Annotated in this window: 48 protein-coding genes and 1 other RNA gene (2 of these 49 cut by a window edge); 21 read left to right on the forward strand and 28 right to left on the reverse strand. The window is 57.0% G+C overall.

The window, feature by feature from the left end:
• Positions 1-702, forward strand: the 3' portion of a protein-coding gene (locus B9K09_RS21050; protein ID WP_087519227.1) for an inorganic triphosphatase. It extends 663 nt beyond the left edge of the window; only the last 702 of its 1,365 coding nucleotides appear in the window; its start codon lies beyond the left edge, outside the window; its stop codon occupies positions 700-702.
• Between the two features lie 142 nt (positions 703-844).
• On the opposite strand, the gene B9K09_RS21055 is transcribed toward B9K09_RS21050, so the two are convergent.
• From B9K09_RS21055 to B9K09_RS21065, 3 genes are all read right to left on the reverse strand, one after another.
• Positions 845-1,861, reverse strand: coding sequence for a CNNM domain-containing protein (locus B9K09_RS21055; RefSeq protein ID WP_087518639.1), 1,017 nt, complete (start codon positions 1,859-1,861; stop codon positions 845-847).
• Positions 1,858-3,234: a hemolysin family protein gene (locus B9K09_RS21060; protein ID WP_087518640.1), complete on the reverse strand. Its 1,377-nt coding sequence runs from the start codon at positions 3,232-3,234 to the stop codon at positions 1,858-1,860. The genes B9K09_RS21055 and B9K09_RS21060 overlap by 4 nt, the downstream gene beginning before the upstream one ends.
• Before the next feature lie 360 nt (positions 3,235-3,594).
• Positions 3,595-4,488, reverse strand: a complete 894-nt coding sequence (locus tag B9K09_RS21065; RefSeq protein ID WP_087518641.1) for a LysR family transcriptional regulator — start codon at positions 4,486-4,488, stop codon at positions 3,595-3,597.
• Between the two features lie 94 nt (positions 4,489-4,582).
• On the opposite strand from B9K09_RS21065, the gene B9K09_RS21070 reads away from it, so the two are divergent.
• Entirely contained in the window at positions 4,583-5,749 is a 1,167-nt protein-coding gene (locus B9K09_RS21070) for an MFS transporter (protein WP_087518642.1), read from the forward strand.
• Between the two features lie 89 nt (positions 5,750-5,838).
• Here the strand turns inward: B9K09_RS21070 and B9K09_RS21075 are convergent, their stop codons facing one another.
• Both B9K09_RS21075 and B9K09_RS21080 read right to left on the reverse strand, forming a co-directional pair.
• Entirely contained in the window at positions 5,839-6,903 is a 1,065-nt protein-coding gene (locus tag B9K09_RS21075; RefSeq protein WP_087518643.1) for an ATP-binding protein, read from the reverse strand.
• Positions 6,900-7,652 carry a response regulator gene (locus B9K09_RS21080; RefSeq protein ID WP_218191977.1) on the reverse strand — a complete coding sequence of 251 codons (753 nt, stop codon included), beginning with the start codon at positions 7,650-7,652 and terminating at the stop codon, positions 6,900-6,902. The genes B9K09_RS21075 and B9K09_RS21080 overlap by 4 nt, the downstream gene beginning before the upstream one ends.
• A 141-nt stretch (positions 7,653-7,793) precedes the next feature.
• Here B9K09_RS21080 and B9K09_RS21085 point away from each other — a divergent pair, with 141 nt between their 5' ends.
• The 3 genes from B9K09_RS21085 to B9K09_RS21095 are packed head-to-tail and all read left to right on the forward strand — an operon-like array spanning position 7,794 to position 13,550.
• Positions 7,794-8,960 carry an efflux RND transporter periplasmic adaptor subunit gene (locus tag B9K09_RS21085; RefSeq protein ID WP_087518645.1) on the forward strand — a complete coding sequence of 389 codons (1,167 nt, stop codon included), beginning with the start codon at positions 7,794-7,796 and terminating at the stop codon, positions 8,958-8,960.
• A gap of 16 nt (positions 8,961-8,976) precedes the next feature.
• Entirely contained in the window at positions 8,977-12,114 is a 3,138-nt protein-coding gene (locus B9K09_RS21090) for a multidrug efflux RND transporter permease subunit (RefSeq protein WP_087518646.1), read from the forward strand.
• Complete coding sequence (locus tag B9K09_RS21095; RefSeq protein ID WP_087518647.1) at positions 12,114-13,550, forward strand: efflux transporter outer membrane subunit; 1,437 nt, start codon at positions 12,114-12,116, stop codon at positions 13,548-13,550. The genes B9K09_RS21090 and B9K09_RS21095 overlap by 1 nt, the downstream gene beginning before the upstream one ends.
• A 105-nt stretch (positions 13,551-13,655) precedes the next feature.
• On the opposite strand, the gene B9K09_RS21100 is transcribed toward B9K09_RS21095, so the two are convergent.
• The 3 genes from B9K09_RS21100 to B9K09_RS21110 all read right to left on the reverse strand — a co-directional run bounded on the left by B9K09_RS21100 (position 13,656) and on the right by B9K09_RS21110 (position 15,944).
• A complete protein-coding gene (locus B9K09_RS21100) occupies positions 13,656-14,132 on the reverse strand; it encodes an NUDIX hydrolase (protein ID WP_087518648.1) in 477 nt (158 codons plus the stop codon).
• 122 nt (positions 14,133-14,254) lie between these two features.
• Entirely contained in the window at positions 14,255-15,049 is a 795-nt protein-coding gene (locus B9K09_RS21105; protein ID WP_087518649.1) for an aminoglycoside phosphotransferase family protein, read from the reverse strand.
• 7 nt (positions 15,050-15,056) lie between these two features.
• Positions 15,057-15,944, reverse strand: coding sequence for a serine hydrolase (locus B9K09_RS21110; RefSeq protein WP_087518650.1), 888 nt, complete (start codon positions 15,942-15,944; stop codon positions 15,057-15,059).
• Between the two features lie 272 nt (positions 15,945-16,216).
• Between B9K09_RS21110 and B9K09_RS21115 the strand changes: the two genes are divergently transcribed.
• The 3 genes from B9K09_RS21115 (at position 16,217) to B9K09_RS21125 (ending at position 18,011) form a co-directional block, all read left to right on the forward strand.
• Positions 16,217-16,519, forward strand: a complete 303-nt coding sequence (locus B9K09_RS21115) for a helix-turn-helix transcriptional regulator (RefSeq protein ID WP_087518651.1) — start codon at positions 16,217-16,219, stop codon at positions 16,517-16,519.
• A gap of 152 nt (positions 16,520-16,671) precedes the next feature.
• A complete protein-coding gene (locus B9K09_RS21120) occupies positions 16,672-17,655 on the forward strand; it encodes a zinc-dependent alcohol dehydrogenase family protein (protein WP_087518652.1) in 984 nt (327 codons plus the stop codon).
• Positions 17,656-17,678: 23 nt separating this feature from the next.
• A complete protein-coding gene (locus B9K09_RS21125; protein ID WP_087518653.1) occupies positions 17,679-18,011 on the forward strand; it encodes an antibiotic biosynthesis monooxygenase in 333 nt (110 codons plus the stop codon).
• Between the two features lie 236 nt (positions 18,012-18,247).
• Here B9K09_RS21125 and B9K09_RS21130 read toward each other — a convergent pair whose 3' ends face one another.
• Positions 18,248-18,874: an NAD(P)H-dependent oxidoreductase gene (locus B9K09_RS21130; protein WP_087518654.1), complete on the reverse strand. Its 627-nt coding sequence runs from the start codon at positions 18,872-18,874 to the stop codon at positions 18,248-18,250.
• Positions 18,875-18,964: 90 nt separating this feature from the next.
• Between B9K09_RS21130 and B9K09_RS21135 the strand changes: the two genes are divergently transcribed.
• Positions 18,965-19,618 (forward strand): TetR/AcrR family transcriptional regulator, encoded by a 654-nt coding sequence (locus B9K09_RS21135; RefSeq protein WP_087518655.1) that lies wholly within the window; start codon positions 18,965-18,967, stop codon positions 19,616-19,618.
• A gap of 195 nt (positions 19,619-19,813) precedes the next feature.
• Here B9K09_RS21135 and B9K09_RS21140 read toward each other — a convergent pair whose 3' ends face one another.
• Positions 19,814-20,785 carry a DMT family transporter gene (locus tag B9K09_RS21140; RefSeq protein ID WP_087518656.1) on the reverse strand — a complete coding sequence of 324 codons (972 nt, stop codon included), beginning with the start codon at positions 20,783-20,785 and terminating at the stop codon, positions 19,814-19,816.
• Between the two features lie 92 nt (positions 20,786-20,877).
• Here B9K09_RS21140 and B9K09_RS21145 point away from each other — a divergent pair, with 92 nt between their 5' ends.
• Positions 20,878-21,792, forward strand: a complete 915-nt coding sequence (locus tag B9K09_RS21145) for a LysR substrate-binding domain-containing protein (protein WP_087518657.1) — start codon at positions 20,878-20,880, stop codon at positions 21,790-21,792.
• A gap of 461 nt (positions 21,793-22,253) precedes the next feature.
• Here B9K09_RS21145 and B9K09_RS21150 read toward each other — a convergent pair whose 3' ends face one another.
• Entirely contained in the window at positions 22,254-22,919 is a 666-nt protein-coding gene (locus B9K09_RS21150; RefSeq protein ID WP_087518658.1) for an HNH endonuclease, read from the reverse strand.
• 17 nt (positions 22,920-22,936) lie between these two features.
• Positions 22,937-24,397, reverse strand: a complete 1,461-nt coding sequence (locus B9K09_RS21155) for an AAA family ATPase (protein ID WP_087518659.1) — start codon at positions 24,395-24,397, stop codon at positions 22,937-22,939.
• A 553-nt stretch (positions 24,398-24,950) separates the two neighbouring features.
• Here B9K09_RS21155 and B9K09_RS21160 point away from each other — a divergent pair.
• Positions 24,951-30,998, forward strand: a complete 6,048-nt coding sequence (locus B9K09_RS21160; protein WP_087518660.1) for a hypothetical protein — start codon at positions 24,951-24,953, stop codon at positions 30,996-30,998.
• 383 nt (positions 30,999-31,381) lie between these two features.
• Here the strand turns inward: B9K09_RS21160 and B9K09_RS21165 are convergent, their stop codons facing one another.
• Positions 31,382-31,879: a hypothetical protein gene (locus B9K09_RS21165; RefSeq protein WP_087518661.1), complete on the reverse strand. Its 498-nt coding sequence runs from the start codon at positions 31,877-31,879 to the stop codon at positions 31,382-31,384.
• Positions 31,880-32,307: 428 nt separating this feature from the next.
• Here B9K09_RS21165 and B9K09_RS21170 point away from each other — a divergent pair, with 428 nt between their 5' ends.
• From B9K09_RS21170 to B9K09_RS21180, 3 genes are all read left to right on the forward strand, one after another.
• Entirely contained in the window at positions 32,308-34,092 is a 1,785-nt protein-coding gene (locus B9K09_RS21170; RefSeq protein WP_087518662.1) for a GspE/PulE family protein, read from the forward strand.
• A 161-nt stretch (positions 34,093-34,253) separates the two neighbouring features.
• Positions 34,254-35,177 (forward strand): SPFH domain-containing protein, encoded by a 924-nt coding sequence (locus tag B9K09_RS21175; protein ID WP_087518663.1) that lies wholly within the window; start codon positions 34,254-34,256, stop codon positions 35,175-35,177.
• Positions 35,177-35,626: an NfeD family protein gene (locus B9K09_RS21180; protein WP_087518664.1), complete on the forward strand. Its 450-nt coding sequence runs from the start codon at positions 35,177-35,179 to the stop codon at positions 35,624-35,626. The genes B9K09_RS21175 and B9K09_RS21180 overlap by 1 nt, the downstream gene beginning before the upstream one ends.
• A 50-nt stretch (positions 35,627-35,676) precedes the next feature.
• Here the strand turns inward: B9K09_RS21180 and gcvP are convergent, their stop codons facing one another.
• The 10 genes from gcvP to B9K09_RS21230 form a co-directional block, all read right to left on the reverse strand.
• Positions 35,677-38,553 carry an aminomethyl-transferring glycine dehydrogenase gene (gene gcvP, locus B9K09_RS21185; protein WP_087518665.1) on the reverse strand — a complete coding sequence of 959 codons (2,877 nt, stop codon included), beginning with the start codon at positions 38,551-38,553 and terminating at the stop codon, positions 35,677-35,679.
• Between the two features lie 210 nt (positions 38,554-38,763).
• Entirely contained in the window at positions 38,764-39,147 is a 384-nt protein-coding gene (gene gcvH / locus B9K09_RS21190; protein WP_087519229.1) for a glycine cleavage system protein GcvH, read from the reverse strand.
• A gap of 150 nt (positions 39,148-39,297) precedes the next feature.
• Positions 39,298-40,380 carry a glycine cleavage system aminomethyltransferase GcvT gene (gcvT, locus tag B9K09_RS21195; RefSeq protein ID WP_087518666.1) on the reverse strand — a complete coding sequence of 361 codons (1,083 nt, stop codon included), beginning with the start codon at positions 40,378-40,380 and terminating at the stop codon, positions 39,298-39,300.
• Between the two features lie 240 nt (positions 40,381-40,620).
• Positions 40,621-42,237, reverse strand: a complete 1,617-nt coding sequence (locus B9K09_RS21200; protein ID WP_087518667.1) for an iron ABC transporter permease — start codon at positions 42,235-42,237, stop codon at positions 40,621-40,623.
• Between the two features lie 84 nt (positions 42,238-42,321).
• Entirely contained in the window at positions 42,322-43,323 is a 1,002-nt protein-coding gene (locus B9K09_RS21205) for an extracellular solute-binding protein (protein ID WP_087518668.1), read from the reverse strand.
• Positions 43,324-43,468: 145 nt separating this feature from the next.
• On the reverse strand, positions 43,469-44,689 hold the full coding sequence (locus tag B9K09_RS21210; protein WP_177408687.1) for a 2-octaprenyl-3-methyl-6-methoxy-1,4-benzoquinol hydroxylase: 1,221 nt from the start codon (positions 44,687-44,689) through the stop codon (positions 43,469-43,471).
• Between the two features lie 9 nt (positions 44,690-44,698).
• Complete coding sequence (locus tag B9K09_RS21215; protein WP_087518670.1) at positions 44,699-45,184, reverse strand: DUF4442 domain-containing protein; 486 nt, start codon at positions 45,182-45,184, stop codon at positions 44,699-44,701.
• The gene (ubiH, locus tag B9K09_RS21220) at positions 45,181-46,368 is read right to left on the reverse strand and encodes a 2-octaprenyl-6-methoxyphenyl hydroxylase (RefSeq protein ID WP_087518671.1); all 1,188 of its coding nucleotides are present in this window, start codon (positions 46,366-46,368) and stop codon (positions 45,181-45,183) included. Before ubiH ends, B9K09_RS21215 begins: the two co-directional genes overlap by 4 nt.
• Positions 46,369-46,372: 4 nt before the next feature.
• Positions 46,373-47,704 carry a Xaa-Pro aminopeptidase gene (gene pepP, locus B9K09_RS21225; RefSeq protein ID WP_087518672.1) on the reverse strand — a complete coding sequence of 444 codons (1,332 nt, stop codon included), beginning with the start codon at positions 47,702-47,704 and terminating at the stop codon, positions 46,373-46,375.
• A gap of 32 nt (positions 47,705-47,736) precedes the next feature.
• Positions 47,737-48,291, reverse strand: coding sequence for a YecA family protein (locus tag B9K09_RS21230; protein WP_087518673.1), 555 nt, complete (start codon positions 48,289-48,291; stop codon positions 47,737-47,739).
• A 304-nt stretch (positions 48,292-48,595) separates the two neighbouring features.
• Here B9K09_RS21230 and B9K09_RS21235 point away from each other — a divergent pair, with 304 nt between their 5' ends.
• From B9K09_RS21235 to B9K09_RS21250, 4 genes are all read left to right on the forward strand, one after another.
• Positions 48,596-48,805 (forward strand): TIGR02449 family protein, encoded by a 210-nt coding sequence (locus B9K09_RS21235; RefSeq protein WP_087518674.1) that lies wholly within the window; start codon positions 48,596-48,598, stop codon positions 48,803-48,805.
• Positions 48,802-49,116 (forward strand): cell division protein ZapA, encoded by a 315-nt coding sequence (locus tag B9K09_RS21240; RefSeq protein ID WP_087518675.1) that lies wholly within the window; start codon positions 48,802-48,804, stop codon positions 49,114-49,116. Before B9K09_RS21235 ends, B9K09_RS21240 begins: the two co-directional genes overlap by 4 nt.
• A 31-nt stretch (positions 49,117-49,147) precedes the next feature.
• Positions 49,148-49,326: non-coding RNA, 6S RNA (ssrS, locus tag B9K09_RS21245), on the forward strand.
• A gap of 55 nt (positions 49,327-49,381) precedes the next feature.
• Complete coding sequence (locus B9K09_RS21250; RefSeq protein WP_087518676.1) at positions 49,382-49,978, forward strand: 5-formyltetrahydrofolate cyclo-ligase; 597 nt, start codon at positions 49,382-49,384, stop codon at positions 49,976-49,978.
• A 63-nt stretch (positions 49,979-50,041) separates the two neighbouring features.
• Here B9K09_RS21250 and B9K09_RS22880 read toward each other — a convergent pair whose 3' ends face one another.
• On the reverse strand, positions 50,042-50,173 hold the full coding sequence (locus B9K09_RS22880; protein WP_256574142.1) for a hypothetical protein: 132 nt from the start codon (positions 50,171-50,173) through the stop codon (positions 50,042-50,044).
• Positions 50,174-50,416: 243 nt separating this feature from the next.
• On the opposite strand from B9K09_RS22880, the gene B9K09_RS21255 reads away from it, so the two are divergent.
• Both B9K09_RS21255 and B9K09_RS21260 read left to right on the forward strand, forming a co-directional pair.
• The gene (locus B9K09_RS21255; protein WP_087518677.1) at positions 50,417-50,866 is read left to right on the forward strand and encodes an EVE domain-containing protein; all 450 of its coding nucleotides are present in this window, start codon (positions 50,417-50,419) and stop codon (positions 50,864-50,866) included.
• 40 nt (positions 50,867-50,906) lie between these two features.
• On the forward strand, positions 50,907-52,751 hold the full coding sequence (locus B9K09_RS21260; protein WP_087518678.1) for a diguanylate cyclase: 1,845 nt from the start codon (positions 50,907-50,909) through the stop codon (positions 52,749-52,751).
• Positions 52,752-52,778: 27 nt separating this feature from the next.
• On the opposite strand, the gene B9K09_RS21265 is transcribed toward B9K09_RS21260, so the two are convergent.
• Positions 52,779-53,189 carry a flagellar basal body-associated protein FliL gene (locus B9K09_RS21265; RefSeq protein ID WP_087518679.1) on the reverse strand — a complete coding sequence of 137 codons (411 nt, stop codon included), beginning with the start codon at positions 53,187-53,189 and terminating at the stop codon, positions 52,779-52,781.
• Between the two features lie 158 nt (positions 53,190-53,347).
• On the opposite strand from B9K09_RS21265, the gene B9K09_RS21270 reads away from it, so the two are divergent.
• Entirely contained in the window at positions 53,348-54,325 is a 978-nt protein-coding gene (locus tag B9K09_RS21270) for an NADPH:quinone oxidoreductase family protein (protein WP_087518680.1), read from the forward strand.
• 22 nt (positions 54,326-54,347) lie between these two features.
• On the opposite strand, the gene B9K09_RS21275 is transcribed toward B9K09_RS21270, so the two are convergent.
• The 3 genes from B9K09_RS21275 to rho all read right to left on the reverse strand — a co-directional run.
• Positions 54,348-55,316, reverse strand: coding sequence for a CDP-6-deoxy-delta-3,4-glucoseen reductase (locus B9K09_RS21275; RefSeq protein WP_087518681.1), 969 nt, complete (start codon positions 55,314-55,316; stop codon positions 54,348-54,350).
• Between the two features lie 25 nt (positions 55,317-55,341).
• The gene (ubiD, locus tag B9K09_RS21280) at positions 55,342-56,808 is read right to left on the reverse strand and encodes a 4-hydroxy-3-polyprenylbenzoate decarboxylase (protein ID WP_087518682.1); all 1,467 of its coding nucleotides are present in this window, start codon (positions 56,806-56,808) and stop codon (positions 55,342-55,344) included.
• Between the two features lie 325 nt (positions 56,809-57,133).
• Positions 57,134-57,671, reverse strand: the end of a protein-coding gene (gene rho, locus B9K09_RS21285) for a transcription termination factor Rho (protein WP_087518683.1). It continues 722 nt past the right edge of the window; only the last 538 of its 1,260 coding nucleotides appear in the window; its start codon lies beyond the right edge, outside the window; the stop codon is at positions 57,134-57,136.

The raw sequence follows: 57,671 nt of genomic DNA on the forward strand, positions 1-57,671 counted from the left end.
TTAAGCCTTGATGACGCGTTTTGCGCGATTGCCTGGCACCTGCTCGGCAGCAGCCAACGCCTGGCGGAGCAATACCGCTTCAACGGCCATTGGCGTTTGCTCAACGACTGGTTTGAACAACTGGTTGACCTGCGCGCCCTGCTCGGCAGCCTGGGTCAAGCAGCACCACGCTCAAGCAGCAGCGAACTACGGCAGATACTCGACAGCTTGCTAAACGACTGGCGTCCACGCCTCCACGCAGGCCAATGGGATGAAGCCGCACGCGCAAGTGCCCCCGCTCAGTTTGTCGAGGAACTCAGCAACACACGCTGGGGGCAGCTGTCGCTGAACCTGTCGCGCTGGTTGCTAGCGCGTAGCTGGACCATTGAGCGCAACAACCGCGGTAATCGCCAAGGCGCCGCGCCGCTGGCCAACTGGCTGCCAACGTTGATCGCCGAAGAAGGCGCCAGCCTGCAACTCAAGCGTTATCAGCAGCAGCCGGAAGACCTGGCGGAGCAACTGCCGCGCATCGAACGCCTGCTGGCGTGGCTGCGAATGGCTCGCAGCACCCTGGAAGTTGCCGAAGTTGACCGTTTGTACGGCGAGCTAAGCAAACTCAGCGAGTTAGCCCATCGGGACATTGACGAGGAATGCCTGAGCGCCCGCAAAGCTCAAGCGATAGCCATTGCCAGCCTTAAATCCTGGCGCCAGTTGGTTAAATAAGCGGCGCACAGCCAACTCTGACAAGCCGCGCCTGCAACGGGCGCGGCGGCGAATCAACCGACAACCCTCCCCCCCCAATCCGACTGGGCAAGTAGTGTTTTAACCGCCCTGGCTATAAGTCATATAAGTTAGAGGCAGCCGGCTATGAGCTAGAGGCAACCGGAAGCACTCGCTTTAGAATGTCGGCCAGCGTGACAACACCGAGCAAGCGCCCCTCTCTCATGATCAAAGCAAGCTGAACACTCGACTTGCGCATGCGAGTCAGCGCTTCATAGACGGGGGTTTTCGCGTCAAGCACAAAAGCTTCCCGCGCAAGCTCATGCGCCGGTCGAGCCGCCGACTCAAGCAAGGTGTCACGCACGTGAACCACCGACGGCTGGATGCCCTCTGCGCCCAACACCAGAATACGAAGATGCCCGGACTCAATGGCCGCAGTGCGAACCTCCGCCACCGTCGCACCCCGAGTAACATGAACCAGCGCCTCACCCTCGACTATCAGAACTTCGACTGGCAGCGTGCCAAGGTCGATCAAGCCTGAAATCTGCTGTTGCATCTGAGGTTTCAGCGTGCCGACCTTCGCCGAATGCTCAACAAGCTGTCGGATGGTTTCAATATCCTGACCGCCAACAGCGGCGCTTTCGACTGGTTCAACACCTGAGGCCTTCACTAGGCGGTTGGCGATTCGATTCACCCAGCTCAGCAACGAGCGCAGCGGCCAGACATAGATACGTGAGACGATGCCAATGGCAAGAGCGGACCTTTCAGGGTGTGCAATGGCCCAGGACTTGGGTGCCATCTCGCCGACAACCAGGTGCAGGAACGTCACCAGGAAAAGCGCGAGTCCAAACGCTGCACCGCCAGCAGCCCAATCGGGCAAACCCCACGCAGTGAACACTGGGCCGAGCCATAAATCGACTGCAGGTTTGGTTACTGCACCCAGGGCGAAAGTACAAAGCGTGATGCCTAACTGAGCACCGGCAAGCATCAAGGTCAAATCATTCATGCCACGCAATGCGGCCCGAGCGGACGGACTGTTGACAGCCAACTCTTCAAGGCGATGTCGGCGAGCGCCGAGCAAAGCGAACTCAATGACGACGAATAAGCCACTCAGGGCGATGAGTGCGACTGTAGCTATCGTGACTACCAGCGGATCATTCATTGGCCTTCCTCCGCCATAGGCACCTTGAGCAGCCGTACGCGAACTTCAGTCGGAACGTGTCGCTCAATGCGCAGCACATCGACTTCAAGTAGATACCTCACGGGTTCGTCGGAAACTAATTGGGCGGGGTCAATAGGCAGCTCAATAGTGACGGTGTCACCTTCCACTGGCAGTGCGCCAAGCTCTGCGATAAGCATACCGGCTACAGTTTCGACATCACCATGAGGCAGGTCGTGACCGATGACGCGCCTGACCTCGTCGAGGTGAACATCACCTTCCATGGCCCAGGTGTCGTCACCCTCAGACACGATTGCTTCACCGACGTCAGCATCATGCTCATCGGTGATCTCTCCGACGATTTCCATGGCGAGATCTTCAATGGTTAGCACCCCAGCGAAGCCGCCGTACTCGTCAATGACGCAGGCCAACTGATTAGTTGTTTGCACCAACTGATCAAGAGCATCTGGCAGCAGCATTAGCGTCGGCAGTACCTTGGCAGGCCTCATCAACGACGCAACGGTCTCGCTACTTTGCCCCAAGTCGAGACGTGCAAGCACGTCGGCGAGGTGTACTACACCCACAGGTGCATCATCGTCATCAATCACCGGATAACGGGAGTGGGCACGCGCCATCAGCCCTCGCAGCTCTTCGAGCGTCGTATCAGGCTCAACCCAGTCAACTTGTGACCTGGGTACCATCGCGTGTTCAACGTTGCGTTGCGGGAAGTCGAGGATGCGATCCATCATCAGCGAAAGCTCACGCGGCAGATCACCACTGTCACGCGAGTCAGCGATGATATGGGGTAGATCGGTAGCCGATGCGCTCACGTCTAGGTCATGAATAGGCTCGATACGCAGTAACTTCAAAAGCAGATTGGCGGACTTGTCGAAGAAACTGATTAGCCAGCCGAAGGCCGACATATAAAACAGTGTCGAGCGGGCAAGCCCGAGCGACAGTGGCTCAGGGTTCGCAATAGCAAGGTTTTTCGGATAAAGCTCACCCACGATCATCTGAATGATCGTGGCGACCACCAGAGCCAGCCCTGTGCCGACGGCCACTCTCGCTTCAGCCGGAATGCCCGCCCCGCCAAGCAAAACGCCCAACGATTCGCCAACCAAAGGCTCTGTGACATAACCAACCAGCAGTCCGGTGACGGTAATGCCTAGCTGGGCCCCCGAGAGCATGAAGCTCGTGCGCTGCGTAACAGCCAGTGCGCGCTTGGCCGACGCGTTACCAGCAGCTGCCAATGCTGCGAGCCTGGTGCGGTCGACGGCCATGTATGCAAATTCTTGCGCAACGAAGTAACCGTTCACGGCAATAATCGCCAGGATGACCAGGACACCAAGAATAAGGGTAAGAATAGGTTCGATCATTTGATCGCTGGCCCCTGTTCAGGAAAGAAGCAGAGAGCGGGTGTAACGGGGCTGGGGTCCACGAAGGGTTCCGTGCGAATAAGGGATAAAAATAATACTGGCGATTGCCGCCCACCGTCCAGTGAGAGAGTTTGTCCGTTTGTAAGCATCGGTGATGGATCGCAAACTGGCCTATCACCAATAACCTTCGACCAATCTCGGCCACTCACCACGTGCAGACGAGGCGTCAATGCCATGGCTCCCAACTATTGCAGTCAAGCACATCAACGCATTGAAAGCGCGCCCAACGATGTGTTGGTCACTACTTGCTTCATGCGAGCAGCACCATGAGTCCCTACAAGGGCCGGGTAACGCCAGCGCTTACATCCGGTGATGCTCCAGCAAGAAATCCACGAATAACCGCACCCGCGCTGGCATTGTTGAGCCGCCTACGAATACCGCATGAATCGGTTCCCGGTCGCCGGGGTTCCAGGCCTCAAGCAGCGGTATCAGGTCGCCACGCTGCAGATCCTCGCTCACGCTGAACTCGCCGATACGCGCAATACCGGCACCGACTCGCGCGAGTTGTGCCAGTGCTTCACCACTGCTGCATTCGATATTGCCGCTGACCTTCAGGGAAAAGTTTCTTCCGTCGCGGATGAACGGCCAGTTGGGTTCGGCACGCCGGAAGTTGAAGCGTAGGCAGTTGTGCCGTAGCAGGTCTTCCGGTTCCTGAGGGATGCCGTGGCGCTGCAGATACTCGGGCGATGCCACCACTACCTGGCCGGTGTCGCCAATCCTGCGCGCGGTCAACGGGCTGTCAGGCAGATGGCCAAAGCGTACCGCCACGTCGGCCTGGCCACCAAGAATGTCGACCACTTCGTCGCCAAGGGTGAGATCGACGACGATGTTCGGATAGCGGGCGCTGAATGCTGCCACCAAGGGAACGATGGCCAGCCGTCCATGACCAAGGGCGGCGCTGACCCGCAATCGGCCCTTTGGTACGCCCTGGTCGGCGATGGCTTCTTCGACCTCGGCCATGTCGGCCAGGATACGCCGGGCGCCGCGCAGGAAAGCCTCGCCCTCAGCGGTGAAGGTGATCGCTCGGGTGGTGCGCAACAGTAACCGCGTGCCAAGACGTTGTTCGGTACGCGCGATGATCCGACTGACCGCCGAGGGTGTCAGCCCCAATGCACGCGCGGCGGCCGACAGGCTACCTTCCTGCGCCACTGTGACGAACACGTCCATTTCACCTGATCTGCCGTTGAAGTCCATTTGTGCTCCCCACGCAAAGGTGATTGCCAGAAATGCTATCTACCGCCTGAAATGACTGAATCGTAGCATTAGCGGCATAGATAAGGAGCCTTCCATGCGTATCAATCCACCACTTGTCGCACTCTCCATTGGTGCCTTTGGCATCGGCGTTACCGAGTTCGCCCCCATGGGCATGTTGCCGGGCATCGCTGCGGATCTCGGCGTTTCCATTCCCGCCGCAGGTCTGTTGGTCAGTGCTTACGCCTTGGGCGTACTGCTCGGCGCGCCGCTGATGACCCTGACCACCGGCAGAATCCCCCGGCGCTATCTGTTGATCGGACTCATGGCGATTTTCACCCTGGGTAATTTGATGTCAGCCTTGGCTACCGATTACTACAGTCTCATGATCGCCAGAGTGGTGACCTCACTGAACCACGGAGCGTTCTTTGGCGTTGGCTCCATCGTCGCCGCCAGCGTAGTCGCCCCGGAAAAACGTGCCGGGGCGGTTGCGGCAATGTTTATGGGCCTCACCCTGGCCACCATCGGCGGTGTGCCGCTGGCCGCTTGGTTTGGCGAACTGTTCGGTTGGCGCACCGCATTCTGGGGTATTACCGGCCTCGGCGTGGTGGCAATGACCGCATTGTGGTTCGCCCTGCCCAACCTGCCAACGCCGCAAAGCGTCGGTGTACTGGCTGAAATTCGGGTGCTGGGCCGTGGCCCGGTGCTGGGGGCGTTGGCCCTCACCGTAGTCGGTTCGAGTGCAATGTTTACCGTCTTCACCTACATCGCGCCGATCCTCAGCAGCGAGACCCACGCGTCGACCGCCTTCATCACCGCCATGCTGGTGTTGTACGGCGTGGGCCTGACCCTGGGCAATATGTGGGGCGGCAAAGCCGCAGATAGTTCGATCGACCGCACCCTGATCGTTTCGCTGAGCGTACTGATTCTGGTCTTGCTGGCGTTCACCGTACTGATGCGTTGGCCGCTGCCGGCCGCTGTTGCCATCCTGATATGGGGTATCGCCAGTTTCGCTCTGGTGCCGCCGCTACAGATGCGCGTAATGGAAGCTGCCAAGGACGCGCCCAACCTGGCCTCGGCGGTGAACATCGGTGCCTTCAACTTCGGCAACGCGATTGGAGCGGCACTGGGCGGAGCTGTGATCAATGCCGGGCTGGGTTATCCGGCGATTTCCCTCGCCGGAGCGGCAATGGCGGGTCTGGGACTGCTGATGGTGTTGGCTTTTGCCTGGCGCTCCAGAACGATTGCAGCTGCGCTAGTGTGACAAAGATGTGAGGGGCTGTTAGTCGCCATTGATAAATGACGGCTAGCGGCCAAAGGCGAGTATTCAGCGTCTAGCAAACGCGGGGAAATTCAGTCCCGAATGGGCCAACGGAGAACGAATGCAGTTCCTCCAGAATCAGAAGGCCGGCAAACCGCTTGGCCACCATGAGCCTCGGCGATGGCCTTGACGACTGCCAAGCCCAGACCGCTGCCGCCGCTGCTGCGAGATCTCGATGGGTCGCCGCGGCGAAACGCCTCGAACACCTGAACAGCGATGTCCGGCGTAATGCCGGGGCCGTTGTCCTCGACGCTCACCTGACAGATACCGTTCGAGACCTCGGCGCTCAGGCGCAACACGCCGGGCTCCGCGTGCTTCAACGCATTCTCCAGCAGCGCCATGAGCGCTTGGCGGATGCGAAATGCATCGCACATGACTTGCGTCTGTTCGCCCACCTCAAGCTGGAGGTTAAAGCCTCGGGCTTGCAAGCTGCTGGCGAACGCGTGAACGACAACGGAGATTTCCTGCGCCAGATTGGTGGGCGCCAGATCCAGCTCGAGGTGGCCGCTTTCGGTGAGACTTAGCACACGCAGATCCTCAATCAGCCGGCCAAGCCCCTCCACCTGGCGCAACAGCCCAATGAACATCTCGCTGCTGGGGGTGAAAACCCCTTCTGCCAATCCCTGCAGGCGCCCACGCAGAATCGTGACCGGCGTACGCAGCTCATGGGCAACGGCAGCGTTCCAGAACTCCCGCTCGCGGGTCACGCTTTGCAAGCGCTCAGCCATAGTGTTGAAGTCGCGCACCAGTTGGGCCGTCTCGCCCTGCGCATGCTCATCGAGGGTTGCGCGAGCCTGCAGGTTACCTTGTGCAACCTCACGCAGGTTGTGAGCGACCGAATTCAACGGAGTGATGATGCGACGCGAGAGTCTGATTGCCACGTAGCCAGCTAAGATCATTGCGGCGACTATGATGCCCAGGATCCAGGTCAACTCGATACGTGACGGGACCCAGGTTTCGGAGATGCTGTCAGGCAGGTACGTGGAGGCGAGCGCATAAAAAACGTACGTGCCGACTATCGAGAGTAGAAGGATACCCAGGGCCATGACGCTAAAGGAAAGAATGATCTGCTTGCGCAACCCCGGCGAGCGGCTCACGCGTCACCTCCGAAACGATATCCCACGCCCCGAACACTTGCCGGGGTGTTGTGAATACCTAGGCTCTCCAGCTTCTTGCGCAGTTTGCTGACATGACTGTCCACGGTCCGCTCCAGTGTGTCGCCCTCGGGCAGACAGGAGACAAGCAACTCAGCACGACTGAACACGCGTTTGGGCGAACGCATGAGGCTGGTCAGAACCTTGAATTCGGTAAGGGTCAGATCCAGTGTGTGGCGCTGGCCATCTAGATCTACGCTGGCTTCATGGTTGTCCAAGTCGATCTGGAATACGCCAACGCGCAGCAGGCGCACGCCGTCGACAGCCACTGTCTTCGCTCGCCGGAGAACGGCCATGACCCGAGCAACGACTTCGGCGGGACTGAAGGGTTTGACCACATAATCGTCAGCACCGATGCGCAATCCCATTAGCTTGTCGATGTCTTGGTCGAGTGCAGTGAGCATGATGACCGGCGTTTCACCGCGATGGCGAATCTCACTGAGCACTTGCCAGCCATCCATACGAGGCATCTGCACATCGAGCAGTACCAGATCGGGCTTGAGGCTCTGGTGCTTGATCAGGGCGTCTTGTCCATCCGCGGCGTGGATCGTGCGCAACCCGCTGCGATTCAGGTACGCGGCCAGGATTTCGGCGATTTCAGCTTCATCTTCAGCAATGAGGATCAGCGCTTGTGTCATTGGCACTTGATTGGACCGTGTAGACGAACTCGAGCCTGCTGCGCGCAAGGTCATGGGGTTCCACCTTTAATTACGATCTCCACATAATCTCCACATAATCTCGAATGAATCCCAACTGTTCTAGGTAAGACTCGCGCTTTTTGAGCTTCCGCCCGCTTCGTGCGGCGGCAGAGCATCCAGCGAGGTAACTTAGGTATGCGTTTTCAACAAGGACAGTGGCGCGCCGTGTGGCTCGGGCTTGTACTTCTGGTTCTGGTCGGCTGCGACCCAGCGCAGCCGATCGAGGGCAGCGCGCCGCCGGCTCAGGTTTCCGTCATGATACTCGAGCCAATCGAACTCAGGGTCAACGAAGACCTGTCAGGGCGTGTTGCAGCCGTGCGCACAGCCGAGATTCGCGCGCAGATCGGCGGCATCGTGCAGCAGCGGCTGTTCGACCAAGGCGCCGAAGTCAAGGCTGGCGCTGCTCTGTTCCAGATTAACCCAGCACCGTTCAAAGCCGAGGCCGACAGCGCAGCAGCCACGTTGCAGCGAGCGGTGGCCGTGCTGGCTCGCGCGCGTATTCGGGCTGACCGCCTCGAACCACTGATGAAGGCTGAAGCCGTTAGTCGTCAAGTGTATGACGACGCCATCTCCTTGCGTGATCAGGCGGCTGCCGATGTGGCTCAAGCCAAAGCGACGCTAGCACGTCGACAGTTGGATCTGCAGTTCGCTACCGTCGAAGCGCCGATCTCCGGGCGCATCGATCAGGCTTTAGTGAGTGAAGGTGCGCTGGTGTCTCCCAGCGACAGCTCGCCGCTGGCGAGAATCCAGCAGATCAACCAAGTGTATGTCGATGTACGCCAATCGACAGCGTCGCTGGAGTCGCTGCGTCAGGCACTGGCCAATCAGGTCCAACCCTCCGGACCGGGGCTGGTAGCAGACGTCCTCAGTAGCGACGGAAAACCTTCCGGACTGACGGGTCGCATCTTGTTCTCCGGCATTGATGTGGATGCCGGCACTGGTGATGTGCTGCTGCGCATTCTGGTCGATAACCCCCAGCGCCAGCTGTTGCCGGGTATGTACGTCCAAGCGCGTATCCCGCGGGCGCATTACCCCAAGGCGCTGACCGTGCCTCAGCAAGCCGTTATCCGTACGGGTGGACAGGCCAGCGTATGGGTAGTGGATGATCACAACCTCGCGAAGCGGGTGGCTATTGAACTGGGAGAGCTGGTGGACCGCCGCTACCGCATCGCATCCGGCCTCAGCGCTGGGCAGCAGGTCGTGATCGAAGGCGGCGAACGCCTGGCGGAGGACGCGCAGGTCACTGCGCACATCTGGCAGCCCACAGCCACCACTGAGCACCTTAGTTCAGCCACGCACTGAGGTCGGAGAACCTGTCATGTCCCAATTTTTTATCAATCGCCCGGTATTCGCCTGGGTGATCGCCCTGTTCATCGTGTTGGTCGGCGTGATCGCCATCCCGCAGTTGCCAATTGCCCGCTATCCGTCGGTGGCACCGCCGTCGGTGACTCTCTACGCCACCTATCCGGGGGCCACCCCGCAGACACTCAACGACTCGGTGGTGAGCTTGGTCGAGCGCGAGCTGTCGGGGGTGAAGAACCTGCTGTACTTCGAATCCTCGGTCGACACCTCGGGTAGCGCGCAGATCACCGCCACCTTCAAGCCGGGCACCGACGCGGAGCTGGCCCAGGTGGACGTGCAGAATCGCATCAAGGCCGTCGAGCCGCGCCTACCTCAGGCCGTGCGGCAAAGCGGCCTGCAGGTGGAGTCCGCTGCCTCGGGCTTTCTGATGATGGTCGGCATGACCTCACCCAACGGCCAATTTGATGAAGTCGCACTGAACGACTATCTGGCGCGAAACATCGTCCAGGAGCTACGGCGCATCGACGGCGTGGGGCGTGTGCAACTGTTCGGCGCCGAGCAGGCCATGCGCGTCTGGGTCGACCCGCACAAGCTCACCGCCTACGGCCTGACGATGAACGAGCTGGCCCAGGCTATCGAACAGCAGAACGCACAGATTGCACCCGGGCGGGTCGGCGACGAGCCCGCGTTGCCGGGCCAGCGCCTGACTGTGCCGCTGACCGTGCAGGGGCAACTGACCAACCCGGAACAGTTCGCTGCCGTCGTCCTGCGTGCCGGCGCTGATGGAGCGAAGGTCGTGCTCGGCGATGTGGCGCGGATCGAGCTGGGCGCTCAGTCCTATGGTTTTTCCAACCGTGAGAACGGCGTTGCGGCGACCAGTGCCGCCATTCAGCTTTCGCCCGGTGCCAACGCCGTGCGCACTGCCTCGGCCGTGCGCGAGCGTCTGGCCGAGCTGGCGCCGGGCATGCCGGAGGGCATGGCCTACTCGGTGCCATTTGATACAGCGCCCTTCGTCAAGGTTTCCATCGAGAAGGTGATCTACACCCTGTTCGAGGCCATGGCGCTGGTGTTTCTGGTGATGTTTCTGTTCCTACAGAACATACGCTATACGCTGATCCCGGCAATCGTCGCGCCCATCGCGCTGCTTGGCACCTTCGCGGTGATGCTGCTGGCCGGCTTCTCGATCAACTCGCTAACCATGTTCGGCATGGTGCTGGCCATCGGTATCATCGTCGACGATGCCATCGTAGTGGTCGAGAACGTTGAGCGGCTAATGGCAACCCAGGGACTGTCGCCGAAGGAAGCCACCTCGCGGGCGATGCAGGAAATCACCGGCGCGGTGATCGGCATCACTCTGGTGCTCACCGCCGTATTCATCCCCATGGCCTTCGGCAGCGGTTCGGTGGGAGTGATCTACCAGCAGTTCACCCTGTCGATGGCGGTGTCGATTCTGTTCTCGGCCTTCCTTGCCCTGACCCTGACGCCTGCGCTTTGCGCCACGCTGTTGCGTCCGGTCAGCGCTGACCACCATGAGAAACGTGGATTCTTCGGTGCCTTCAATAGGGGCTTCGAGCGCCTCACGGCGAGCTACGGAGCGCGCGTGACGCTCCTGGTCAGTCGTAGCGGGCGGATGATGGCGGCGTTCGCCGTACTCTGCGTGGTATTGGTCATCACCGCTGGTCAGCTGCCGTCGTCCTTCCTGCCCGAAGAAGATCAGGGTTACTTCATGACCTCCATCCAATTGCCCACCGGCGCCACAAGCGAACGCACGCTGGAAGTGGTCAAGGCTTACGAGGCACACGTGGCATCGCGTCCGGGGCTGGACGCGAACCTAGTGGTGCTGGGTTTCAGTTTCGCTGGCTCCGGCCCCAACGCAGCAATGGCCTTCACCATGCTCAAGGATTGGGATCAGCGTGATGGCGCCAATGCTGCCGAAGAGGCGGCGCTGGCGCAGCAGGCCATGGCCAACAACGTCGAAGGCACGGTGATGAGCCTGATGCCGCCGGCGATCGACGAGCTCGGCACATCTTCCGGTTTCACTCTGTTTCTGCAGGATCGGGCCAACCGGGGCGAGGCCGCGTTGCTGGCTGCGCAGACACAACTGTTGCAACTGGCCGCACAGAGCGAGGTGGTCAGCGATGTCTATCCGGACGGCCTGCCACCCGGCGAAAGCATCCGCTTGGAGATCGACCGGCAGAAGGCCGAAGCTATGGGCCTGTCCTTTGCCACAGTGAGCAGCACGCTGTCGGCGGCCATGGGCTCGCTGTACGTCAACGATTTCCCCAATGCCGGGCGTATGCAGCAGGTCATCCTGCAGGCCGACGCCCCTGCGCGCATGCAACTGGACGACGTACTCAGCCTGCGCGTGCGCAATGCCACTGGCGGCATGGTGGCGCTGCGTGAGGTGGTGATACCGGTGTGGAGCGAGTCGCCGCAACAATTGATGCGTTTCCAGGGCTTCCCCGCCGTACGACTCTCCGGGGGCGCAGCGCCGGGCGTGTCCAGCGGTGTGGCGATGGCCGAAATGGAGAGACTGGTTACTCAGTTGCCGCAAGGCTTCGCCGTGGCTTGGACAGGACAATCGCTGCAGGAACGTCAGTCGGCGGCGCAAGCACCGCTACTGATGCTGCTCTCGGCGCTAGTGGTGTTCCTAGTACTGGCGGCGCTGTACGAGAGCTGGTCGATTCCGATGTCAGTGATGCTGGTCGTGCCGCTGGGCCTACTCGGCGCGGTGGCCGCAGTGATGCTGCGTGGCATGCCCAATGACGTGTTCTTCAAGGTGGGGATGATTACCATCATCGGTCTGTCGGCGAAGAACGCCATCCTCATCGTCGAGTTCGCCCGCCAGTTGCACGCTGAAGGTCGCACGCTGGTCGACGCCGCGGTGACCGCAGCGCGCCTGCGCCTACGCCCGATCCTGATGACTTCGCTGGCCTTCACTCTCGGCGTGGTACCGCTGATGCTCGCCAGCGGCGCCAGCGCGGAAACCCAGCACGCCATCGGTACCGGAGTGTTCGGCGGCATGCTCAGCGGCACCTTGTTGGCGGTGTTCTTCGTGCCGGTCTTTTTCGTCGTCGTTGTCGGCACGCAGGAGCGCTTGAGCGCCCGGCGTGCGCAGCGTGGCAGTGCCTCGTTGGCTCAGGAGAACCCTTGATGCGCCTGTTACTGACCCTACCGCTACTCGGCTGTCTGACTGCCTGCTCACTGACGCCAACCCTGCAACGTCCAGCCGCGCCGGTGCCAACGAGCTTTGCTATAGCCTCCGAAAAACCTGCCTCGACACTGCCGGCCAGTGCGCTGGGCTGGCGCACGATGTTTAGCGATCCGCGCCTGCAACGACTGATCGACCTGGCCTTGACGAATAACCGCGACCTGCACCTGTCCATCCTCAACGTTCAGGCGGCGCAGGCGCAGGCGAATATCCAGCACGCCTCGCGCCTGCCAGCCGTAGGGCTGGAGGCGACACGCACGCGTGAGCGGACCCTGAGCAACGACGCGAACGGCAGCGCCAGCCGCGAGATGAGCCAGCAGGCTGGGGTGAGCGTCACCCTCAGCGCCTTCGAGTTGGATCTGTTCGGTCGCGTGCGGGCGCTCTCCGATGCCGCGTTGGCGCGCTATCTGGCTAGCGAGCGAGGGCGTGACGCAGCGCAGATCAGTTTGATCGGTGCGGTGGCCGAGGCTTACTTCGCCCAGCGCCTGGCCGACGAGCAACTCCAACTGGCCGAGCGTACCTTGGCCGACTGGCAGCAGTCGCTGGAGTTGGCGCGCTTACTCAAGCAAGCCGAGCAGAACAGCAGCCTAGACGTGGCCCAGGCCGAAGGGCTGGTGGCCCTAGCCGATGCCGACCTGGAAGCGCGCCACCGCGCCCTGGCCGAGGCAGACAACGCGCTGCAGTTGCTGGTGGGCAACGAGCTGCCCGACGACCTGCCGCCCGCCTTGCCATTGGAGCGCCAATCGGTGATCGCGCAGCTGCCGGCCGGGCTTCCGGCTGATCTGCTGCTGAGCCGGCCGGATTTGCGCCAGGCCGAACAGATGCTGGTGGCCGCCAATGCCAATATTGGTGCAGCGCGGGCGGCGTTCTTTCCGCAGATATCCCTCACCGCTTCCTTCGGTTATGCCAGCACCTCGCTCGGCGCCCTGTTCGATCCGGCCCGACAAGTTTGGCGATTCGCCCCGCAGATTTCCCAGCCGCTGTTCCAGGGCGGGCGTCTGCGCGCCGAACTGCGTTTGGCTGAGGTGCGCAAATTCGAGGCTGTCGCCCAGTACGAACGCGCCATTCAGACCGCCTTTCGCGAAGTGGCCGACGCCCTTGCTGGAACGGCTACTTACGACCGCCAGATCGATGCGCAGCTACGTGCGGTGACAGCTGCCGAGCGGCGTCTGCAACTGTCCGACCTGCGCTACCGCGCTGGCGTCGACGGTCGGCTGGAGCTGCTCGATGCCCAGCGCCAACTGCACGCCGCACGTCAGGCACTGCTGGAACTGCGCCGCGCTGAAATCGCCAACCGGGTGGCACTGTACAAGTCCCTCGGTGGCGGCCTGTACGAGCGCGATATCTCGGAGATTGCCGCTGTCACAGCGGCTCAGTAGAGTCCATCCACGTTGTCTATGAGTCCTTTCATGTAATTGGGGTCAGACCACGTTTAAATCGGAATTTCGCAAAACCGTGGCCTGCCGCCTACTAACCCCTATCCCTTATCTCGCAGTGGAAGAAAGCGCTTGCTCTCTAACGCCTGCTTTCTCAAGCATTTCTATGAGTGACTCTGGCCAAACTATTTCCCTTGTTGCTTTCAGCGCACAGATAGACCACCAGTGGTAATCGGCCATTACCTCGTTTTCGTGTGATGTCCACTCCAAGCAGGATACCTTTTCACCACTCGCTCGCACGATGAAATACCGCTCGAAGGACATCACCATTTCACCCGAAGGCATACGCATCGCGAACTCTCGATCTGCTATAGGTTCGCCTACTGAGGAAACAGTTATGCCTGTTTCTTCGCGTAGCTCACGTATCGCAGCGCATTCAAATGTTTCTCCATCTTCGAGTCCGCCACCAGGCGTTGCCCAGTATTCATCACCCGCTAGCGCTCCATTTTTATGGCTGAACGTGAAGAGAAGCACTTTTTCAGAGGCACTGATAATCAGTAGTCTTGATGACCTTCGCTGGCGCACTTTATATATCCAAACAACCAGCGACAGCCGCTGATTATGAAGCGCCTGACCGGCGCCAGTCGATCACGGCTTACAGGGATCGCCGCAAAGCTGATAGAAAAGACCTTGTCTGGCGGTAAAACTCACGAATCTAGCGCCAACGCAGCAAGCTTCGCCACCTCAAGGGGGATTACCGGCTTAATGTCATCTTCGAGCATCCAGGCGGCTGACAAACCGGCCCACGCCAGTACCCATTGCAATAACCTGCGGCGATCAATCTTGGAAGTTTGGGCGACGATGCCGATTCGGCGCGCAAAACAGCCTGGCGCCAAAGCGCTTTTGCTATCGGGATTGCAAAAAATATTCGCGTAATCGAAGCCGCGTTCTCCGTACAGTCCTTTAGGATCAATAGCGAGCCATCCCTTGGGGCCGAAGTCCAATACATTGCCGTGGTGGATGTCACCATGCAGTACCCTGACATCGCGCGGGGCACTTAAGAGTTTGCGGGCAGTTTTTGCGCATTGCTCAAAGATCCCTCTGTGCGTTACCGCTGCGCTCCACAGGGCTTCGAACCATTGCTCCAGCGGGACTAAAGCAGGAGCCGGTTGTGTACGTGGTGTGTGAAGACGGCCGGCCACAGCACAAAGAATGCGAGTAGCCTCGTCGTCCTGGCCAACGCTCACCAAGTGCGTAAGCGAGCCCGAGCCCTTCGCGCGCTCCATAAGCAAAGTCTCTCCATCATGCGCCAGTACTGGCGCCGCACCCTCACCGTCCCACCAAGCCATGAGCAGGTTGCCTGCTTGCTCTTCTAGCTCTCGCGAGATTTTGAGCATCGCTGGCAAGCCATTCTGGCGAACGGGCAGTAGATGTCCATTTAGCGAGACAAAAGCGTCGCCATCGATGGTCAGCTCCCATCGTTTCAGGTATTGATCAAACATAAATCCACTAATTTCGCTCTTGCCGCAAGGCTTGCATCAGCCGCTCTATAACTAAAGTTTCGACGGCGTCTTCACTGGCGCCCGTCTCAAAAACAGCGCAACAAGCCGAAAAATCACCCTGGCGGAGATGGTAAGCGGCAATGACACTGCCAGGCCCGCAACCGGTGTGTCCGCATAGGGAATACCCGCCATCAATAGAACCCTGCATCACACCAAGGCCATAGCCCGGAGTGATCCATGGACGTCCGGGAATTGGACCGCCCAATGCTCGTGCTTTCTGCATTTCCTGGAGCAATCCCATGGAGAGAAGGTCTCCGGTAAGGAGTCGACCCAGGAACAGCGCTGCCTGCGAAACTGGGCCGATCAGTAAGCCATGATAGACCCAAGCGGGGTCATAACCTGTACTTCCAAGATGGGTCGTTTGTAAGTCTGCTCGCGTTTTAGCGAAGCGCACGCTCGACAGGCCAAGTGGGGTTAGTGCACGTTGACTCACTGCATCATCAAGCATCAGATCAGTCAGCTGTTGAATAAGCCGACCCACAAGCAAGTAGCCAACATTCGAGTACCGCCACCCGGTTCCGGGGCTGTATCGAACTCGAGAGCCATCAAGGCGTTGCATCATTTCATCCGCCGACCAAGCCGACTCATTGTTAGCAACGGCGGCGTGATACTCCGCAAGTTCGCCATAATCGGCAAGACCCGCTTCATGCCGCAGTAGCTGGCGCAACGTGAAGGGTTGATCAAGAATTGGATCGTCCAACCCGACCAGCCCATCACGCACCAGCGATAGCGCAGTAACGGCTAAGACTGTCTTCGTAAAACTCCACCATGGCACCAACAGCTCTGATCGGTCATTAGGTAGTGGCTGACCATTTGATACGAGTGAACTCAGCATTGGCTTCCTTGAAATGTTGAACGGATCCACAGCTCGACAAGATATCTCATTCACTCTTCTTCACCAGAATGTAGAGCCATTGGTTTTATTGTCCCGAACGACTGCTATTGGCCCAGAGTGTGTAAAACGCGGCTCCGGTTTTGACGTCTGTACTGCTACTTGAAACCTGCCGTAGCCTGACTGCCCTACAGGCAGCAACCCTCAAACGACATGTCCGACGAGCGGCTGACCCTTGTATTGACATATCGGTAAGTTTCGATATCATCGTAACCATGAACTTAATCGAAATATTCAAAGCCCTCTCCAACCGCACTCGCCTTGAAATCCTCAAGGGGTTGAAGGATCCGGAGAATAACTTCCCTCCACAGGATGAAGGGGACGTTCATACGGTGGGCGTTTGCGTAAGCAGTATTCAAGAAGGCGTCGGCCTGTCGCAATCGACGGTGTCCGATTACCTTGCGACGCTGCAACGAGTAGGTCTGGTCGAAGTCCGCCGCGTTGGGCAGTGGACCTACTACAAACGCAATGAAGCAAACATCAGCGCTCTTGCCGAACTGATAAGGAAAGAGCTGTAATTATTTACATGGATATATCGGTTATTCCCTATATCCCTTTTTACCGAAACAGCGATTCAAGATGAACTGAAACGCAGGGAAACCCGTTAATTTTTCCACCCTAATATATCGATAAATCTCGATATCTCTTTTTAAAGAAACGAGGATCTACAATGAAAGCGCAACTACTTAAATCATTTGGTGGCCCAGAAGCGTTCGAGCTGAGCGACGTACCCAAGCCCGTTCCGGGCGCGGGACAAGTCCTGGTCCGGGTACACGCAACCTCCATCAATCCGTTGGATTATCAGGTACGACGTGGCGACTATCCCGACTACGTGCCACTGCCGGCCATTACCGGGCATGACGTGTCCGGCGTTATCGAAGAAGTTGGTCCAGGTGTGACGAGCTTCGTGCCAGGCGACGAAGTCTGGTACACCCCGCAAATTTTCGACGGCCCAGGCAGTTATGCCGAGTACCACGTTGCTGCTGAAAGCATCATCGGACATAAGCCAAAATCACTTAGCCATCTTGAGGCGGCCAGCCTGACCCTGGTTGGCGGGACAGTGTGGGAGGCCCTGATCGGGCGGGCGGAGCTCAGAGTCGGCGAAAGCATTCTGATACACGGCGGCGCGGGAGGTGTGGGCCACGTAGCGATTCAGTTGGCAAAAGCCATAGGAGCGCGGGTGTTCACCACCGTGCGCGAAGCAAACTTTGAGTTCGCCCGAAGCCTGGGTGCCGATGTACTCATCGACTACGAGAAAGAGGATTACGTCGACGCCATCCTGCGGGAAACCGCTGGCAACGGAGTTGATGTGGTGTTCGACACCATCGGCGGCAACACATTGGCACGTAGCCCCGACGCGCTCGCACAACTTGGCCGCGTGGTCTCGATTGTGGACATTGCCCAGCCACAAAATCTCGTTGAAGCCTGGGGCAAGAACGCCAGTTATCACTTCGTGTTCACCAGACAAAATCGCGGCAAGCTCGATGAGTTAAGCGCATTGGTCGAGCGCGGTCAGCTGCGCCCACATGTCGGTGCGGTCTACTCGCTAGCCGACATTGGTCTCGCCCATGCCCTGCTGGAAAGCCGTAACAACGGTCTTCGAGGGAAAATCGCAATTGCCGTCGTGCCGCCAGTTGATGGCGTCACTGCATAACTTTGAAACTTAGAGGAAACGCCATGATTTATGAAATCGCTCTGCTTCCCATTCACAAAGAACACATTGAAAACTTCAGGAATGCATTCGCTGAGGTCACGCCTTTGCTCAGCCGCGCCAAGGGTTACCACGGTCACATGCTCGCCCAAGGGATAGAGACGCCAGAGCAACTCAATCTGATAGTGCGCTGGCAATCACTTGAGGATCACAAGGGCTTCGAAGCGAGTGAGGACCATCAGGTATTCATGGCACGTCTGGAGGAATACTTCTCGGAAGAGCCGACGGTCTATCACATTGAAGACGCCGCTTTTACTACCGGAGAAGATGCTGATCAAAACAGCTTCTTTGCCAAGTAATACTCGTGCAATAGGAAGCTTGTTGGCTTTAAACAATTGGTCGCTGTGAGGAATCCACTGGCTTGATGTCGCTAACTTGTAGTGATCGCGATTTGATCTGACAGTCCTGCTTAGAAGTCTACGACTGTCAGGTCAAATTCAATCGCTATCTGCCCCGAACTCCGGGCTTCATAGTTTCATTTAACGGCTACTTTTCGAGCCTGCCTGGCCGGCCACACAGTCGCCCTCTTCTTGCGCTATTGCATGCCACCGGACAGCGATACTGGCGTGCTCATCGCCGCTAGGATTTCACGGCCGATCTGCTCGGCCGCGTGCAGCACCTGGCCCGAGTCAGCGGTTTCGCTATCCAATAGCAATTTCGAGGTCATCACCTGAGCCCCGCAGTAGTTGAATATCCCATGATCGATCTGCGTCTTCATTGCCGTCGCATAGCCATGCTTGGCATAGGTCGCCGTATCGGCGCCGCCGATGCCCACCAAGTGAACGCTCAAGTGCGATAGCTTCTTGATCAGGCCGCTTTGCAGACTGAAGTCGAATGCCCAGCCGTTCGAGAACACACGGTCTATCCATCCCTTCATAAGCGCGGGCATGGCCCACCAGTAAACGGGGAAAACCAGTACCAAAGCATCAGCTCGGTCGATTCGGGCTTGCTCCACCCGTACATCGGCAGAGGGCAGTGCTTTTTGGCGGTGTACGGCCAGGTCAGCTGCGGTGAAGCGGGGGTCAAAGCCTTCCTGTGAGAGGTTGGCTACCTCGAACGTGTGCTTTTGACCTGCCAGGTTTATGCCTCTGGCTATTTGCGCAGCGACGGCGTGAGACAGTGACTCAGGCTCTGGGTGAGCGACAACGATGAGTGTGTGCATGTCGAAATCTCCTGAGTAGATTGAACCGCAAGAAAGGCGGCTATATACTTTTAGTAACTTACACCTTTAAGTTACTAATGGTATATAGCGATGTCAATCACCAAGCAGGGCAATATTGACGGGCAGTCCAAGCCGCGTCGTCGGCTGGCAAGGGAGGAACGTCTTCGCCAGTTGCTCGACGTGGCCTGGCAAGTGGTCAGCGATGAAGGCACCGAAGCGCTCACGCTCGGCAGGCTTGCCGAACAGGCCGGGGTGACTAAACCGGTGGTCTATGACCATTTTGCAACCCGCTCTGGATTGCTCGCTGCGCTGTACAAAGACTTCGATCAACGTCAGACATCAATCATGGACGCCGCCGTGCAGGCTAGCGAACCGACCTTGTTGAGCCGGGCCACGGTCATCGCTTCGTCTTATGTCGACTGTGTGCTACTCCAAGGCCGGGAGATCCCTGGCGTTATTGCGGCGTTGGCGAGCACACCGGAGCTGGAAAAAACCAAACGCGAATATGAAGCGGTTTTCCTGAACAAATGCCACACGCTATTTTTGCCCTTCGTGGGCGCCGGCGAACTGAAATTAGCGAGCCTGCACGCGATGCTGGGGGCTGCCGAAGCACTTTCAGGGGCAGCAGCCAGCGGCGAGATTACAGCCGAACAAGCCAAGGATGAATTGTTGGATGTGATCGTTGCAATGGTGGAAAGGAACGCACGAGGGGAGTTACCTAATCGAACGTTAGAGCGTACTTGAAGCTGATAGCGAGTGGCTGTTTTCGACCGATTCTGTTGAAAAAGTAACCCCTTGCCTGCCCTGCTGCAAAATCTCTGCATTGGCCGGCAGGGAAGCACACAGCATGAAGGGACAATCACCGGGAGGACAACAACGCCTACTCTACTCGATCAACCTGGAAGACACGTCCCGCCACAACATCGACCAGAGCCGGGCTTACGACACCGTTAGCTTATCTCGCCCCATCTCAGACGATGCAAAGAGCATCCGTATGGCCAGCATTGCGCCTGTCAACACGGCCGTAATACCCAAGGCTTCATACACCGTTGGCAGGCGTTGCTCAAAACACAATCCAAGTAGGGTCGCGAAAAGGGACTCAAGAGCAATTAGCTGCCCCGAAAGCACCATGGGTAAATAACGAGACGCCTTGTTCCACGCCCATGCCCCCAATACAGACGACAAAATTGCAATTAGAAACGCCGAGGCATAGAGACCTCCTGCATTGGCAAAGCTGGCTCCTTGGGCGGGCATTTCAAAAAGACTAAACGCATATCCCAAGGGCAATACCAATATCATGCCGAGCGCGCTCCCGACCATCATGAGCCCTGTCCACGCGCTTGTTGAATACAGTGGAATTTTACTCAGCCATTTCTGGTTCAGCACGCTGAACGCTAACCAAAACGCCACGGCACAAACAGAAAAAACGATCCCGATCACGGCGGTGCCTTGTGGGTTGGATGGGGTGTCGTTAGCGATGATATTGATGAGCAGAAGGCCGAACACCAGCATGGATAAAGGCAATGCCAGCTTTCCCCACGCCAACATCTTGTTTTGCGCGTTGCCAAGCAGCGCGAGCATCACAGGCACCACCGCGATGAATGCCGGCGTCAGGACAGGACCGCTGATCATGACGCCGCATGCAATGCACACGCTGTACCCGAGATAACCGATGGCTCCCAGCGCCAACGCCATCGTTCGCATGGGAGGCGTCAGCCCTCGAAGATTGGCGCGGTCGACGATCATCCAAACGACACCGACAACTCCAACAATCACGAATTTAACTGCCAGAAAGTCAAATATGCTGTAGTTCCCCGTGACATAGGGAACGATGAAATTCGAGCTCCAGCATAGTGTGGCGAATACCGCAAAAAACACGCCTAGGGCAAATGGATGATCAGATATGTTCATAAGCAACTCCAAGGCTGAGTAATCGCAAGCTTGAACGTTGCCGGATGTATGCTACAAACGAGTTCTCAGCCCGCAATGCATAATCCACGGTTATGAATCTACTCGGTAAATCACTCCCGCCACTCGCTAGCTTGTTGCCTTTTGAAGCGGCCGCCCGCCTAGGCAGCTTTTCACGAGCAGCTGACGAACTGCATATCACTCAAGCAGCAGTGAGCCGACAGATTCGCGGGCTTGAGGAGGATCTCGGAGTAACGCTCTTCGATAGACGTAATCGTGCAGTCTTTTTAACGCCACAAGGACAACAGCTAGGGCTTGTTGTGAGTATCGCGTTGAACCAGATAGGCTCAGTTGCTGATAACTTGCGAGTTGCGTCCCGCAGGCATCAGGTCGTATTGCTTTCCCAACTTTGTGAGGCGTTCTACTGGCTGATGCCGCGCCTTTCTCGCTTCCATCAACGCCATCCAGATATCGAGATTCAAGTCGTTACCACTACCCAACCGTTAACGGAGTTCGGTGGCCATTTCGACGTTGCTCTCCAGAGCACTGGTCGAGCAAGCGGAATAAATCACCTGTTATTCACGGCCTCTGACGAAGTGTTCCCGGTGTGCAGTCCCAACTATCTCAATAGGCATGAAGAAGCATTGAAAGTCACAGACTTGGTACACCACACGCTCTTGCACCATCGGGCTACGCCTCCTCATCTGATGGAGTGGGACAGTTGGCTAGCCGAGTTCGGTATTGTTCTGGATGGGCGCACCCAAAGTCGCTATTTCGACAGTTACCCGATGATGCTCCAAGCAGCAGTGGAAGGACACGGTATTGCCGTCGGCTGGGCTCGAACTGCCGGGAGATTGGTTGATAGCGGAGCCTTGACAAGGCCTTGCTCTGAAAGCGTGTTTTTGCCACAAGCGATATCGATTTTTAAACGCCCAGTTATTGCTGAGCGAAGAGAAACCGAGCATTTGATAGAGTGGCTCAGGAGTGAACTGTTAGAGGAGATAGTTTAGGCGCACGCGGCCGCTGCATCTGCAGACGAGTCAGCACGTCAGCGCTGTCTTAAATTGCCGCACCTCTTCACTGATTACCAGCGCATGCTCGCCCAACCGGATGCTCATTTGGAGGCCGAGCCTAAGCAAGTAGAGGGTAGCAGGGACCAGCCGATGACTGCAAAAGTCGCCGGGGTGACCATGATGCCAAAGGCATCATTGCAGATAACCGAACTGGGCCAGTCGACCTTGAAAACGTCCCACTTACCTTAAATGTCTACCGAAAATCGACCTAGCGATGCGGGTGAGTTGTCTGTTTGGGTCCTGATTTCATTTGCACAGCTGAAGCTTGGATGACTTGGTGGATACACATAACAATCGAACAGTCGGGGCAGACTAGGATTGTTATGTTTCTAATCAGCAACTCTCGGCCAAAAGCGGACGTCCGAGATGTAGGACACTGACCAGCATCAGGTCGCGGCCTAGATATGGCCGCCAACTCTAACTTTAAGACCCCAATCAGCTTCGAAACAGTCTCTCGCGGTTCCGACAAAAGCCTCGACTAAACGACGACGCATGTCTGGGTCATCGTGAAAGGCTGCAATCCAAATACTGAAAAAACCAGACTGCTTCGCAAGGTCGACCACCACCTCTCGGAAGTCGAGAGTATCGTTGCGCATCAACTTGGCGCGCGTGGCTTGAGCAAGCGTCCACTTCTCTTCACGCTCTAGATAGCGCTTATCTCGATCGGTCGGTTGTTTGGCGGCAGGCTGGCCGGGATGGCGATCCAACCCTACAAGGTCTATCAAAGCAGCCGCCTTAGCCTCAATTTGAGGGGCGAGCGCTAACGAAGGTTGAACTATCCCTCCATCTCTATATTCGATGGCAGTAAGAGTGTTGTCTTTGTCCGGCCAAAGAAAGTCATGATTGTTTGTCGGTTTATCGCCTTTGGTTGAATTACAGTTAACGCAACCAAGAAGAAAGTTGGTCCAATCGGTCGCACGTGCAGCATCTGAGCTTTTCGGAGACACATGCTCTACAGCCAAAAGCGCAGGGAAGCGACGTTCGCAATAACTGCAATATGAACCAAAGGCATCTTCTAGATCACCAATAGCCTCCTGATACTTTCCATATCTCTTGGGTGCCATCCCCCTTGTGATAGGCCTCACTGGGCTTTGCCCTCCGTCATTAGAACTTTAAGCAAGGCATGCAACGCGGGGTCTGCTGTAAATGGTTCGCTCGCATCCCGATAGAGTCTTTCAGCCTCGCGCAACTCGTCGGGGTCTACTTGGTGCGAGTCTTCCGCTTTCGTCTCAAGAAGTGTGAAGTAGCGTTTTGCCGCAGAGCTTAATATTTCTGCCCGAACGCTGCGTTGAGGTTGGGAAATGCCTTGAACATCCTCAGCGATATCTTCAAGGCTATTCCCCCCCTCCAAGAGCACCATTGAGGAATGTGGCTCAATGAATGTAATTCGCTGGCGACCGGCCGCCTGAATCACAAAGGGCGAGTGGGTAGTGGCAATGAACTGGCAGTTGGGGAATATATCCTCCAAAGCTGGAACAATACGACGTTGCCACTTAGGGTGAAGGTGAACATCGATTTCATCAATAAGGATAATCGCTTCACCTTCGCCAAACGCACCATTCGGCCGGCTGACATACAGCTGTCTCGCAATGTCAACAAATAGCGAAAACAGCCGCTGCTCTCCGTCGGAAAGCTGATCCAGACTGAGGGTGCCTATTTTGCGCTTGATCATGATTCGCGGAGTGAGCTTAACCTCCAGCGAACAAGATGTTAGAAACTCCTGGATGCCCTCTGACGGCAGCTTAATGCCTTGCCAAATCTGACGCAGAGAGGGCAGGTTCCTGTCAGGGGGCTCGGGTGTCAGGACGACTTTTGCTTGGTCAGGCCAATGGAAAGGCTGTTTTCGCATTCGGTCCTCTTGAAATTTGCGCATAGCAAAAATTCGAACATGCTTTTGCGTCTCTGCATCCAAGTAACTGTTCTTGTCTTTCCCTCTTGGGGGGACGAGAGAGCAGTCATAAGGCTCGAAGTGCCAATAGAAAGCACCAATATCAGTAGAGAATGTAGAAAGTACTTTTCCAACAAAATTTCGCACTGACCGACTGTCTCCGAACTGGCGCTCGCTTGCTTCAGTTGGCCTGTTAGAGAAATCTCTTTCAGCGGCATACAAAAAGGCTTCACTGCTCCGGAGCCGATCGCTGTAATCCTCCCGGACTTTGGGGGCACGTTTCATTTTCAGTTCGGAACAGATGGCTTCGTTCGACGAGTACAGCAGAATCAGTGGAAGATTCCCTCGAGGAGCTGAACGAGTAGCACGCTCCCAAAGCTTCTTCTGAAGTTGAAATTTTTCAAGCTTGCCTTCCGCGGGTTGAACCAGCGCACTCACGGCAGCGTCACGCGCTCTCAGCCGAATATCTTTGTCTTCTAGTCTTGGACGTCGTCTCATTTGCTGTGCGCTACCCAATGCCGCGAGCATGCTGCGAAGGATCGTAGTCTTGCCAGCGCCATTTTCACCTACTAGCAAGTTAAAACCGGGTTGAAATTCGAAAGTTCGTTGTTCGAACTGGCGAACATTAGTCAAGGCTAGACTGTGTAAATGCATAGTCGTGATAGGTCCCAGTTTCTCTGTGTATCGGAAGTTTAGTGATGGCGGTTGCTCCGCCAAGGATATGGCCGAGCGCAAGTAAGCTTACCGAACGCCCCCATGGTTGCCTACGACTCATCTGCGTGCGCTCACTCAGGGGAAGGTCCGTCGGATTGCCCGCAGCGCGCGCACGATTATCACCGCAGGCCAGAGATCCGGCGCTCTAGCAACCAATCCAATAAGGTTTCTACCCCCCCCAGAGCTTCTTATGCAGAAGCCACCAGCGACGGTGATTGTAGTGGTCTACTGATCCCGGACACCCACTTAGGGCGAGAGTGCTCGCCATAGAAGGAAAATTATTTATTGGTTGAATCCACAGCTGATGTTAGTCATTCACGACCCATCTCGTGAATGACCGCTCCGATTGGGGCTGGCCAGGCTTCGTTTCAGAGCAGCGCTCAATGACTTAGCCGCATCTACCGTCTGTTGCTGGACGCCTCGGGTTATGCTGAAGCAGTATTCTTGGTATCAGTTGGCGTCAACTACCTAATCCATTCACATGGCTCCAAAAATGTCCAAGAAACCGAATCCATCAACCTCTGTAGCTCCAGCAACTGCGCCGGCGGAAGGCGAACGCCGAGCACTCCGTGGATACATTGGCCAGTACGAGCGGGCGGGCGCTGCCATTTATGCTGCGCTCGAGCGCGACGAGCTGCTCTGGATCGGCGTCGCAGACCGCAACGCGGGTATTGCCGACGACTTGGTGCTCGGTTTCGATGGGGTGGTGGTCGGTCACCAGTTCAAGACGTCCAAGTTCCCAGGCACTTTCACTGTTGAGACGCTGTTTACTGGTGCCAACGGCCTGTTGAGGCCCCTGGTTCATGCTTGGCAGTGCCTGCGGAAGGACAACCCGGGAAGCCGGGTCGAGATTCGCCTGGTTGTTAATGACTTTCCGTCGATTACTGACAAGCCAGGCGATGGCACGCCGCCCCACAGCGCGGCATTTCTTGAGGAACTCCAACAGCATCCAAATCGGCCGCTAGCGGATTGGTACACGCAGGAATGGAGTCGACTGATCAACCACCTGCGCCGTGAAGCCGGCCTGGGCGATGACGACTTCGAATTTTTTTTGCACAGCCTCCGTGTGGTGTGCGGAGCTGCGGCGGACTTCATCCAGTCGCACAAATTGAACGCCGAGCAGGCGCGGCAGGCATCCGAGATTGCAAGCGTACTGCCCAAGCTGGTCGCCGATGCCCGCGACAAAGACAGGTGGACGCGTGACGAGCTGCTTCGTGAGCTTGGCTGGCGCGATCCCTCCAAGACGCTGCTAATCCACCGGTTCCCAGTCGGCGCCTATGTTCAGCGCAACCGTGACACTGAGGCCAAGCTGCTAGCCGCGCTGCATGCCGCCGACCAGGGCTACGTCTCACTCATAGGACCGCCTGGCTCCGGGAAGTCCACTCTCCTGCAGGTTGCGCTGGCCACTGAGGCTAATATCCGGCTCGTTCGCTACTTGGCGTACGTGCCAGGTGCTGCTCAAGGCGTGGGTCGCGGGGAGGCCGACAACTTCCTGACTGACGTCGGCACGCAGTTACGCAACAGCGGTTTGGTTGGACTTCGTCTTCGCGACGACTCGCTGCATGAGCGCCGAGAGCAGTTCGGCGTCTTGGTACAGCAGGCTGGTGAACGCTTCGACCGCGACGGGATCCGAACAATCATCGTCGTCGACGGGCTCGACCATGTGCCTCGCGAAGAGCGGCCGACCAATTCGCTTCTGGGCGAGCTGCCTCTTCCCGCTGCCATCCCCAACGGGGTTGTGTTCATCCTCGGCACGCAGCGGCTGGATCTCGCGAATCTGAAGCCCGCAGTAAGAGAGCAAGCGGAGAAAAGCGAGCGACAGGTTCTCATGGGACCTCTCGGCCGCGAGGAGGTCGCCCGGATGGCAGATGCGCTTGGCCTGCCTGCCGAGATTCCAAGATTGGATCTAAGCAATCTATCGCATGGCCACCCGCTGGCAACGCGCTACTTAATTCATGCGCTGTTGCACGCGGACGAAGCCGGCAGTAAGCACCTTCTCAGCGGTGGGATGCCGTTCGACGGCGATATTGAGACCGTGTACACCGCTGCTTGGCGCGAGATCGCAAGCGATGTCGATGCCATGGACGTGCTGAGCTACATCGCTCGTGCTGAGGCACCTGTGGACCTGCGGCTGCTGGCCACAATGGTCAAGGAGTCCGCGATTGAACGCGCTCTGATCGTTGCACGGCACCTGCTCCGTAGTTCATCCCAGGGGTGGAGCGTCTTCCACAACAGCTTTCGGCTGTTCGTCATCGCTCAACCTCGAACCCGCCTCGGAAGCGTCGATGCCGAATACTCGCAGCGCGTGTACCGCGACCTCGCCCAGTTGGCGAAGAACGCGCCGCCCGAATCGGCGCAGTACTGGCTTGAGTTGCGCTACCGCGCCCGTGCCGGCGACGGTGCCGATGTACTTGCGCTAGCTATGCCCGCTCGCTTCAGGCAGCAACTGGCTGACGGGCGTTCTATCGCCGAGATCCACGCCGATATCCGCCTAGCTCTGCTGGCAGTGCGTGGAACGCACGATGCGACCGCCTTCGCACGGCTGCTGCTGTGTCGTGACGAAGTGGGACGGCGGGAAACTGCCCTTGAGTACGCCAACCAGCTTCCGCTGGCGATGCTAGCGGTTGGGGACATTGATGCAGCCCTGGCCTTCGTGCAGTACTTCCCCAGCCAGGGCTACGAGGTCGTCGACGCCCTGTTAGCGCGAGGGGACTTCGAGCGGGCGAAGGAACTGTTTGAAAGCCTCGAGCCACTGTCGCAGCTCCATACGTCCAAGTTCCAGAACCACGGGCACGACCACAACATAACGGAATTCGAGAGGTGGGCAAGGCGCGCCGTCCACTTCCGAGACACCGAGCAGATCCAGATAGCGATTGACCACCTCGCCGCAGAGGGGCTACGCCAGCCCGAAAAGGTGGATCCGCAAACTGTCGCCGCGCTGCAACTGCATCTGAGGAGGGAAGCCGCAGAGGCGATGCTCCTTCAGAAGGTTGGCGCCGATCCACAAGACCTCTGCAGCAAGCTCGGGGTAGCCAACGAAGACAAACCTTCGGTGATGGTTCACGCAGGTCTTGTGGCCAGTCGGCGTGGCGACGTTGCGCAAGCGCTTGCCCTGTTTGATGCTGCCGCCGCCCTTCCTGGCTTCGTAGAGGTACCCAACGGCTACCGACGCCGGATGGCACTAATTGCATTCGAAGCTGACCGTCGTGACCTAGCCGAGGCCCTGTTCGACAAGCTGGTCGCACCGATGATCTCTATGTGCGACGACGAGACGGACCTGGCTGGGCTGGGTAATCTGGTCGGTGCGGTGATGCATCACGCGAGGCTTTGCACGCTGCTCAATAAGCCGCTGCCAAGCGCGACACCGTCGAAGCACACCTTCCTTCATCCGTTCCAGCAGCACGCCTCGACGATAGGCGTGCTTCTAGGTCGCGCCGCCATCGACAACGCGTCCGTGCCGGCCGGCAGCATCCAGGACGAAGCCCGCATTGCCCTTGGGTACGTCCTAAGTCTGACATCAGAAGGCGGCAGCGAGTCATATCGCATCCAGCAGGCCTTCAAAGCGGTCCCCGTGCTCGTGCCAGTGCTGCTGAGGCTCGGCGCCAAGCGCGGCGAGACTGAGTACCGTGCGGTACTTCGGGAAATTGACGCAGCCATCGCCTCATCGACGCTGGGGGGCACTGCGTACCTGCGACGCAGATTGGTCGTCGATGCGTATAGGGTTGACGGTGACCGGGTGGCGGCCGTCGATCGACTCAACGCACTCGTGGCGGAGCTTCAGGAGAGCACGCCGAGCGAGCAGATCGACGGGGTGGCCGATCTGGCCATCGCGTTGGCTGCGGTCGGGGACTTAGAGCGGGCCAAACAGTTGCTGGCGACGGTTCCCGAGCAATGCCTTGGCTACGCGTTGGCCCCCAAGAAAGACCCCCAGTACGCAATCTGGCGAGACATCCTGGTCCTTGCGAACGCCGCTGACCCGGAGAACCGTGTCAAGCGAGTCTTGACCTTAATGCGCCAGGTCGGCGGCATGACCGAAACGGAGGGCTCGTCGGCCGCGCATCGTTTGACGATGTCGCTAATCGAGGAAGCGACGCAGGTCGGACCTCGCTTCGGCTTCGAGGTGTCAAAGACACTGGCGGATTGGAATCTGATTGGCTGGCCGAACCGTGTTGACCTGCTCATGACGGGGATGGTGCGGCGAAGCCCTGAACTCGTCCTGGCTTGCGCGACGGTCTGGTGCGGTCTGTGTCTGCCGTTCTACATGGAACCGTACTACCGGGACCCGCACCACGTCGGTGACTTCATCGACATCGCCGCCGACGCCGTAGGACCTATACAGATTGAACCGCTCGCGCGGATGTTTTTGGCGGTGATCGAGGTAGCCAGCAGGGCACACGAGAGGGTCGGACTGCTCCAGCGCCTTCGCACCGCTGCCGGAAGACATGGGTTTTCATCTGCCGAGCTCGACGCCGCCGTAGCCCGGTGGACGTCAGAAGCGCCGGAACCTCGACACTCGTATACGCCAAGCAAGTACGACTCGGAGACCACTCTCGAGCAGCTTGAGCGCGCGTTTGAAGCGGATGGCGACGAACTGAACTACAACGCCCCGTACCGTTTCAGAGATCTGGCCGAGACGGCCCCGCTTCATCTGGCGCGGAGGATTTTTGAGCGCTGGCAGGTCTTGCAGGACGACGCGCGCTGCCGCTTCCTGATGGTTCAAAGGTTGGCTGCGGCGGGGGAGGTCGAGTACGCCAAGAAGCTGATGCAAGGCTACGAGTCAAGCAAGGACCCCTGGAGTTCCTGGAGCCAGTGGATGGGTGGCGGTAAGTTCTTCTACTTTGAGGCGAAGAAGCTCTTGCAGGGACCATCCACATGCCCAGCCGCCTTCGAGAACATTGTCGATTCAGTAACGGCGGGCCAGGAGAACACCCAGTCACTGCTGACAGAGCTGGATTCGATAATGCCGGTAATCAGCGCGACGCCGGATTGGCCGGCCATCTGGTCGCTACTTGAGGAGCAGATGGCCTGCACTCGCGAGTTCCAGCTGGGGCGACCCTTCCAGCCGAGCGAGCTACCGCTCAGCGACACGGAACTTTTGGAGGATCTGCTGCACTTTGCCTATCGGCTGCCCGTTGCAGAAGTTCAGCGACACGCACGCAATTGCACGTTGAGCCTGGCAAGGCAAGCCGGACTCGGCCAAGATTTGTTCAAGTCCCTTATGCGGCGACTTATAGCCGGCGAATTAGATGCCCCCTTGCATGCGCTCGGAACTCTGCTGGCTGCTGACAGCGCGGACCTTGCCCCCGAGTTGGGCAGCGCCGTGGCTGCGTTGGTCAGTCACCGTGACATCGCGGTGGCAGAGTCAGCCGCGCTCTTGTCGCATCGGTGGAGGCAGGCTGTCCCCTTGGACGCGATACCACTGCCGCTCTTCTATCGCCTTGAACTCGAGCACCCGCCAGAGGGCGACCAGGCATTCACGGACGAAAGAACTGGTGCAATGCGCGTCGAGTCGCCGCTTGGCTGGACCGAGATGTTGCGCTCGACGGCACGTCACATCGCGAAGGCGGCAGGCATTGAGGAGATGACAGTCCGCCGACGCGCGGCGATGTTCATCCAGGATTGGGGTGGACTTGAGGCATTCGGGCCCTCTGGCACCAAAAGGCTTGAGACTCAGCTTCGCGTGCTCGACATGCAGATCACTTACCTGAAGCCCCACGCCTACATTGCCCTTGCCGCACTTCGCCACGTCGCAGGAGAACTGCGGCTGGCCGGCAAAGTGAAAGGCAGCGACATGCTCACGCTTTTGGAACGTTTGGGCTGCCCGCTTCCGCCTCGACCACTGAAGCTCCCACGAGGGCGCCCCGAGTGGATCCGAATGCCGCTGTTGAACCGAAGTGCGGGTTGGTCCGAGCGAGAACGGAAATGGATTGACGAAGTCGACGGTGATGTTGCCCCCTTCCCAGCAGACAGCCACGGCCAAGTCGTGGCCGAAGTATCCTGCTTCAAGATTCTCAAGCCACGGCTGTCGGAGCACCGTCTCTACCGCTTTAGAGCACCCTCGGCAGAGATTGACAGTGAAGACTTCGACGACTGCTATGCCAGGCTGCCCATCGCTGTTTGGCTTGGCCAGTACGTCGCATTTGACAATGATCTGGCGCCAACGCTGGTAAGGAGGGTTGTTTGCTCGGTGGACATGGGCTTTGACGCAGCGGCCTATTCGTTCGCTTTGTGCCCGAACTGGATGAAGCGGCTTCGCTGGAGCGCGCATGGCGAGGAGCCCAGCGTCTTCCTCGACCCGAGCGGCGCTGTGATCGCAAGGCTCTGCTGGTGGCGTGATGCCGGCCCGGTTGATATCGATGCGGAGTCCCTGTGGGGAGAGGGTTGCTACCTCGTCCTGACGTCATTAGGCATCGAACAGGTCACCACTGCCCGTGGGAAGCCGGACCTTGACATCAGCGTGTTCGCAAGCAGGCAGATCAAGCAACCGAGCAGCTACGGGGAGTCTCTCTTGAAGACGGCGAAGAACGGTTACTCAATCTAAGCCATGCAGATTCAGTGGCGATGTCAAGCGAGAGGGGCCGTGCTGGCTTGAGCTGGCTGTCCCGGAGGGCTGCTTCCGGTCGGTGGCTAGCGTTCATAGTACCCTAACGATCGATCGCTCCCGATGCGAAGCAGCCATCGGACTTTCCAAATCGAGCTTCTGCTTTGAGTCGATTTGAGCCGATTACGACAGGCAGCTATTGGCCGTTCTCTGCCGGTCACGGAAGGCTGAAATCGACCAAAAACGGACAGCTGTAGCAGATAGAGCCTCTTACCAAAATCAAAGCTCTGCAACTATTCCAGCAGCCACTTTCTGCAATCGATCTGTACCCGAAACCAATAGTTTGCCACTCCCCAAGTCGCGGCCTATCCCCTTCCCCGCTTTTAAGTGCGAGCGCCTGAGGGGCTGCGGGCATTTTTCTTTTGCAGGATGATCGATGCATCGTTGTAGGCGCTCTGAAAGGCGTCGCCACCGATCCATTCAACTGCCGTGTCTTCGTCTTCATCGTGGAAGATCCCGCGATAGGTGATCAGCAGGCCCATCATGAAGTCGGTGGCTGAGTCTTGCGCTTCCTCGGCGATCACCAGCTCCAATACGGGGTATTGCAGAAATACCAGGCACATTGCGAGCAGGCTGATGCCTTCGCCATATTTCATCGCCTCAAACAGGTCGTTGAAATGCGCGGGATCGAAACCGTTTTCTTCGATGTCTTTAAAGTCGAAGGTGCTCAGGTCGATCTCAACATCATCGAACGGCTCGTCAATCAACGGATTGGCCAACACCGGATGCACAACATTCGGCTTAGCCTTGCCCGAACGGTTTTGCTTGGCTTTTGCTTTGGCCCGCTGGGCGCGTTTTTGCTGTTTATCTGGCGAGGCCATGGCAGAGAGATCCTTGTTCGGTGCAGCCATATTTATGGCCCGGGATAATCGGAGGCACATTGTAAACAGTCTAGGCGGGGTTCGGCGGCCAGAGGGCGCAGATTTATTTTCAGGGCTTAGGCATCTGCCGCAGCCCCTTCACTGCTCGCTAAATCTTGCTCACTGGCCAACTTACATTTGCCTGCGCAGCACGGTTCAGAATTATCCCAATAACGATTACTCAACCGTTAACCTGCATGGTTCAAGCAATGTTGTTGTGCCACGCGCTTTCGAGCATTCTAGGCGACAGTTCCGCACACAGTACTTGAGCCACGCCAACAGCACAGGTTCGCGCAGCCGACTACTCTACAGAATCAGTAGCTGCTAGCTGACAAGCTCGCCACTTGGCTTCAAGCTAGGTGCATCACGAAATGACTGCAGGAAAACACATGTCCGTAATGACTTCGTCCACACCCGACCGCGTTCTTGATCTCGGCGACCTTTTGCGTGAGCTGGTTACGCAAGGCCGGGTTGATCAGGACAACGCCGAACAGTGTCTGGCGATCCGGCGCAGTGCAGTCAAGAACCAACAACACCCGCTTGAATTTCTGGCCGCGCAACAGCTCGACGATTTAGCGCGCCCCGGCAAAAAGCTTGACCTCGAAGGCCTGACAACATGGCTAGCGGAATATGCCAACCAGCCGTATATGCGCATCGACCCGCTGAAAATTGATGTTGCCGCGATCACACCGCTGATGTCTTACGCCTTCGCCCAGCGCCACAAAATTCTCGCGGTCGCGGTGAATCAGGAAGCGGTCACAATCGCCAGTGCCCAGCCGTTGATGCGCAGCTGGGAAGATGACTTGCGTCATGTACTCAAGCGACCCATCAAGCGTGTCGTGGCCAACCCGGTCGATATCCAGCGCTTCACCGTCGAGTTCTACCGACTGGCCAAGTCGGTTACCGGCGCCACTGCGGTGGACATGAAAGTCAGCGGCACCGGTAACTTCGAGCAGCTGCTCAACCTTGGCGCGCAAGACCAGGAGCCCGACGCCAACGATGCGCACATCGTCAATATCGTCGATTGGCTGTTTCAGTACGCTTATCAACAGCGCGCCAGTGATATCCACATCGAGCCACGCCGTGAGCAAGGCAGCGTGCGCTTTCGTATCGACGGCGTGCTGCACACGGTTTATCAATTCCCTCCGCAGGTAACGATGGCGGTTGTCAGCCGCTTGAAAAGCTTGGGGCGGATGAACGTTGCCGAAAAGCGTAAACCCCAAGACGGTCGGATCAAGACCAAAACCCCCGATGGCGGCGAAGTCGAACTGCGCCTGTCAACCATGCCGACGGCGTTCGGTGAAAAGCTGGTGATGCGGATTTTCGACCCGGAAGTGCTGTTAAAAAGCTTCGACCAACTGGGTTTTTCGGCAGACGATCTAAAGCGCTGGACCGGCATGACCGGCCAACCCAACGGTATCATTCTGGTCACCGGCCCGACCGGTTCGGGTAAAACCACCACGCTGTATACAACCCTCAAGCAGCTGGCCACCGATGAAGTAAACGTCTGCACCATTGAAGACCCAATCGAAATGATTGAGCCAGCCTTCAATCAAATGCAGGTGCAAAGCAACATTGATCTGACGTTCGCCAGCGGTGTGCGTTCATTGATGCGTCAGGACCCCGACATCATTATGGTCGGCGAGATTCGTGACCTTGAAACCGCTGAAATGGCGATTCAAGCGGCGCTCACCGGGCACTTGGTTCTGTCCACACTGCACACCAACGATGCACCCAGCGCTATCACCCGTTTGCTTGAGCTAGGCGTACCGCATTACTTGCTCAAGGCAACATTGCTCGGGGTCATGGCGCAACGTTTGGTGCGTACGCTTTGCCCACACTGCAAAACCCCGCAGACGCTTGATGAAAGTGACTGGCAAAGCCTGACCAAACCCTGGAATGCACCGTTGCCAACTGGCGCGCATGCAGCCGTTGGTTGCCTGGAGTGTCGCGATACCGGTTATCGCGGCCGGGCCGGGGTTTACGAAATCATGTTACTCAATGACGGTATGAAGTCGCTGCTCAGTGCCGAAACAGACCTGATTGCCCTGCGTCGCCAAGCATTCAAGGAAGGCATGCGTAGCCTGCGTTTGTCTGGCGCGCAAAAAGTTGCCGCCGGACTGACTACGATTGAAGAAGTACTGCGGGTAACCCCACAGAGTGAGCAACGATAACGCAGCGCATCTCAACAACAATAAGGCAGCGCTATAAAGCTGAAACCTTGAGGTTTTATTTTAGTGAGATGACTCTGCTGAGAGCTGCTTGGCGACATTAAAAAATCAGCCGTGTTTAGATGGTCGGCTAACAACGCCTGCACCCACTTAGGATTAACTGTATGGAAATCGGCAGCGTCATTTTTCTCTTCGTCGGCCTCGCGGTCGCCGTGGTTTTCATGGGCTTCAAGGTTGTACCGCAAGGTTCACAATGGACGGTTGAACGCTTCGGTCGCTACACCAATACCCTTAAACCGGGGTTGAACATCATTGTGCCGCTGGTTGATCGCATTGGCCGCAAGCTCAGCGTGATGGAAACCGTGCTCGATATACCGCCGCAAGAAGTGATCAGCGCTGACAACGCCATCGTGCAGATTGATGCGGTGTGCTTCTCGCAGGTGATCAATGCCGCGCAGGCCGCTTATGAGATCAACAACCTTGACCACGCCATCCGTAATCTGGTGATGACCAACATCCGTACCGTGCTGGGTTCGCTGGAGCTCGATGCAATGCTCAGCCAGCGTGATGCCATCAACGAGCGCCTGTTGCGCACTGTTGATGAAGCCACCGCGCCGTGGGGTATCAAGATCACCCGTATCGAAATAAAAGACATTACCCCGCCAGCAGACTTGGTCAACGCCATGGCCAGTCAAATGAAAGCCGAGCGTTTGAAACGCGCGCAAATCCTTGAGGCTGAGGGTTCGCGTTCCGCTGCGATTCTGACTGCTGAAGGTAAGAAGCAAGCACAAATCCTGGAAGCCGAAGGCGAGCGCCAAGCTGCCTTCCTCGAAGCGGAGGCCCGTGAGCGAGCCGCAGCAGCAGAAGCCGAGGCAACACGCATGGTTTCAGAGGCAATCGCTAACGGTAATGTGCAGGCGATCAATTATTTCGTTGCCCAAAAATACGTTGATGCCTTAGGCAAGCTGGCCAGCGCAGACAACAGCAAAGTGGTGTTGATGCCACTTGAAGCCAGCCAGATCATCGGATCTGTCGGCGGTATTGGCGAAATTATCAAAGCAACTTTCGGCGACAAGCAGGCTAAGTGATGCTCAATTTTCTACAACACCTGACGTTCTGGGATTGGTTGGCGCTTGGCACCTTGCTGTTGATTCTTGAAGTTTTCGGTGCCGGTGGCTACTTGTTGTGGATCGGCGTTGCGGCTGCCGGTGTCGGCATCATCACCTATGTGATTCCGGAGCTGCCGTGGGCATTGCAATTTGTCTTGTTCGCGGTGCTCTCAGTGCTGAGTGCTGTTCTATGGTGGAAACGCCAACGCCACGCCGGGAAAATCTCCGATCAACCCGGTCTGAACGACCGCGGCAGCGAATTACTTGGCCGCCAATTCACTCTGCATGAAGCCATCAGCAGCGGGCGCGGCAAGATCAAAGCCGGTGATACATTGTGGCTGGTCAGCGGTCCTGATCTCCCAGTCGGCAGCACGGTGCGGGTCACTGGCCAAGACGGCGTGTTGCTATTGGTTGAGCCCAGCCAATAACCTGCGAGGCAAATATTTGTAGCGCCAGCCACGGCGCTACAGGTCGCCAACTAGTCGCGATAGGCGTCTAGCGGCACGCAAGCACAGAACAGATTACGGTCGCCATATACGTTGTCTACGCGGTTAACCGTCGGCCAGTATTTGTACTGGCGCGTATGCTCGCTTGGGGTCACGGCCTGGGCAATGCTATAAGGCCGCTCCCAGATCCCAACCATGTCCGCCAGCGTATGCGGTGCTCGCCCCAACGGATTGTCATCTTCTGGCCAGTCACCGTTTTGCACCTTGGCGATTTCCGCACGGATGCACAACATGGCTTCGATAAAACGATCCAGTTCATGCTTTGACTCACTTTCCGTGGGTTCGATCATCAGCGTGCCGGGTACCGGAAAAGACATGGTTGGCGCGTGAAACCCATAATCGATCAGGCGCTTGGCGACATCTTCCTCGCTGACGCCGGTCTGCGTCTTGAGCGGTCGTAAATCAATAATGCATTCATGGGCGACGCGGCCGTTACGACCACTGAACAGTATCGGGAATGCATCCTTAAGGTTATGCGCCAAGTAATTAGCGCTGAGTATCGCCACCTCGGTGGCGTCGGCCAATTGTGGGCCCATCATGGCGATGTACATCCAACTGATCGGTAAAATACTCGCGCTGCCCCAAGGCGCCGCGCTTACCGCGGTATTTTCAGGATTAGGGCCTTTCAGCTCGATCACCGGGTGATTGGCCACGAACGGCGCCAAATGCGCCCGCACACCAATTGGCCCCATGCCGGGGCCTCCGCCGCCATGGGGAATGCAAAAAGTTTTGTGCAGGTTCATGTGCGACACATCGGCGCCGATATCTGCCGGACGCGCCAAGCCAACCTGAGCATTGAGGTTGGCACCATCCATATAAACTTGGCCGCCATTGGCGTGGATCACCTCGCAGATCTCAACGATCCCTTCCTCATATACGCCGTGAGTTGAAGGATAGGTCGCCATCAAACACGCCAGTCGCTCACCCGCCTCGGCCGCTTTGAACTTGAGGTCTGCAAGGTCGACGTTACCTTCGGCGTCACACTCGACAATCACCACGTGCATGCTGGCCATCTGCGCTGACGCGGGGTTTGTGCCATGTGCCGAAGCCGGAATCAGACAGATATTACGCTGCGTATCGCCGCGACTCTGGTGATATTTGCTGATCGCCAATAGGCCTGCGTATTCGCCCTGCGCCCCGGAGTTGGGTTGCATGCAGATCGCATCAAAACCGGTAATCGCACGCAGCCACTCCTCCAGCTCATTGATCATCAAGGCATAGCCGTGCGCCTGATCGAGCGGTGCAAATGGGTGCAGGTTGGCAAACTCGGGCCAGGTGATCGGCAGCATTTCGCTGGTGGCGTTTAGCTTCATGGTGCACGAGCCCAGCGGGATCATTGCTTGGTTTAGTGCCAGGTCTTTATTCTCAAGCTGCTTGATGTAGCGCAGCATCTCGGTTTCGCTGTGATGGGTATTGAACACTGGGTGTGTCAGGTAGCTGGAGCTGCGCTGCAGGTTGCTCGGAATACCCTCTTCGACCTCGCCCGCATCGAGCTCATCGACACTCAAGCCATGATCAGCGCCCAGAAACACCGCAAATAAGCGCTCGACAGTGTGTTCATCACAGCTCTCATCAAGGCTGACGCCAAGCTTGCCTCGGCCCAGAATGCGCAGATTGATCTCGGCCGCTTGCGCTGACTCAATGATCGCAGTCTGACTGCCGCCGACCTCCAGGGTCAAGGTGTCGAAAAAGTGTTGGTTATCACGCTCAACACCTCCACTTTTCAGCCCTGTAGCCAGAATCGCAGTTAGCCGGTGAATCCGCTGAGCAATGGCTTTAAGCCCTTGTGGGCCGTGATACACCGCATAAAAACTGGCGATATTCGCCAGCAACACCTGCGCGGTGCAGATGTTTGAATTGGCTTTCTCACGGCGAATATGTTGCTCGCGTGTTTGCAGTGCCATGCGCAATGCCATGTTGCCGCGCGAATCTTTAGACACGCCAATGATGCGCCCCGGCAGCGCCCGCTTGAACGCATCACGCGTGGCAAAGAACGCGGCATGCGGCCCGCCGTAACCCATCGGCACACCGAAGCGCTGGGCTGAGCCGAGCACCACATCAGCACCCATCTCACCCGGCGGCGTCAGTAACAACAAACTCATCAGGTCCGCCGCGACACAGGCCAGCGCCTGCTGCGCATGTAACTGGGCGATGACCGGCTGTAGATCGCGGATATCACCGTGAGTGTCCGGATATTGCAGCAGCGCGCCAAATACTGAGTGTTCGCCGAGGCTGGCGACGTCGGCAATCAGCAGCTCAAAGCCAAAGCCGGCGGCACGGGTCTGTACCACCGAAATAGTTTGCGGATGACAGTTGTGATCCACGAAGAACAGGTTGCTCTTTGACTTGGCAACCCGCTTGGCCAACGCCATGGCCTCAGCCGCAGCAGTGGCCTCATCGAGCAGCGAGGCACTGGCCAACTCAAGCCCGGTAAGATCGATGGTCAACTGTTGAAAGTTAAGCAGCGCTTCGAGTCGACCTTGGGCGATCTCCGGCTGGTACGGGGTATAGGCGGTGTACCAGCCAGGATTCTCCAGCACATTGCGCACGATCACCGTCGGCGTAATGGTGCTGTGATACCCCATGCCGATCAGGCTGGTCCACGGCTGATTCTGCTCGGCGTAACCGCGCAGCTTGGCCAACGCCGCTTGTTCATCAAGCGCAGCGGGCAATGCCAATGGGCGATTCAAGCGGATAGAAGGCGGTACGGTCTGCTCGATCAACGCGGCTCGGCTAGGCACTTGTAGCGCAGCCAGCATGGCCTGTTGCTCGACGGCATCTGGGCCAATATGACGACGGAGGAATGCATCCGGCTGCTTGAGTTGCGACAAAGACGGCGCTGCTGGCATGTTGAGAACCTCTAGAAATGACAAGGCCTCGCCATTGCGCACGTCTGAATCCCCAATTGGGTATTCATCCGCTGCAATACGAGGCCTTATTAGCTTAGAAAACTCTCAACCATCTGCACGAAGGTTTTAAACCTGCGTAGCTGTTGCTGCGCATTTTACAGTGCGCAGTAACAGACCCGGCTCGAAGTGAGCCGCAGATTAGCGGTTGTTTTAAGCGTCAGCAGAAGCTTTGTACGCATCCGCGTCGAGCAGCTTGTCGAGTTCGCTAACAGCGCTTGGCTTCAGCTTGAAGAACCAGTTGCCGTACGGGTCAGTGTTGACGCTTTCTGGGCTGTCAGCCAGCGAGTCATTAATCGCGATCACTTCGCCGCCAATAGGTGCGTAAATATCCGATGCTGCTTTGACTGACTCAACCACACCGGCTTCCTGACCGGCAGTCAGGGTTTTGCCGACTTCTGGCAACTCGATAAAAACCACATCACCCAGCGCTTCTTGCGCGTGGTCGGAAATACCTACTGTTACGCTGCCATCAGCTTCTAAACGAGCCCATTCATGGCTGGAGGCGTAGCGCAGATCGGCGGGGATATTGCTCATGTCGGATTCCTCATAAGGCATGACGGCGATCGCGCCGTCAGGAAAATTTAGCAGGGCTTGGCAACTTCGACAGCTTTCAACCAAACCGTTGGTCACGCAAAACGGCTCTGAAAGGCAACTTCAGAGCCGGTAGATAATTCAGTTATGGGGTTATATCAACGCCTTACCATAACGAACGAACGCAGGCTTAACCACGCGAACGGGGTACCATTTGCCACGAATTTCGACTTCTGCACGTTCACAGGTTGCAACGGGCAAACGCGCCAGGGCAATCGACTTATTCAAGGTCGGTGAAAAACTTCCGCTGGTGATTTCACCCTCACCGACCCCCTCAACACGCACAACCTGGTGAGCACGCAAAACACCGCGCTCCTCCAATACCAGGCCGACCAATTTTGTCGAAATACCACGCTGCAACTGTTGCTGCAACGCTTTACGCCCGACAAAATCACGATTAGCTGGCTCCCACGCTACACTCCAGGCCAAGTTTGAGGCTAGGGGGGTGACGCTTTCATCCATATCTTGGCCGTACAGGTTCATCCCAGCTTCAAGGCGCAAGGTGTCACGTGCCCCCAAGCCAATCGGCGAAATACCAGCACCGACCAGGTCATTTAGAAATGACACGGCCTGATCGCTTGGCAGCATGATTTCCAAGCCATCTTCACCGGTATAACCCGAGCGGGCGATGAACCAGTCTCCTTCAAATAGCCCCTGAAACGGGACCAACTGATTGATCAGCGCCGAACGCGCCTGACTGACCTGTTCACAAATTTTTTCACGCGCATGCGGGCCCTGAATAGCAAACATCGCAAGGTCGCTGCGTTCATGCAACTGCACAGCAAAACCTTCGGTTTGTTGACTCATCCAGGCCAAGTCTTTGTCACGCGTTGCCGCATTAACCACAACCCGATAACCAAAATCAGTCAGATAGACCATCAGGTCATCAACGACACCGCCCTCGGTGTTAAGCATGCTGCTGTAGAGCGCCTTGCCCGGCCCCTGCAGGCGCTCAACGTCATTGGCCAGCAGACGCTGTAAGTATTGTTTTGCTTGGTCGCCGTGAATATCCACCACGGTCATGTGCGAGACATCAAATACGCCACAGTCTCGACGAACCTCATGATGCTCTTCTACTTGCGAACCATAATGCAGCGGCATATCCCAGCCGCCGAAGTCGACCATTTTGGCACCCAAAGCAAGGTGCAGGTCATAAAGAGGTGTGCGCTGCCCCATGGGTTTCTCCTTCCGGGCTTTGGCAAAACTGCAGCCCTGTTTGCGAGTCCGCAACGGCTTGATCAACAAGACGTGCCGCCAGCTTACAAACACCCATCCTATAAGGCTGGTTGCAGCAAATCGCGTGCATTGTATCCGCAAGGTACGAGCGGGTCATCTTGGGCGTGAATATCTGCACGGTAAACGCCCGATCAAACGACCAGTGAACGGCTGAAATAGAGCCTTCATACAATCAAGTTCTCAGCTGCGCGTCTGCGCAGAGCGTCGAATTAAAGCGACCACTGGCAGCAAACCGACGGCCACCAAAGTCAGCGCCGGCAGTGCCGCACGAGCCCATTCACCTTCACTGGTCATTTCAAAAATTCGTACCGCCAACGTATCCCAACCGAACGGACGCATTAACAGCGTAGCGGGCATTTCCTTGAGCACATCAACAAATACCAGCAACGCCGCCGATAACGCACCGGGCAATAATAGAGGTAGATAAACCCGGAAAAACAACTTCACTCCGCCGACACCCAAGCTACGCGACGCTTCGGGCAGCGAAGGCCTAATCCGCGCCAGACTGTTTTCCAACGGACCGTAAGCAACCGCCATAAAACGAATCAGATAGGCCAGCAGCAGCGCGGCCAAGCTGCCAAGCAGTAGCGGTTTACCTGCGCCGCCAAGAAGCGTTGAAAGCGGGATTACCAACTGATTGTCGAGGTAACTGAAAGCCAGCATGATCGCCACCGCCAACATCGAGCCAGGCAAGGCATAACCCAGGTTGGCCAGGCTAACCGTTGAGCGCATCAGTCGTGTTGGCGTTAACCGCCGGGAAAATGCCAGCAGTAAAGCGACGCTGACGGTAACCAAAGCAGCCAATGAGCCGAGATACAGGGTATGCAGGATCAGCGCAGTGTAACGCTCATCCAAATCAAACCGTCCGCGCTGCCAGAACCACACCAGCAATTGCAGCAGCGGAATCACAAACGCGCAGGCAAACACCAACAAGCACCAGCCGCTGGCGGCCAGCGCCTTAAAACCAGTGAGGTTGTACAACGCCTTGCCACGTGGCCGCTCATTGGCTGGACGGACTGCCCCGCGCGCTCGACGCTCGCCATATAGCACCAGCATCACCACCAGTAACAACAAGCTGGCCAATTGAGTGGCGCTGGTCAGGCTATAGAAACCGTACCAGGTCTTATAAATTGCCGTGGTGAAGGTGTCGAAATTAAATACCGAAACGGCGCCAAAATCAGCCAGTGTTTCCATGATCGCCAGCGCCAGACCAGCGCCAATTGCCGGGCGCGCCATCGGCAGTGCCACGCGCCAAAATGCCTGCCAAGGATTATGTCCAAGCACTCGCGCCGCCTCCATCAAACCCTTCCCTTGCGCCAGGAAGGCATTACGGGCGAGCAGGTAAACGTAGGGGTAAAACACCAGCACCAGAACGGTAATCACACCACCGGTAGAACGCACGCGCGGAAAGCGCACACCGTTGCCAAACCACTCACGCAGCAGCGTCTGGACCGGCCCGGAAAAATCCAGCAGCCCGACGAACACAAAGGCCAGAACGTAAGCTGGAATCGCAAACGGCAGCATCAGCGCCCAATCCAGCCAGCGCCTGCCCGGGAACTCACAAAGGCTGGTCAGCCACGCGAGACTCACACCCAGCACGGTCACGCCAACACTCACGCCTGCAACCAGAATCACCGTGTTGCCAATCAGCCGGGGCATTTGCGTTTGCCACAAATGCGCCCAGATTTCGCGGTCGATTTCATGCCAACTGAATAACATCACAGTCAACGGCAATAGCACCAACAGGGCAACCACAAAGGCGATGGGATACCAGCGACGCTGGGCAGGATGGGCCACGCAAAATCCTCAAAACAGAAATAACAACGCCCCGGAACTAGGCCGGGGCGTCGAGTATAACGGTTCGCTTTACTGAAACAGCACTTAGTTCCAGCCAGCGCGGTCCATCAACATGATGGCTTGGGCTTGACGCTTACCGGCAACTTCAACCGGAATGGCGTCGGCCTTGAATGTGCCCCAAGCCTGAACTTCTTCAGATGCTGGCACTTTCGGGTTAGCTGGGAATTCCTGATTCAGGCCAGCAAACAGCCCTTGCGCGTCTGCAGAGGTCATCCACTCCAGCAACTTTTGCGCAGCCTCTGCATGGGGTGCATTCTTGGTGATACCGGCACCCGCGAGGTTGACGTGCACGCCACGGTCTTGCTGGTTAGGCCAGAACGGCTTGACCTTAAGTTCCGGGTTTGCCTTGTGCAGACGACCGTAGTAGTAGGTATTGGTGATCCCAACATCACACTGGCCCGCATCGATGGCTTGCAGCAGTGCGGTGTCATCGGCGAAAACATCGGTCGCCAGGTTATTCACCCAACCTTTGATGATCTCTTCGGTTTTCGCCTCGCCGTGGGTTTCAATCAGGGTTGCGGTCAACGACTGGTTGTACACCTTCTTGCTGGTACGCAGACACAGGCGGCCTTCCCAGTTTTTGTCGGCCAGCGCTTCGTAGGTCGACAACTCGCTCGGTTTGACTCGGTCGGTGGAGTAGAAGATGGTCCGCGCACGGAGCGACAAACCCGTCCAGCTGTCAGTGCTGGAGCGATACTGAGCAGGAATGTTGGCGTCGATAGTTGCCGACTTGAACGGCTGCAGCACGCCAGCTTGTTCAGCCTGCCATAGGTTACCCGCATCCACGGTGATCAGCATGTCAGCTGGCGTGTTGGCGCCTTCGGCTTTGAGACGCGCGATCAGTGGCGCTTCTTTATCCGTGATGAACTTGATCGGCACGCCGGTTTTGGCAGTGTATGCATCAAACACAGGCTTGATCAGCTCGTCGATCCGGGAGGAGTAAACAACCACTTCATCAGCGGCTTGAACGCCACCAGCAAGGGCTGTCAGAGTGAACATGGCGAGTAATCGCTTGCTTGGCTGCATGGGCGTTGCCTCTTGTTAAAGTTGTTGAGTTAATCTGCAAATGATATTGAATAGCATTTAGCATCACAACCAAGCACTGCTCAGCAGATGTTACTGCGAATTACACGACACCCGCACCCCAGCACTACCGGGCGTTATAGCGTACTCAAGGCTTGGCCAGTGAGGGTAAATCACCGCTCAAACCTAACGCCTGACGCACAAACAAGGCTTTAGCTTCAGGTAAATCATCAATCCAATTGAGCCCGGCGTTACGCAGCCAGCGCACAGGCAAAGGGTCTGCTTGGAACAGGCGCTCAAAGCCCTCCATTGCAGCCATCATCGCCAGGTTGTGCGGCATCCGCCGACGTTCATAACGACCCAGTACGCGCTCATCGGCCGGCGACTCACCACGCGCCAGCGCATGCAGGAGCACATCGGCCAACACCGCCGCATCGAGAAAGCCTAGGTTAACGCCCTGCCCGGCCAGTGGATGAATGCTGTGCGCCGCATCACCGATCAATGCCAGACCTTGTTCGACATAACGCTTGGCGTGCCGCTGACGCAGCGGAATGGCAACCCGGCGATCGTTGTGCAGAACCTTGCCCAAGCGTTGCTCAAAGGCGTTGCCAAGCTCAACACAGAATTGCTGATCATCCAGCGCCATCAAACGTTCGATTTCAGCGGGCACTGCCGACCAGACAATCGAAGACCAATGCTGGTCTGGCTGGGCACTGGCCAAGGGCAAGAAAGCCAGTGGACCGTCATCGGTAAAGCGCTGCCAAGCCGTCGATTGATGCGGTTTTTCCGTGCGCACACTGGTGACGATGGCATGGTGCAGATAATCCCACTCACGCGTCGCACAACCGGCCAGACGACGCACGGCAGAGTTTGCACCATCAGCCGCAATCAACAGCGGCGCACGCAACTCGCGATCATCTTCAAGGGTTAACAGCCAAGCGTTGCCGGAGCGGCGCAGTTGCTCCAGCTTGGCGTTGCCCAGCAAACCAATATTGCTTTCATGCAACTGCTCAAGCAGCGCATCTTGAACGACCCGGTTTTCGACAATATGCCCCAGGGTTTCAGCGTGCACACTGGCAGCGCTGAAGTGAATATTGCCGGTGCCAGCGCCGTCCCACACATGCATGTCGCGATAAGCGCTGCTGCGCCTGGCCTCAATACCCGGCCACACATTGAGCCGCTCCAGCACCCGCTGGCTGGCCATCGACAAGGCACTGACGCGCGCTTCAAACGGCGCATCGGCGGCAAACGGCTCCAGGCTCAAAGGACTACCGTCGATAACCAGAACTTCCAGGCCGCTCGATTGCAGCGCCAAGGCCAGCGTGCTGCCGACCATTCCGGCGCCGACAATAATTATATCCGCGTGCATATTCATTCCTTAAGCAGCCTGTCTGACGCGAGGTTTTAACCGCACATACAAGGTCTTGTGCACCTTGGCGATCAACGTACCTGCGGCATCGCGCACATCAACCTGCATTTCGGGCAAGTACTTCTCACCAGTTGCGGTACGTGTGCGAATCTCTTCGAGCAGGCCATCATCAATGCTGAACTCAGCAAACACCGGGCCTTTGCCTGGCGCAATAAAGTCGATACTGGCAGCTTTATCCCAAACGATGTAATCACCGCCAAGATTTTCCATCAACATCAGCATGAAAAATGGATCAGTCATTGAATACAGACTGCCGCCAAACTGGCTGCCGACATAGTTACGGTTATACCAGCCCAGCCCCATCTTCACGCGGACATGCTTGAAATCTGCTGCAATATGCCGCACACGAATGCCAGCGCCTAAATACGGCGGATAGACATTAAGCACCCAGCGTAGAAAACGTGCCTTACGCGCGGTCTTTTGCAGGTCGCTCATGGCTGTGATCGCGTGCCTATGCCCATGGCCTGACGCGCAAACCAGCGCTTGGCTGACGGCAACAGATCAAGCCCGAGCAAGCCAAGGTTACGCCCAGCCACACGCAGCGGCTCACCAGAGCTGAACAGGCGGGTCACTTGGTCGGAGAACCCCACAGTCAGTTGTTGATCCAGTTGTTGGCTGCGCAAATAGCTCTGCAAAGTGGTGAAGTCGCCAAGCGGCGCATCACTGCCAAGCAGACAATCAGCCAGCGCAATGGTGTCACGCAGGGACAAGTTGTAGCCCTGTCCTGCAATGGGATGCAGGCTGTGTGCAGCATTGCCTAGCACCACCAGATGTGGGCGAATCTGCTCTTGTGCCTCAACCAGCGCCAGCGGATATAAATGCCGCTCACCGACCTGAGTAATAGCGCCGAGACGGTAGCCAAATGCCAATTGCAATTCTGCGATAAAGGCGGCGTCAGGCAAGCCCAGCAAGCGCTCGGCATCAGCTGTCGCACGAGTCCAGACCAACGCACTGCGGTTGCCAGCCAGCGGCAACATGGCCATCGGCCCTTCCTCGGTGAAACGCTCAAACGCCTGCCCCATATGAGCATCGCGGGTACTGACGTTAGCGATCAAGGCGCTTTGATCATAGGGCGTTTGCTTGACGTTAATGCCCAACTGCTCACGCAAACCTGAGCGACCACCTTCGGCGAGAATGGCTAAACTGCAGTCCAGCACAGCGTCATCTTGCAGAGTCAGCCGGTAACCGTCGCCCAGCGCCTCAAGACGAGTGACTTGCGCGGGGCTGCGCCAGGTCACCACTGATTGATCAAGCGCCTGCCACAAACACTCGCCAATCCAGGCATTTTCGACCACATAGCCCAACGCGGGCACGCCTTCTTCAAGCGCACTCAGTCGGGCAGCGGCAAAGCGCCCGCGATCAGACACATGAATGTGCTGAATCGGCTCGGCATGTTTGGCGATCTGCTGCCAGATCCCCAGGCGCTGATAGATTTTCTGCGAGCCATAGGACAGCGCTGTCGAACGTGCGTCATAACTCGGTTGATAACCTGAGCCCGGCGTAAACGGCTCGATCAGGCAAATCTGCCAGCCGCGTTTTTTCGCCTCGTCCTGTAGCGCCAGCGCCAAGCTGGCGCCCACCAGACCGCCGCCAATGATTGCCAGCTCGACGCGCTGCATTGGCTTAGGCAACTTGATGCGCGCCAGCCATCAACGCCTCGATTTCAGCGACGGTTTTCGGCACCCCGGTGGTCAGAATTTCGCAGCCGGTTTTGGTGACGACTACGTCATCTTCGATACGCACACCGATGCCGCGCCATTTTTTCGCGACATTTTGATTGTCCGGAGAAATATAGATACCCGGCTCAACCGTCATTGCCATGCCGACCTCAAGCACGCGCCATTCGCCACCGACTTTATAGTCGCCGACATCGTGCACATCCATGCCCAGCCAGTGACCGGCGCGGTGCATGTAAAAGGCCTTGTAGGCTTCGCTGGCGATTAACTCGTCAACATCTCCGTCAAGCAAGCCGAGCTCGACCAAGCCCGCAGTAATCACCTGCACAGTGGCTTCGTGCGCCTGATTCCAGTGTTTACCGGGGCCAATCTCGAGGAATGCAGCTTCTTGTGAAGCCAGCACCAGCTCGTAAATGGCTTTTTGCTCAGGTGAAAATTTACCATTTGCCGGAAATGTACGGGTGATATCGCTGGCGTAGCAATCGATCTCACAGCCGGCATCAATCAGCACCAGATCGCCGTCCTTCAGAACCGCGTCATTCTCGTGATAATGCAGGATGCAGGCGTTCTTGCCCGTCGCGACGATCGAGCCGTAAGCGGGCATTTTTGCCCCGCCTTTGCGGAATTCGTAATCAAGCTCGGCTTCGAGGTGAAACTCAAACAAACCAGGGCGACTGACGCGCATCGCCTGCACATGAGCGCGCGACGAAATCTCGGCCGCTTCGCGCATTACCTTGACCTCGTTAGCACTCTTGTACAGGCGCATATCGTGGAGCAAGTGGTTGAGCGCGACAAACTCATTCGGCGGCTGCGCACCTTGGCGCGCTTTAGAGCGGATCACGTTGATCCAGTCCATTAAGTGGCGATCAAATTCCTGATTGGTACCCATCGAGTAATAAACCCGCTCGCGGCCTTCAATCAGCCCCGGCAGAATGTCGTCGATATCGCCAATTGGGAATGCGTCATCCGCGCCAAAACGACTCATGGCGCCGTCCTGGCCTGCGCGCAAACCGTCCCACAACTCACGCTCCGGATCACGCTCGCGGCAAAACAATACGTACTCGCCATGCTCGCGCCCCGGAATCAGCGCGATCACCGCCTCAGGCTCAGGAAAGCCTGAGAGGTATTGAAAATCGCTGTCCTGACGGAAGATGTGCTCGACATCGCGATTACGAATGTACACCGGGGCAGCAGGCAAAATTGCGATGCTGTTGGGTTCCATCTGCGCCATCAGCGCCTTGCGCCGACGGGCATATTCCGACTTTGGGATGCTGATCATGGCTGACGGGTTCCGCTCGTTGAGACTTAAAATCAGTGCAGCGACGGCTTTGGGGCTGGCGCTTCAGGTTTGGCAAACTCGCTAAACAACAGCAACGGCGCTACGCGCAGGTATTCCATGACTTCCATATAGTCATTTTCACCTTCCTCGGATTCCTCCAAGGCGTTTTGTACTTGGGCAATTGCTGACAGGTCTTGCAACACCTCCATCGCTTCGGTGCTCAGCGCGGTATCACCGGCCACCAGCCCAAACCCGCCGAGGAAGCCCTGACACCACTGACCAAGAGCCACAGCACGTTCGCTCAGTGGCGCCTCGTCAGATGGCAGCAACAAGACCACGGTGACCTCGCTGCCCGTCAGTTCAGTCTTGACCATTTCCTGCAGGCCAATCAGCGCTTGGCGCACGGTATCAACAGGCGCGGCGCCAAGCAGCTCGGCGGCGTCGACCAGCCAGCTGTCGACCTCAAAGCCTGCGCCCGCGCAGCTGCGGCCAAGCAGCAAGCCTTGCAGTTCGGCAGGAGAAATAGAAAACCCGTTGCTGGATAGCAACGCGGCGAATGCAGAATAAGGAGAATTAGAAGTTGGCATAGATTACTAGGCGCCAGACGGCGCAATCACTAGAATAGAGGCTTGGTATCCTAGCATTTGCAGACCCACCAAGACCATCGACGCTAGATGAGTCGGTCATCGAATTGCTGATCAGTGCCAGGACAGGTACAACGCGTCAACCTGACGGATATTGCAACTGCTGGCCGTGGCCCTCAGGATGCCTACCCCGTCGTAGATCGGCATTTGCGGTTTGACCCCAGACGGCATCGCGCCTATATCCTAAACTTACGAAAACGCTTACGAAGACCTAGCCCCCGATCAATCTTTGCCTTAGCGAGACCCCATGGAAGACGCCGATCTGCAAGCCCTGTTGAGCAAACTGGAACCACTTGTCCAGCGTGTTGAGCAACTCAAGGCTCAGAACAAAGTACTGATTGCACACGAGCAAGCGTGGCGCGGGGAGCGCGCTCATCTGATTGAAAAGAACGAATTGGCCCGGCATAAGGTCGAATCAATGATTTCGCGCCTTAAAGCCCTGGAGCAGGACTCATGACACAGTCGAATACCGTAAACGTTCAGATCCTCGATAAAGAATATTGCATCAATTGTCCACAGAACGAACGCGCAAACTTAGAAGGCGCTGCGCGCTATCTTGATGCAAAAATGCGCGAGATTCGCAGCAGCGGCAAAGTCATCGGTGCCGACCGCGTAGCGGTGATGGCCGCCCTGAACATCACCCACGAGCTGTTGCACAAGCAAAGCGACCTGGATCAGCAGACCTCATCAACCCGCGAACAGGTACGCGACTTGCTGCAACGGGTCGATAACGCACTTGCGGATGATGTTGGTGGTCAGCCGGGCTGATCCACGCGACGCTTTCAGGTATACTCGCTCCTGCTCCCTGGAGTGTGCGCCAGTTGGTCATGTCCCTGAGCCGATACGCACAACCCCGGGGGTTGCAAGCTGGGGCCGGTGTGCATGTCCGCTCGACGGAAAGCCTGAACGCCTCCTTCAACCTCCACCTTGAACTTTCGGGTTCAAGGGCTACACCGACAGCGGCACGTCGGGGAGTCACTCTATTCATGCTTGTTGCTTACCGTGGCAGCAAGCGATCTTGCAGACGCTTCTGATGCTCGATCCAACCCTTCTAAGTCGCAAGCAACTGCGCCGTACATTACGCCAGACGCGCCGCGCACTCTCGCCAGCCGAGCAACGCCGTGCCGCGCAAGGCTTATACAGACAGCTTGCGCAGCACCCTGTATTTCGTCGTGCCAAGCACATCGCCCTGTATTTGCCGAATGATGGTGAGATCGATCCGCGCCTCCTCCTGCGCGCCGCACAGAAACGTGGCAAAGCGACGTACCTGCCAGTGCTCAATGCCTGGCCGCGAAGCAAGATGGTGTTTCAGCGCATTCGCCCAGCTGAAAAATTGCGACGTAATCGTTTTGGGATATCCGAACCGCGCGCAAACCCGGCTCAGCAACGTAAAGTCTGGGCACTCGATTTAATTTTATTACCGCTAGTCGGTTTTGACAGTGAAGGTGGACGTCTCGGTATGGGCGGCGGATTCTACGACCGCAGCCTGGCTTACCGAGCAAGGCGCAAAAATTGTCACAAACCGACGCTTCTAGGCTTGGCGCATGAGTGTCAACAAGTCGAAAAGCTGGCCATGGCCAGTTGGGATGTGCCGCTTAACGCGACGGTAACGGATCAACAGTGGTACTGAACGATTAAGGGCACCTGTCCATAAAGTTGCGCCGCATCCTGCAGCGCCGTTCAATCCTGACGACTACGACTGATGCGACTCACTCACCGCCGTATCAGCCTGGCGATCCCACAGGCTCTGTGTATAACCCGTTGTCACCACGCCCAAACTGAACAGAATTACTAGCACCCACAACAAATCTGGCTTACGTCTCATAGAATGCCTCCCCCTTTGAGGCAATCTGCGCACGGTGTTACCGGCGGCATTTATTATAGAACTACGAACTACTAAACCCGTAGAAACGCTGGCATTGTGTGCTTGTGCCTGGCACTCGGCAATTGCAGGTGCCCAACGGTCAACTGCTGGACACCTTACAACCCGAATACTCGATATTCCTGCAACTTGCCGCTCTGCGGGTATCCTCAAGGACTTAAGGACATAATTGCTGGAGCAAAGTTCATGCCCACTTGGCTGATGAAATCAGAACCTGACGAATTTTCAATCCATGACCTGCAGCGCTTAAAGGTTGCGCGCTGGGATGGGGTACGTAATTATCAAGCACGCAACTTCATGCGCAGCATGAAAGCTGGCGATTTATTCTTTTTTTATCACTCAAGTTGCCCTGAGCCTGGTATTGCAGGTATCGCTCGCATCAGCCGCGCAGCCTATCCAGACCCAACCGCACTTGATAAAAAAAGCCATTACTTCGATGCAAAAGCCACTGCCGAGAAGAACCCATGGAGCGCCGTCGATGTCGAATTCGTAGAAGCCTTCAAGCAGGTTATTCAACTCTCCGACCTGAAGGCGCAGCATGCGCTGCTCGAGCTGCCACTTGTGCAAAAAGGTAGCCGCTTATCAGTAATGCCAGTGCAAGAAACCCACTGGCAAGCAATTTTACAAATGCACTGACACCTAATAACAATACGACGACTAGAGTGGACTCAGTTATATGGCGCAACGCCTGCCACAGACATGGATTGCCCGATTTGCACTGGCGGTACTATTAAGCGGGCTTTATTTTGCCAGCCTGACCGTTTGGCAGCAGATGGTTCAGGATCAACAGCAATCCATCGCTGAACGGGTTAGCTCCCAAGCAAAAAATCTCGCAACACGATTGCAAAACAACCTCGACTATCAGGTTCATGACCTTTATCGCGTCGCTCAACTATGGAACCAGCGTGGGCGTATTCCCAAAGATCAATGGCTGCTTGAGAGTCAGTTTTCCCTAGAGCATTTCAAGGCTTATCAGTCGATTCAGTGGCTCGGCCCTGACCTGCATATGCGCTGGGTGGCGCCCATCACCGGCAATGAGGCTGCGCTCAATTTTGTCCTAAAGCCTGACCATCCCAACTATTCGCTGGCATTACACGCCCGCGACACCGGCACCCCTCAGTTTTCCAATAGCTTTGCCCTGGTTCAAGGCGGCCGCGGTTTTGTTTTATATACCCCGCTGTATATCAAGAATGAACAGGGCAAACGGGTATTCGATGGCTTTTTACAAGGCGTATTCAAAGTTGAACCGCTCATGGATCAGTTGTTATCTGAAGTTGATCGCGATTATTTCAGCGCCGATCTACTGGAAAACGGCAAACCGATCTACAGCCGTGAGCAACCCGACACAAAGGCGGAATTCGAACAGAAGATTGCCTTTCACCTGTTGGATAATCAAAGCTTTGCTATCACCTTGAAACCCAGCCCAAAACTGCTCGCCAGGCTGCACTCGCCACTGCCGACATTCGTCCTCTGCGCCAGCTTGATCATCAGCACATTGCTGGTCGCTGCATTGGCGCTGGCCCTGCAAAGCCATCAACGCGCCAATGATCTACAGAACAGTAACCAGCGCCTGAATAAAGAGATAGCGCAACGTGAGCACATTGAACACGTGCTGATAGAGAGCCGCGAACGCTTGCAGTTGGTTATCGACATGACCGACTCAAGCAGCGACGGCCTGTTTATCGTCAATCCCGATAGCCGTGAAATCATTTACATGAATCGCGCCACCTATCGCTCGCTTGGTTACAGCGCCGAGGAGTTCAGTGACTTATTCAAACAGAACCCAGACCATCTATTACCTAACTTTACCAACTGGCTCAGCGAGTTGCGCAAGTCTCAAGACAGCAGCCCCTCGCAGATGTCACAACACCAGTTGCTCCGCCGCGATGGCAGTACGCAACCGGCTGAAATCAGTGCACAGCTGGTCGTGATCAATGAGCACGAATATTTGATCTGCGTGTCGCGCGACAATAGCGAACGCCTGCGGTTTGAGGCTCAGCTAAAAACCCTGTCGCAACAGGATGGATTAACCGGGCTGTTTAACCGGCGCTATTTTGACAATCAATTGGAGAGCGAATGGCGACGTTTGCAGCGCTCGGGCTCACCACTGACCCTGATGATGCTCGATATCGACTACTTCAAGGCTTATAACGATCAGCGCGGCCACTTGGCGGGTGATGATGCATTGCGCCATGTTGCCAAGATCATGCAGGACTGCCTGCACCGTCAAGGTGATTCAGCCTACCGTTATGGCGGCGAAGAGTTCGCGATTATTTTGGCCAACACAGGTGCCGAAGGCGCCGCTCACATTGCCGCCCAACTCCACCAGAAGCTGGATGAAGCGCGCATCAGACACCTCAGCAGCCCATTCGGCAGGCTAACCCTGAGCATTGGCATTGCCAGCATCAACGCTGATAACGAAGACCTGCCAGATAGCCTCATCGAGCGCAGCGACCAGGCGCTGTATCAAGCCAAGCACGAAGGACGCAACCGTACTTGCTTAGCCCGCCCGGTGAGCTGAGCCCTCAAGCCTGCGTGTAGCGAACGACTACTGCAAGATCAGGTTATTGAACAGCAAATCCTTGACCAGCGGCTCACCCTCTTCCTGAGTCAGCACCTGCTGAACCTGTTTCAAGGCCTCTTCGCGCAGCTTTTCTTTAGCATCGGGCGCACTCAGCCCCTCTTCGGTTTGCTCGGAAAACAGCATCACCAATTGATTGCGAATCAAGGGTTCATGATGGGTGACCTTGGCTTCAGCCTCCGGCCCTTCAACACGTAGCGATACATCCGCTTTATAAAACTTCAACTTAGGTCCGGTGCCAAAGTTACCCACTAGCGCTGGCGTCAGATTGATATAAGCAACTGCTGGCGCTGCTTGCTCGCCCTCGGCTTCGGTTTCTTCGGCCATTGCATGCAAGGGGAATGTCAGGGCAATCAATAGTGCGAGGATGGCTTTCACAGGACTCACTCTCCGTAAGGGTTGTGCCAAGCATAGCGACTACAACGCCAGCGCCCAAGCACAATGCTTATGCTGCACCATTACAAGCAACCATGCTTGTTGACCCGACCTATCAGAACTCTACACTGCACCTCATTACTTGAAAAAGGATGTGCCCGATGAAAGCCGTGCTATGCAAAGCCTTTGGCCCTGCCGAGACGTTGGTGGTGGAAGAGACCGCCAACCCTGAGGCGAAGAAAAACGAAGTGGTCATCGACGTGCATTGCGCCGGTGTCAACTTCCCAGACACGCTGATCATCGAAGGCAAATACCAATTCAAGCCACCCTTCCCATTCTCTCCGGGTGGCGAAGCAGCAGGTGTTGTCAGCTCCGTTGGCGAAAAAGTCAGCCACCTGAAAGTCGGTGACCGGGTCATGGCACTGACAGGCTGGGGCAGCTTTGCCGAGCAGGTGGCGGTACCCAGCTATAACGTAATGCCGGTGCCTAAACTGATGGACTTCCCAAGCGCAGCAGCCTTTGGCATGACCTACGGTACCTCGATGCACGCCCTCAAACAGCGCGCCAACTTACAGCCAGGTGAAACCTTGCTGGTGCTCGGCGCATCGGGTGGTGTCGGCCTCGCTGCCGTCGAAATCGGCAAAGCCATGGGCGCCAAGGTAATTGCCGCCGCCAGCAGTGCTGAAAAACTCGACGTGGCTAAAGCCGCAGGCGCGGATGAGCTGATCAACTACAACGAAAGCAATCTCAAAGAAGAAGTTAAGCGCATTACCGGCGGCCAGGGCGCAGACGTCATCTATGATCCGGTCGGCGGCGACTTGTTTGACCTTGCCGTACGCAGCATTGCCTGGAATGGTCGCTTGCTGGTGGTTGGCTTTGCCAGCGGACGCATCCCGGAAGTGCCAGTCAACCTGATGCTGCTCAAGGGTGCATCGGTGGTCGGCGTATTCTGGGGTTCATTCGCCCAGCGTCAACCGCAAGACAACCTCGCCAACTTCCAGCAACTGTTCGCGTGGCACGCTGAAGGCAAACTCAAGCCACTGGTGTCCGAAACCTTCGCCCTGGAAAAAGCCGCCGACGCAATCAACCTGCTAGGCCAACGCAAGGCTGTTGGCAAGGTCGTGGTTCAGGTTCGCTAAACAGCGGCGCAGTAATGCACGGTTAATCACGCGGAGCATAGGCAAACACGTCAGCACGCATCTGGTGCGCGTCCATGCCCGCTTCTACCAACGCATCAAGCGTTCCGTAAACCATTGGCGGTGAGCCGCTGGCATAGACATGCAGGGATTTAAGGTCACTGAAGTCTTCGCTCACGGCTTCATGCAGCAAGCCACAACGGCCCTGCCAGCCGCATTGATCACTGACTACTTTATGCAGGGTCAGATTTTCCAGCTGTTGCCAGTCGACCCAGTGCGGCAAGTCATAGAAATCATCTGGGCTGCGTGCGCCCCAGTACAAATGCACCGGATGCTTAAAGCCTGCTTCGCGGCAATGCTCAATCAAACTGTGCATCTGCGCCATGCCGGTGCCTGCGGCGATCAACACCAACGGCCCGGCAGGCAACTCAGCCAAATGGGTATCGCCGAACGGCAACTGCACGCGAACAAACCCCTGCTGCTGTAATCGTCCGATCAGGGCCACAGTTTCTTCATCTCGGGCAAGGATGTGCAACTCAAGATCGCGCCCAGCATGCGGAGCAGAAGCCAGCGAAAAGGCGGTGTAGTCACCTTCAGCGCGTTGCAGCAGTAGATACTGGCCGGCGTGATAACGCGGTAATTTGCCGGCAGGCGCGCGCAGACACAGGCGGTAGACATCGCCGCCTACGTCTGCACAGCTGACAATCTGGCAAGACAGCTCGCGCACCGGCAACTCTCCCGGCGCCAGCACCCCGTCCCAATGCACAATGCAGTCTTCTAACGGCTCGGCCAGACAGGTGAATAACTCACCGTGATTAAGCTCGCTGCCATTTTGCTTAACCCGACCTTCAACCAGCAGCGCCGCACAAATGTGGCAATTACCGTTGCGGCAGCTTTGCGGACAATCAAAGCCCTGACGCCGCGCGGCATCAAGAATGGGTTCACCCGGCTGCACTTCAACTTCAGCACCTGAAGGTTGCAAGATGACTTTCATAACGCTTTCCGACTCCAATGCAGCATCAATCAATCCCTAGCTCGGCCCACATATCATCAACCTTTCGTTTGACGGCATCGTCCTGAACAATCGCCCGACCCCATTCGCGAGTGGTTTCGCCCGGCCATTTATTAGTTGCATCAAGCCCCATCTTCGACCCCAAACCCGAAACGGGTGAGGCAAAGTCGAGGTAGTCGATCGGTGTATTTTCAATCATCACAGTGTCGCGAGCCGGATCCATGCGCGTGGTAATCGCCCAAATCACATCATTCCAGTCACGCGCATTGATGTCGTCATCGGTAACGATGACAAATTTGGTGTACATGAACTGACGCAAGAATGACCACACACCAAGCATCACGCGCTTAGCATGGCCCGGGTACTGTTTCTTCATGGTCACCACCGCCATGCGGTAGGAGCAACCTTCAGGCGGCAGGTAGAAGTCGGTAATCTCCGGAAACTGCTTTTGCAGAATCGGGACAAACACCTCATTCAGCGCCACACCCAAAATCGCGGGCTCATCGGGCGGCCGACCGGTGTAAGTACTGTGATAAATCGGTTTCTGCCGACGGGTAATACGCTCAACCGTAAACACCGGAAAGCTATCCACTTCATTGTAGTAGCCGGTGTGATCGCCATACGGGCCTTCATCGGCCATCTCGCCGGGGTGAATGACCCCTTCGAGAACGATCTCAGCGCTGGCGGGCACCTGCAAATCGCTGCCACGGGCCTTGATCAGCTCAGTCTTGTTGCCCCGCAACAAGCCCGCAAATGCATACTCGGACAAACTGTCCGGAACGGGTGTGACTGCGCCAAGAATGGTCGCCGGATCAGCGCCCAACGCAACTGCCACCGGGTATGGGCGATCCGGATACTTTTGACACCACTCACGGAAATCCAGGGCGCCGCCACGATGGCTGAGCCAACGCATGATGACCTTGTTCCGGCCAATCACCTGTTGCCGATAAATACCCAGGTTCTGGCGCTCTTTATTCGGCCCTTTGGTAATGGTCAGTCCCCAAGTGATCAGCGGGGCGACATCGCCAGGCCAGCAGGTTTGCACCGGCAGCTTGGTCAAATCGACATCATCACCTTCTTCAATCACTTCCTGACAAGGTGCGTCTTTCAATACCTTGGGCGCCATCGACAGCACTTTGCGGTAGATCGGCAGCTTGTCCCACGCATCTTTCAGACCTTTGGGTGGCTCAGGTTCCTTGAGGAACGCGAGCAGCTTGCCAATTTCACGCAGCTCACTAACGGCCTCGGCACCCATACCCAACGCCACACGTTGCGGCGTGCCGAACAGGTTACCGAGCACTGGCATATCAAACCCGGTCGGGTTTTCGAACAGCAACGCTGGCCCCGCTTTACGCAGGGTGCGGTCACAGATTTCAGTCATTTCCAGCACCGGGGACACCGGAGTCTGGATACGCTTGAGTTCGCCGCGCTTTTCCAAGCCGCTGATAAAGTCGCGCAGGTCGCGATACTGCATGCAGGAGCCTCGTGTCAGGCAGAGCCATCGAAGCGCAAAGTTTAACGCCCCACTCAGTTATTCAGAAGGCCAAAAGCCAATTCACACAAACACAAAAGCCGGGATCAGTAATGATTACCCGGCTTTTGCGAAATCTTACAGTACAACAAGTCACTTGATCTAAACACGACTCACCGCAAACCGAGGTCGCGTGTGCAAAGGTCAGGCAAGGCAGAAATTACCGAGGCCGCGCAGTGTACGAGTAGTACATGAGCACGCCGAGGTAATTTCTAACGCAGCATCACCGCAGCACACACGGCCGCAAGCCAACCCCAATCAACCCCAATCACTTACGCTTCATGGACATGAAAAACTCTTCATTGGTCTTGGTCGCTTTAAGCTTGTCGATCAAGAATTCAATGGCGGCAATCTCATCCATTGGGTGCAGCAACTTACGCAGAATCCAAATGCGCTGTAGCTCGTCTTCAGCGGTCAGCAACTCTTCGCGGCGGGTACCGGAGCGGTTGATGTTGATCGCAGGGAAAACGCGCTTCTCAGCGATACGACGATCCAAAGGCAGTTCCATGTTACCGGTACCTTTGAATTCTTCGTAAATCACTTCGTCCATCTTCGAACCGGTTTCAACCAGCGCGGTCGCCAGAATGGTCAGCGAGCCACCTTCTTCGATGTTACGTGCGGCACCGAAGAAGCGCTTTGGCTTCTCCAGGGCGTGAGCATCAACACCACCGGTCAATACCTTGCCGGAGCTTGGGATTACGGTGTTGTAGGCACGCGCCAGACGGGTAATCGAGTCGAGCAGGATGACCACGTCTTTCTTGTGTTCAACCAGACGCTTGGCCTTCTCGATGACCATTTCAGCAACC

Origin of the sequence: Pseudomonas sp. M30-35 (genome assembly GCF_002163625.1) — a bacterium.
Classification (GTDB): Bacteria; Pseudomonadota; Gammaproteobacteria; order Pseudomonadales; family Pseudomonadaceae; genus Aquipseudomonas.

Excerpts from the sequence above, each read along its gene's own strand:
- B9K09_RS21155 (WP_087518659.1), bottom strand. The coding sequence starts at position 24,397 with ATGCATTTACACAGTCTAGCCTTGACTAATGTTCGCCAGTTCGAACAA.
- B9K09_RS21150 (WP_087518658.1), bottom strand. The coding sequence starts at position 22,919 with ATGGCACCCAAGAGATATGGAAAGTATCAGGAGGCTATTGGTGATCTA.
- B9K09_RS22880 (WP_256574142.1), bottom strand. The coding sequence starts at position 50,173 with ATGAGACGTAAGCCAGATTTGTTGTGGGTGCTAGTAATTCTGTTCAGT.
- B9K09_RS21125 (WP_087518653.1), top strand. The coding sequence starts at position 17,679 with ATGATTTATGAAATCGCTCTGCTTCCCATTCACAAAGAACACATTGAA.
- B9K09_RS21235 (WP_087518674.1), top strand. The coding sequence starts at position 48,596 with ATGGAAGACGCCGATCTGCAAGCCCTGTTGAGCAAACTGGAACCACTT.
- B9K09_RS21065 (WP_087518641.1), bottom strand. The coding sequence starts at position 4,488 with ATGGACTTCAACGGCAGATCAGGTGAAATGGACGTGTTCGTCACAGTG.
- B9K09_RS21085 (WP_087518645.1), top strand. The coding sequence starts at position 7,794 with ATGCGTTTTCAACAAGGACAGTGGCGCGCCGTGTGGCTCGGGCTTGTA.
- B9K09_RS21250 (WP_087518676.1), top strand. The coding sequence starts at position 49,382 with ATGCTCGATCCAACCCTTCTAAGTCGCAAGCAACTGCGCCGTACATTA.
- B9K09_RS21145 (WP_087518657.1), top strand. The coding sequence starts at position 20,878 with ATGAATCTACTCGGTAAATCACTCCCGCCACTCGCTAGCTTGTTGCCT.
- B9K09_RS21095 (WP_087518647.1), top strand. The coding sequence starts at position 12,114 with ATGCGCCTGTTACTGACCCTACCGCTACTCGGCTGTCTGACTGCCTGC.
- B9K09_RS21070 (WP_087518642.1), top strand. The coding sequence starts at position 4,583 with ATGCGTATCAATCCACCACTTGTCGCACTCTCCATTGGTGCCTTTGGC.
- B9K09_RS21115 (WP_087518651.1), top strand. The coding sequence starts at position 16,217 with ATGAACTTAATCGAAATATTCAAAGCCCTCTCCAACCGCACTCGCCTT.
- gcvH (WP_087519229.1), bottom strand. The coding sequence starts at position 39,147 with ATGAGCAATATCCCCGCCGATCTGCGCTACGCCTCCAGCCATGAATGG.
- B9K09_RS21175 (WP_087518663.1), top strand. The coding sequence starts at position 34,254 with ATGGAAATCGGCAGCGTCATTTTTCTCTTCGTCGGCCTCGCGGTCGCC.
- ubiD (WP_087518682.1), bottom strand. The coding sequence starts at position 56,808 with ATGCAGTATCGCGACCTGCGCGACTTTATCAGCGGCTTGGAAAAGCGC.
- B9K09_RS21090 (WP_087518646.1), top strand. The coding sequence starts at position 8,977 with ATGTCCCAATTTTTTATCAATCGCCCGGTATTCGCCTGGGTGATCGCC.
- B9K09_RS21215 (WP_087518670.1), bottom strand. The coding sequence starts at position 45,184 with ATGAGCGACCTGCAAAAGACCGCGCGTAAGGCACGTTTTCTACGCTGG.
- B9K09_RS21210 (WP_177408687.1), bottom strand. The coding sequence starts at position 44,689 with ATGCACGCGGATATAATTATTGTCGGCGCCGGAATGGTCGGCAGCACG.
- B9K09_RS21180 (WP_087518664.1), top strand. The coding sequence starts at position 35,177 with ATGCTCAATTTTCTACAACACCTGACGTTCTGGGATTGGTTGGCGCTT.
- B9K09_RS21060 (WP_087518640.1), bottom strand. The coding sequence starts at position 3,234 with ATGATCGAACCTATTCTTACCCTTATTCTTGGTGTCCTGGTCATCCTG.
- B9K09_RS21130 (WP_087518654.1), bottom strand. The coding sequence starts at position 18,874 with ATGCACACACTCATCGTTGTCGCTCACCCAGAGCCTGAGTCACTGTCT.
- B9K09_RS21255 (WP_087518677.1), top strand. The coding sequence starts at position 50,417 with ATGCCCACTTGGCTGATGAAATCAGAACCTGACGAATTTTCAATCCAT.
- B9K09_RS21080 (WP_218191977.1), bottom strand. The coding sequence starts at position 7,652 with ATGACCTTGCGCGCAGCAGGCTCGAGTTCGTCTACACGGTCCAATCAA.
- B9K09_RS21230 (WP_087518673.1), bottom strand. The coding sequence starts at position 48,291 with ATGCCAACTTCTAATTCTCCTTATTCTGCATTCGCCGCGTTGCTATCC.
- ubiH (WP_087518671.1), bottom strand. The coding sequence starts at position 46,368 with ATGCAGCGCGTCGAGCTGGCAATCATTGGCGGCGGTCTGGTGGGCGCC.
- B9K09_RS21260 (WP_087518678.1), top strand. The coding sequence starts at position 50,907 with ATGGCGCAACGCCTGCCACAGACATGGATTGCCCGATTTGCACTGGCG.
- B9K09_RS21160 (WP_087518660.1), top strand. The coding sequence starts at position 24,951 with ATGTCCAAGAAACCGAATCCATCAACCTCTGTAGCTCCAGCAACTGCG.
- B9K09_RS21270 (WP_087518680.1), top strand. The coding sequence starts at position 53,348 with ATGAAAGCCGTGCTATGCAAAGCCTTTGGCCCTGCCGAGACGTTGGTG.
- gcvP (WP_087518665.1), bottom strand. The coding sequence starts at position 38,553 with ATGCCAGCAGCGCCGTCTTTGTCGCAACTCAAGCAGCCGGATGCATTC.
- B9K09_RS21240 (WP_087518675.1), top strand. The coding sequence starts at position 48,802 with ATGACACAGTCGAATACCGTAAACGTTCAGATCCTCGATAAAGAATAT.
- B9K09_RS21110 (WP_087518650.1), bottom strand. The coding sequence starts at position 15,944 with ATGCTGAGTTCACTCGTATCAAATGGTCAGCCACTACCTAATGACCGA.
- B9K09_RS21170 (WP_087518662.1), top strand. The coding sequence starts at position 32,308 with ATGTCCGTAATGACTTCGTCCACACCCGACCGCGTTCTTGATCTCGGC.
- B9K09_RS21105 (WP_087518649.1), bottom strand. The coding sequence starts at position 15,049 with ATGTTTGATCAATACCTGAAACGATGGGAGCTGACCATCGATGGCGAC.
- B9K09_RS21055 (WP_087518639.1), bottom strand. The coding sequence starts at position 1,861 with ATGAATGATCCGCTGGTAGTCACGATAGCTACAGTCGCACTCATCGCC.
- B9K09_RS21275 (WP_087518681.1), bottom strand. The coding sequence starts at position 55,316 with ATGAAAGTCATCTTGCAACCTTCAGGTGCTGAAGTTGAAGTGCAGCCG.
- B9K09_RS21135 (WP_087518655.1), top strand. The coding sequence starts at position 18,965 with ATGTCAATCACCAAGCAGGGCAATATTGACGGGCAGTCCAAGCCGCGT.
- gcvT (WP_087518666.1), bottom strand. The coding sequence starts at position 40,380 with ATGGGGCAGCGCACACCTCTTTATGACCTGCACCTTGCTTTGGGTGCC.
- B9K09_RS21205 (WP_087518668.1), bottom strand. The coding sequence starts at position 43,323 with ATGCAGCCAAGCAAGCGATTACTCGCCATGTTCACTCTGACAGCCCTT.
- B9K09_RS21140 (WP_087518656.1), bottom strand. The coding sequence starts at position 20,785 with ATGAACATATCTGATCATCCATTTGCCCTAGGCGTGTTTTTTGCGGTA.
- B9K09_RS21165 (WP_087518661.1), bottom strand. The coding sequence starts at position 31,879 with ATGGCCTCGCCAGATAAACAGCAAAAACGCGCCCAGCGGGCCAAAGCA.
- B9K09_RS21120 (WP_087518652.1), top strand. The coding sequence starts at position 16,672 with ATGAAAGCGCAACTACTTAAATCATTTGGTGGCCCAGAAGCGTTCGAG.
- pepP (WP_087518672.1), bottom strand. The coding sequence starts at position 47,704 with ATGATCAGCATCCCAAAGTCGGAATATGCCCGTCGGCGCAAGGCGCTG.